This window comes from Dermacoccus sp. Ellin185 (assembly GCF_000152185.1).
Classification (GTDB): domain Bacteria; phylum Actinomycetota; class Actinomycetes; order Actinomycetales; family Dermatophilaceae; genus Dermacoccus; species Dermacoccus nishinomiyaensis.
Map to the genome: position 1 here is coordinate 1 of NZ_AEIQ01000122.1, position 49,467 is coordinate 49,467.

Annotated in this window: 50 protein-coding genes and 1 pseudogene; 22 read left to right on the forward strand and 29 right to left on the reverse strand. The window is 69.1% G+C overall.

All coding sequences use genetic code 11. The features are described 5' to 3' along the window. From HMPREF0321_RS16625 to HMPREF0321_RS13925, 4 genes and pseudogenes are all read left to right on the forward strand, one after another. Positions 1-218: pseudogene (locus HMPREF0321_RS16625) on the forward strand (hypothetical protein); the annotation flags it as partial. Then, entirely contained in the window at positions 215-1,522 is a 1,308-nt protein-coding gene (locus tag HMPREF0321_RS13915) for a magnesium transporter MgtE N-terminal domain-containing protein (RefSeq protein ID WP_006947455.1), read from the forward strand. The pseudogene HMPREF0321_RS16625 and the gene HMPREF0321_RS13915, both read left to right, overlap by 4 nt. Further along, complete coding sequence (locus tag HMPREF0321_RS13920) at positions 1,519-2,226, forward strand: DUF1003 domain-containing protein (protein ID WP_370447730.1); 708 nt, start codon at positions 1,519-1,521, stop codon at positions 2,224-2,226. Before HMPREF0321_RS13915 ends, HMPREF0321_RS13920 begins: the two co-directional genes overlap by 4 nt. A gap of 63 nt (positions 2,227-2,289) precedes the next feature. Continuing rightward, positions 2,290-3,426, forward strand: coding sequence for an Mrp/NBP35 family ATP-binding protein (locus HMPREF0321_RS13925; protein ID WP_006947406.1), 1,137 nt, complete (start codon positions 2,290-2,292; stop codon positions 3,424-3,426). Positions 3,427-3,571: 145 nt separating this feature from the next. On the opposite strand, the gene HMPREF0321_RS13930 is transcribed toward HMPREF0321_RS13925, so the two are convergent. Genes HMPREF0321_RS13930 through sigE form a run of 3 tightly spaced genes read right to left on the reverse strand, consistent with a single transcriptional unit; the run spans position 3,572 to position 5,437 of the window. Next, complete coding sequence (locus HMPREF0321_RS13930) at positions 3,572-4,099, reverse strand: hypothetical protein (protein WP_006947430.1); 528 nt, start codon at positions 4,097-4,099, stop codon at positions 3,572-3,574. A gap of 25 nt (positions 4,100-4,124) precedes the next feature. Continuing rightward, the gene (locus HMPREF0321_RS13935; protein ID WP_006947441.1) at positions 4,125-4,757 is read right to left on the reverse strand and encodes a hypothetical protein; all 633 of its coding nucleotides are present in this window, start codon (positions 4,755-4,757) and stop codon (positions 4,125-4,127) included. Next, positions 4,754-5,437, reverse strand: coding sequence for an RNA polymerase sigma factor SigE (gene sigE, locus HMPREF0321_RS13940; RefSeq protein ID WP_006947438.1), 684 nt, complete (start codon positions 5,435-5,437; stop codon positions 4,754-4,756). The genes HMPREF0321_RS13935 and sigE overlap by 4 nt, the downstream gene beginning before the upstream one ends. 374 nt (positions 5,438-5,811) lie before the next feature. On the opposite strand from sigE, the gene HMPREF0321_RS13945 reads away from it, so the two are divergent. Continuing rightward, positions 5,812-6,444 carry an O-methyltransferase gene (locus tag HMPREF0321_RS13945; protein ID WP_006947423.1) on the forward strand — a complete coding sequence of 211 codons (633 nt, stop codon included), beginning with the start codon at positions 5,812-5,814 and terminating at the stop codon, positions 6,442-6,444. Between the two features lie 226 nt (positions 6,445-6,670). On the opposite strand, the gene HMPREF0321_RS15735 is transcribed toward HMPREF0321_RS13945, so the two are convergent. Continuing rightward, positions 6,671-6,838, reverse strand: coding sequence for a DUF3117 domain-containing protein (locus HMPREF0321_RS15735; protein WP_006947428.1), 168 nt, complete (start codon positions 6,836-6,838; stop codon positions 6,671-6,673). Positions 6,839-7,036: 198 nt separating this feature from the next. Between HMPREF0321_RS15735 and HMPREF0321_RS13950 the strand changes: the two genes are divergently transcribed. Continuing rightward, entirely contained in the window at positions 7,037-7,825 is a 789-nt protein-coding gene (locus tag HMPREF0321_RS13950; RefSeq protein ID WP_040015157.1) for an enoyl-CoA hydratase-related protein, read from the forward strand. 295 nt (positions 7,826-8,120) lie between these two features. Here HMPREF0321_RS13950 and HMPREF0321_RS13955 read toward each other — a convergent pair whose 3' ends face one another. Genes HMPREF0321_RS13955 through dapE form a run of 4 tightly spaced genes read right to left on the reverse strand, consistent with a single transcriptional unit; the run spans position 8,121 to position 11,228 of the window. After that, the gene (locus tag HMPREF0321_RS13955; RefSeq protein ID WP_006947439.1) at positions 8,121-8,714 is read right to left on the reverse strand and encodes a DNA-3-methyladenine glycosylase I; all 594 of its coding nucleotides are present in this window, start codon (positions 8,712-8,714) and stop codon (positions 8,121-8,123) included. Then, complete coding sequence (locus HMPREF0321_RS15175; protein ID WP_006947425.1) at positions 8,711-9,250, reverse strand: DivIVA domain-containing protein; 540 nt, start codon at positions 9,248-9,250, stop codon at positions 8,711-8,713. The genes HMPREF0321_RS13955 and HMPREF0321_RS15175 overlap by 4 nt, the downstream gene beginning before the upstream one ends. An 11-nt stretch (positions 9,251-9,261) precedes the next feature. Continuing rightward, positions 9,262-10,158 carry a TIGR00730 family Rossman fold protein gene (locus tag HMPREF0321_RS13965; protein ID WP_243754982.1) on the reverse strand — a complete coding sequence of 299 codons (897 nt, stop codon included), beginning with the start codon at positions 10,156-10,158 and terminating at the stop codon, positions 9,262-9,264. Next, positions 10,158-11,228 (reverse strand): succinyl-diaminopimelate desuccinylase, encoded by a 1,071-nt coding sequence (gene dapE, locus HMPREF0321_RS13970; RefSeq protein WP_040015149.1) that lies wholly within the window; start codon positions 11,226-11,228, stop codon positions 10,158-10,160. Before dapE ends, HMPREF0321_RS13965 begins: the two co-directional genes overlap by 1 nt. A gap of 153 nt (positions 11,229-11,381) precedes the next feature. On the opposite strand from dapE, the gene dapD reads away from it, so the two are divergent. Together dapD and HMPREF0321_RS13980 are read left to right on the forward strand one after the other, a co-directional pair. After that, positions 11,382-12,311 (forward strand): 2,3,4,5-tetrahydropyridine-2,6-dicarboxylate N-succinyltransferase, encoded by a 930-nt coding sequence (gene dapD, locus HMPREF0321_RS13975; protein WP_040015159.1) that lies wholly within the window; start codon positions 11,382-11,384, stop codon positions 12,309-12,311. Between the two features lie 131 nt (positions 12,312-12,442). Beyond that, entirely contained in the window at positions 12,443-12,691 is a 249-nt protein-coding gene (locus tag HMPREF0321_RS13980) for a hypothetical protein (RefSeq protein WP_006947437.1), read from the forward strand. 191 nt (positions 12,692-12,882) lie between these two features. Here the strand turns inward: HMPREF0321_RS13980 and HMPREF0321_RS13985 are convergent, their stop codons facing one another. The 3 genes from HMPREF0321_RS13985 to fdxA all read right to left on the reverse strand — a co-directional run bounded on the left by HMPREF0321_RS13985 (position 12,883) and on the right by fdxA (position 16,201). After that, the gene (locus HMPREF0321_RS13985) at positions 12,883-14,148 is read right to left on the reverse strand and encodes a citrate synthase (RefSeq protein ID WP_006947473.1); all 1,266 of its coding nucleotides are present in this window, start codon (positions 14,146-14,148) and stop codon (positions 12,883-12,885) included. A 121-nt stretch (positions 14,149-14,269) separates the two neighbouring features. Continuing rightward, on the reverse strand, positions 14,270-15,385 hold the full coding sequence (gene dapC, locus HMPREF0321_RS13990; protein WP_006947484.1) for a succinyldiaminopimelate transaminase: 1,116 nt from the start codon (positions 15,383-15,385) through the stop codon (positions 14,270-14,272). 492 nt (positions 15,386-15,877) lie between these two features. Continuing rightward, positions 15,878-16,201: a ferredoxin gene (gene fdxA / locus HMPREF0321_RS13995; RefSeq protein WP_006947414.1), complete on the reverse strand. Its 324-nt coding sequence runs from the start codon at positions 16,199-16,201 to the stop codon at positions 15,878-15,880. Positions 16,202-16,394: 193 nt separating this feature from the next. Here fdxA and HMPREF0321_RS14000 point away from each other — a divergent pair, with 193 nt between their 5' ends. Further along, positions 16,395-17,435, forward strand: coding sequence for a GNAT family N-acetyltransferase (locus tag HMPREF0321_RS14000; protein ID WP_006947429.1), 1,041 nt, complete (start codon positions 16,395-16,397; stop codon positions 17,433-17,435). Between the two features lie 4 nt (positions 17,436-17,439). Here HMPREF0321_RS14000 and HMPREF0321_RS14005 read toward each other — a convergent pair whose 3' ends face one another. From HMPREF0321_RS14005 to HMPREF0321_RS17485, 4 genes are all read right to left on the reverse strand, one after another. Beyond that, a complete protein-coding gene (locus HMPREF0321_RS14005; RefSeq protein WP_006947486.1) occupies positions 17,440-18,465 on the reverse strand; it encodes a DUF2891 family protein in 1,026 nt (341 codons plus the stop codon). Between the two features lie 11 nt (positions 18,466-18,476). Next, entirely contained in the window at positions 18,477-19,448 is a 972-nt protein-coding gene (locus HMPREF0321_RS14010; protein ID WP_006947479.1) for a DUF979 domain-containing protein, read from the reverse strand. Continuing rightward, complete coding sequence (locus tag HMPREF0321_RS14015) at positions 19,445-20,221, reverse strand: DUF969 domain-containing protein (RefSeq protein ID WP_006947491.1); 777 nt, start codon at positions 20,219-20,221, stop codon at positions 19,445-19,447. The genes HMPREF0321_RS14010 and HMPREF0321_RS14015 overlap by 4 nt, the downstream gene beginning before the upstream one ends. Positions 20,222-20,326: 105 nt before the next feature. Next, positions 20,327-20,998, reverse strand: a complete 672-nt coding sequence (locus HMPREF0321_RS17485; protein WP_006947469.1) for a GntR family transcriptional regulator — start codon at positions 20,996-20,998, stop codon at positions 20,327-20,329. A 134-nt stretch (positions 20,999-21,132) separates the two neighbouring features. On the opposite strand from HMPREF0321_RS17485, the gene HMPREF0321_RS14025 reads away from it, so the two are divergent. Genes HMPREF0321_RS14025 through HMPREF0321_RS14035 form a run of 3 tightly spaced genes read left to right on the forward strand, consistent with a single transcriptional unit; the run spans position 21,133 to position 23,395 of the window. After that, positions 21,133-21,906, forward strand: coding sequence for a LamB/YcsF family protein (locus tag HMPREF0321_RS14025; RefSeq protein WP_040015163.1), 774 nt, complete (start codon positions 21,133-21,135; stop codon positions 21,904-21,906). Further along, positions 21,903-22,532, forward strand: coding sequence for an allophanate hydrolase subunit 1 (locus HMPREF0321_RS14030; protein WP_006947492.1), 630 nt, complete (start codon positions 21,903-21,905; stop codon positions 22,530-22,532). Before HMPREF0321_RS14025 ends, HMPREF0321_RS14030 begins: the two co-directional genes overlap by 4 nt. Beyond that, positions 22,529-23,395 carry a biotin-dependent carboxyltransferase family protein gene (locus tag HMPREF0321_RS14035; protein ID WP_006947415.1) on the forward strand — a complete coding sequence of 289 codons (867 nt, stop codon included), beginning with the start codon at positions 22,529-22,531 and terminating at the stop codon, positions 23,393-23,395. Before HMPREF0321_RS14030 ends, HMPREF0321_RS14035 begins: the two co-directional genes overlap by 4 nt. A gap of 14 nt (positions 23,396-23,409) precedes the next feature. On the opposite strand, the gene HMPREF0321_RS14040 is transcribed toward HMPREF0321_RS14035, so the two are convergent. Continuing rightward, on the reverse strand, positions 23,410-23,757 hold the full coding sequence (locus tag HMPREF0321_RS14040) for a hypothetical protein (RefSeq protein WP_006947408.1): 348 nt from the start codon (positions 23,755-23,757) through the stop codon (positions 23,410-23,412). Positions 23,758-24,087: 330 nt separating this feature from the next. Beyond that, entirely contained in the window at positions 24,088-27,018 is a 2,931-nt protein-coding gene (locus HMPREF0321_RS14045) for an FAD-binding and (Fe-S)-binding domain-containing protein (RefSeq protein ID WP_006947458.1), read from the reverse strand. 87 nt (positions 27,019-27,105) lie between these two features. On the opposite strand from HMPREF0321_RS14045, the gene HMPREF0321_RS14050 reads away from it, so the two are divergent. Beyond that, positions 27,106-28,062, forward strand: a complete 957-nt coding sequence (locus HMPREF0321_RS14050; RefSeq protein WP_006947478.1) for an alpha/beta fold hydrolase — start codon at positions 27,106-27,108, stop codon at positions 28,060-28,062. Positions 28,063-28,078: 16 nt separating this feature from the next. Here HMPREF0321_RS14050 and HMPREF0321_RS14055 read toward each other — a convergent pair whose 3' ends face one another. From HMPREF0321_RS14055 to typA, 5 genes are all read right to left on the reverse strand, one after another. Beyond that, positions 28,079-29,833, reverse strand: a complete 1,755-nt coding sequence (locus HMPREF0321_RS14055; RefSeq protein ID WP_040015150.1) for a VanW family protein — start codon at positions 29,831-29,833, stop codon at positions 28,079-28,081. A gap of 87 nt (positions 29,834-29,920) precedes the next feature. Further along, on the reverse strand, positions 29,921-30,424 hold the full coding sequence (locus tag HMPREF0321_RS14060; RefSeq protein WP_006947412.1) for a flavin reductase family protein: 504 nt from the start codon (positions 30,422-30,424) through the stop codon (positions 29,921-29,923). After that, positions 30,421-31,350: a PIG-L family deacetylase gene (locus HMPREF0321_RS14065; protein ID WP_006947409.1), complete on the reverse strand. Its 930-nt coding sequence runs from the start codon at positions 31,348-31,350 to the stop codon at positions 30,421-30,423. Before HMPREF0321_RS14065 ends, HMPREF0321_RS14060 begins: the two co-directional genes overlap by 4 nt. A 70-nt stretch (positions 31,351-31,420) precedes the next feature. Then, positions 31,421-31,621: a hypothetical protein gene (locus tag HMPREF0321_RS14070; RefSeq protein ID WP_006947467.1), complete on the reverse strand. Its 201-nt coding sequence runs from the start codon at positions 31,619-31,621 to the stop codon at positions 31,421-31,423. A gap of 82 nt (positions 31,622-31,703) precedes the next feature. Then, positions 31,704-33,617 carry a translational GTPase TypA gene (typA, locus tag HMPREF0321_RS14075; protein WP_040015152.1) on the reverse strand — a complete coding sequence of 638 codons (1,914 nt, stop codon included), beginning with the start codon at positions 33,615-33,617 and terminating at the stop codon, positions 31,704-31,706. A gap of 212 nt (positions 33,618-33,829) precedes the next feature. Between typA and HMPREF0321_RS14080 the strand changes: the two genes are divergently transcribed. Beyond that, positions 33,830-34,555, forward strand: a complete 726-nt coding sequence (locus tag HMPREF0321_RS14080; protein ID WP_040015153.1) for a VIT family protein — start codon at positions 33,830-33,832, stop codon at positions 34,553-34,555. Between the two features lie 293 nt (positions 34,556-34,848). Continuing rightward, the gene (locus tag HMPREF0321_RS14085) at positions 34,849-35,991 is read left to right on the forward strand and encodes a type IV toxin-antitoxin system AbiEi family antitoxin domain-containing protein (RefSeq protein ID WP_006947436.1); all 1,143 of its coding nucleotides are present in this window, start codon (positions 34,849-34,851) and stop codon (positions 35,989-35,991) included. Between the two features lie 211 nt (positions 35,992-36,202). Here the strand turns inward: HMPREF0321_RS14085 and panD are convergent, their stop codons facing one another. After that, positions 36,203-36,613, reverse strand: a complete 411-nt coding sequence (gene panD, locus HMPREF0321_RS14090; RefSeq protein WP_006947480.1) for an aspartate 1-decarboxylase — start codon at positions 36,611-36,613, stop codon at positions 36,203-36,205. A 171-nt stretch (positions 36,614-36,784) separates the two neighbouring features. On the opposite strand from panD, the gene HMPREF0321_RS14095 reads away from it, so the two are divergent. Together HMPREF0321_RS14095 and HMPREF0321_RS14100 are read left to right on the forward strand one after the other, a co-directional pair. Next, a complete protein-coding gene (locus HMPREF0321_RS14095) occupies positions 36,785-37,474 on the forward strand; it encodes an HAD family phosphatase (RefSeq protein WP_006947431.1) in 690 nt (229 codons plus the stop codon). A gap of 264 nt (positions 37,475-37,738) precedes the next feature. Then, entirely contained in the window at positions 37,739-38,680 is a 942-nt protein-coding gene (locus HMPREF0321_RS14100; RefSeq protein WP_006947407.1) for an L-lactate dehydrogenase, read from the forward strand. Between the two features lie 97 nt (positions 38,681-38,777). On the opposite strand, the gene fumC is transcribed toward HMPREF0321_RS14100, so the two are convergent. Then, on the reverse strand, positions 38,778-40,175 hold the full coding sequence (gene fumC / locus HMPREF0321_RS14105) for a class II fumarate hydratase (RefSeq protein ID WP_006947470.1): 1,398 nt from the start codon (positions 40,173-40,175) through the stop codon (positions 38,778-38,780). Positions 40,176-40,317: 142 nt separating this feature from the next. Next, positions 40,318-41,340, reverse strand: a complete 1,023-nt coding sequence (locus HMPREF0321_RS14110) for a magnesium transporter CorA family protein (RefSeq protein ID WP_006947435.1) — start codon at positions 41,338-41,340, stop codon at positions 40,318-40,320. A 221-nt stretch (positions 41,341-41,561) separates the two neighbouring features. Here HMPREF0321_RS14110 and HMPREF0321_RS14115 point away from each other — a divergent pair, with 221 nt between their 5' ends. Then, positions 41,562-41,963 (forward strand): SMI1/KNR4 family protein, encoded by a 402-nt coding sequence (locus tag HMPREF0321_RS14115; RefSeq protein ID WP_006947443.1) that lies wholly within the window; start codon positions 41,562-41,564, stop codon positions 41,961-41,963. A gap of 230 nt (positions 41,964-42,193) precedes the next feature. On the opposite strand, the gene HMPREF0321_RS17200 is transcribed toward HMPREF0321_RS14115, so the two are convergent. Next, positions 42,194-43,168 carry a DUF664 domain-containing protein gene (locus tag HMPREF0321_RS17200; RefSeq protein ID WP_006947427.1) on the reverse strand — a complete coding sequence of 325 codons (975 nt, stop codon included), beginning with the start codon at positions 43,166-43,168 and terminating at the stop codon, positions 42,194-42,196. A gap of 37 nt (positions 43,169-43,205) precedes the next feature. Between HMPREF0321_RS17200 and HMPREF0321_RS14125 the strand changes: the two genes are divergently transcribed. Continuing rightward, entirely contained in the window at positions 43,206-44,426 is a 1,221-nt protein-coding gene (locus HMPREF0321_RS14125) for an MFS transporter (RefSeq protein WP_136788712.1), read from the forward strand. A gap of 18 nt (positions 44,427-44,444) precedes the next feature. Here HMPREF0321_RS14125 and HMPREF0321_RS14130 read toward each other — a convergent pair whose 3' ends face one another. Beyond that, positions 44,445-45,827, reverse strand: a complete 1,383-nt coding sequence (locus tag HMPREF0321_RS14130; RefSeq protein WP_006947432.1) for an MFS transporter — start codon at positions 45,825-45,827, stop codon at positions 44,445-44,447. Between the two features lie 81 nt (positions 45,828-45,908). Beyond that, positions 45,909-46,058 carry a hypothetical protein gene (locus HMPREF0321_RS16630; RefSeq protein ID WP_156444873.1) on the reverse strand — a complete coding sequence of 50 codons (150 nt, stop codon included), beginning with the start codon at positions 46,056-46,058 and terminating at the stop codon, positions 45,909-45,911. A gap of 190 nt (positions 46,059-46,248) precedes the next feature. Here HMPREF0321_RS16630 and HMPREF0321_RS14140 point away from each other — a divergent pair, with 190 nt between their 5' ends. Both HMPREF0321_RS14140 and HMPREF0321_RS14145 read left to right on the forward strand, forming a co-directional pair. Continuing rightward, a complete protein-coding gene (locus tag HMPREF0321_RS14140; RefSeq protein ID WP_139023679.1) occupies positions 46,249-46,638 on the forward strand; it encodes a maleylpyruvate isomerase N-terminal domain-containing protein in 390 nt (129 codons plus the stop codon). A gap of 518 nt (positions 46,639-47,156) precedes the next feature. Beyond that, positions 47,157-48,191 carry a helix-turn-helix domain-containing protein gene (locus HMPREF0321_RS14145; protein ID WP_006947413.1) on the forward strand — a complete coding sequence of 345 codons (1,035 nt, stop codon included), beginning with the start codon at positions 47,157-47,159 and terminating at the stop codon, positions 48,189-48,191. 34 nt (positions 48,192-48,225) lie between these two features. Here HMPREF0321_RS14145 and HMPREF0321_RS14150 read toward each other — a convergent pair whose 3' ends face one another. Next, positions 48,226-48,867 (reverse strand): recombinase family protein, encoded by a 642-nt coding sequence (locus tag HMPREF0321_RS14150; RefSeq protein ID WP_006947465.1) that lies wholly within the window; start codon positions 48,865-48,867, stop codon positions 48,226-48,228. A gap of 309 nt (positions 48,868-49,176) precedes the next feature. On the opposite strand from HMPREF0321_RS14150, the gene HMPREF0321_RS14155 reads away from it, so the two are divergent. Further along, on the forward strand, positions 49,177-49,452 hold the full coding sequence (locus tag HMPREF0321_RS14155; RefSeq protein ID WP_139023680.1) for a hypothetical protein: 276 nt from the start codon (positions 49,177-49,179) through the stop codon (positions 49,450-49,452). The last annotated feature ends 15 nt before the right edge of the window (positions 49,453-49,467 follow it).

The window sequence follows — 49,467 nt, forward strand, 5'->3', positions numbered from 1 at the left end:
CCCGGGAGGCGCAGACGAGCCCCGCCGCGGCGCAGAGCGCTCCCGCGGCCGATCTCGGTACGAGCGCGCCGGGCGAACCGCGCCCCGCCGCTGCCGCCGCGGAGCGTGAGCACCGCGCCGCCGTGCGTGCCGAGGAGGCGACGCCGGAACCCGGCGGGTCCAGCAAGCCCGCCGACCCAGCGAACGCCCAACCGGGCGTCGATAGGGTGAACCCGTGAGCACCCGTGTCTTCGTCGCCCGTCTCGTCGGCCTCACCGTCTTCGACCCTCTCGGCGACCGCGTCGGGCGGGTGCGTGACGTCGTCGTCGTGTTCGGCAAGAACCCGAGCCCGCGCGTCATCGGCCTCGTCGTCGAGGTCGTGCAGCGGCGCCGCGTGTTCCTGCCGCTGACGCGCGTGACGTCGATCGATGCGGGCAAGGTCATCACGACGGGCCTGGTCAACATGCGCCGCTTCGAGCAGCGTCACAACGAGACGCTCGTATGCGCCGAACTCTTCGACCGCCAGGTGACGGTCCGCGAGCCGGACGGCGAGACGTTCACCGGCACCGTCGAGGACATGGCGATGGAGCAGAACCAGCGTCGCGACTGGGACATGACGAAGGTGTTCGTCCGTGCGCAGGAGCAGTCGTCGGGCGCCTCGCGCGCCATGCACCGTCTGACGCGTCGGCGCACCGGATCGACCAGCCTGCACGACATCCGCGATGTCTACGGCCTCAACCGGCAGCACACCGAGCAGTCGGCTGAGCGGCTGCTCGAGACGTACGACGACCTGCGCGTCGAGGATCTTGCCGAGGTCATCCACGACCTGACGCCGAAGCGTCGCGCCGAGGTGGCGCGCGCCCTCGACGACGGCACGCTCGCCGATCTACTCGAAGAGTTGCCCGAGGACGACCAGGTCGAGATCATTGCCGCCCTCGACACCGAGCGCGCGGCCGACGTCCTCGAGGCGATGGAGCCCGACGACGCCGCCGACCTGCTCGGTGATCTGCCGCCCGAGACGGCCGAGGATCTGCTGCAGCGCATGGAGCCGGCCGACGCCGCTCCCCTGCGCCGGCTGCTCACGTACGACGAGAACACCGCGGGTGGTCTCATGACGACCGAACCGGCCATCCTGGGCCCGGAGGCGACGATCGCCGAGGCCCTCGCCGTCGTGCGCCGTGAAGAGGTCGCGCCGGCGCTCGCGTCGGCCGTGTTCGTCGTGCGCCCGCCGCTCGAGGTGCCGACGGGGCGCTTCCTCGGCATGGTGCACACGCAGCGGCTGCTGCGCGAACCGCCGCACACGTCGCTCGGCAACGTCGTCGACTCGACCGTCGACCCGGTCAACGTCGACGCGCCGCTCGGCGAGGTGACGCGCACCCTCGCGCAGTACAACCTCGTGTCGCTGCCGGTCGTCGACGACGACGGGCGCCTGCTCGGCGCGGTCACCGTCGATGACGTGCTCGACCACATCCTTCCCGAGGACTGGCGCGAGGAGCGCCATGACTTCCGCCAGGACAAGACCTTTCCGGGGGTGACGCAGTGAGCCGCGAAGTGGGTTCGCGCCGTGAGCGCGGGCGTGACGAGAAGCGGGACGAGCGTCGCGACGCCAAGGAATCCCGGGAGGAATCGCGTCGCAAGGAGGCATTGAAGGAGGCTCGTCGGGACTCACGCGACGAACGCGACGCCGCCGGCCGCCTCGATCAGCCGCAGGAGAAGCGGGCGCGCGTGCTGCCACGCATCGACCTCGACTCCGAGGGCTTCGGCGTCGCGAGCGAGAAGTTCGCGCGCTACATGGGTACGGCGAACTTCCTCATCCTGATGTCGGGCTTCATCATCATCTACGTGGTGGTCAACATGACGCCACTGAAGTTCGACGAGTACCCGTTCGTCTTCCTCACGCTCCTGCTGTCGCTGCAGGCCTCGTACGCGGCGCCGCTCATCCTGCTCGCGCAGAACCGTCAGGACGATCGCGACCGCGTCGCCATCGAACAGGATCGCTCGCGCGACGAGCGCAACCTCGCCGACACCGAGTTCCTCACCCGAGAGGTCGCCTCGCTGCGCCTCGCGATGCGTGAGACGGCGACGCGTGACTTCGTGCGCTCCGAGCTGCGTTCGCTGCTCGAGGAGATGGAGGAGCGCGGCATGCTCGCCATGCCCGATGCCGAGGACGACGATGCCGGCTCGTCGAAGCAGGAGAAGAAGGCCGCGAAGAAGCAGGCCAAGAAGGACGCGTGCCCGGAGGCATAAGGGCGCGAGTGCCCGGGTGGACGTGACTCAGGCCACTCACTACCACGCCGTACGATGGAGGGCATGACCACCCCCACTCTCGACGCCATCGGCGCTGCCCTGGCGACCGTGGAGGATCCGGAGATCCACAAGCCCATCACCGAACTCGGCATGGTCGAGTCGGTCGATGTCTCCGAGTCCGGCCACGTCGCCGTCACCATCCTCCTGACGATCGCGGGCTGCCCCCTCAAGGCGAAGCTGACGGAGGACACGACGAAGGCCGTGATGGCCGTCGACGGTGTCACGGGCGTCCAGGTGAACCTCGGCGTGATGAACGATGAGCAGCGCAAGAACCTGCGCGAGCAGCTCAAGGGCTCCTCCCCCGAACGTGAGATCCCGTTCGCCAAGCCCGGTTCGATGACGCGCGTGTACGCCGTCGCGTCCGGCAAGGGCGGCGTCGGCAAGTCGTCCGTGACGACGAACCTCGCCGCCGCGCTCGCCGAGCAGGGCCTCAAGGTCGGCGTCGTCGACGCCGACATCTACGGCTTCTCCGTGCCGCGCATGCTCGGCGTCGCGCACCGCCCGACGCAGGTCGACGACATGATCCTGCCGCCCGAGGCGCACGACGTGAAGGTCATCTCGATCGGCATGTTCGTGCCCGGCAACCAGCCCGTCGTGTGGCGCGGCCCGATGCTGCACCGCGCGCTCCAGCAGTTCCTCGCCGACGTGTTCTGGGGCGACCTCGACGTCCTCCTGCTCGACCTGCCGCCCGGCACAGGCGACATCGCGATCTCCGTCGCGCAGCTCATCCCGACCGCCGAGATCCTCGTCGTGACGACGCCGCAGCAGGCCGCCGCCGAGGTCGCCGAGCGCGCCGGTGCGATCGCCCTGCAGACGAAGCAGCGCGTCGCCGGCGTCATCGAGAACATGTCGTGGCTCGAGCTGCCCGACGGCACGCGCCAGGAGATCTTCGGCGCGGGCGGCGGCGCCACCGTCGCCGAATCGCTGACGCAGTCAATCGGCGCGCCCGTCGAGCTGCTCGGCCAGATCCCGCTCGACACGACCCTGCGTGAGGGCGCCGACCACGGCATCCCCGTCGTCGTCGGCCACCCCGACGCGCCCGCCGCCGTCGCCCTGCGCGGCATCGCCAAGGGCCTCGGCACGCGCGCTCGCGGCCTCGCCGGACGCAGCCTCGGGCTGACGCCGAGTACCAAGCTGTGAGTTGACGCGCCGCTCGCGCACAGCGAGCACACCGACGAGAGCCGCAACCCTGCACGTCAGGGATGCGGCTCTCGTCGGTGTGCGCGGAAGCTGAAACTCCCCCGCGAGGTCGGTCAGCGCTCGACCGGCACCGGTTCGGTCGAGCTCAGGTGGCGTCGTCGTCGAAGGGCGTGACGCGGTCGGGGTGGTATTCGGCAGTGACGAGGGAGCGCGGGGCGGCCGGCACGCCGTAGGCGTCCTCACCGCCGGCGCCCTCCGCTCCGATCCCTCCGGCCCCGACGCCGTCGGCTCCGCTATCGCTGCTGTATGCAGCTGCGCCGGCCGCACCCACGGCGCCCGCCGCTGTCGCGCCGGTCGACTGCGCGGTGCGCTCTCTCAGCCCGATCTCGCCCGCGATGTCGGCGTCGGGATCGTCGAACAGCGCCTCGCGCACGATCTTGCGCGGGTCGTACTGGCGGGGGTCGTACTGGCGCCAGTCGACGTCCTGGAACTCGGGGCCCATCTCCGTCTTGAGCTGCGTCTTCGCTCCCTCGGCCATCTCCCGCGCGGTGCGGATGAACGTGCGCAGCTTGTCGACATAACCCGGCAACCGCTTCGGCCCGATGAGCACGAGAGCGATGATGACGATGATGATGAATTCGCCCGAGTTGATGTCGATGAATGGAATGTTCACGCGTACGTCACCCCTGCGAACTCGCTCATGGGGCCATTCTGCCTGATCCGGCGCGACTCACCGTCACCCGCTCACCGTGCGTGACCTCGCGGCTGCCCGCGACATCGATCGTCGGGGGCGCGATCCTGTCGCTTCCGACGCTCGCCATGCGGCTGCGCTCCGGCGCCATCGGCGCGGAATGCGACGGTGTGACGAGCACGAACGCGCCCACGCATGCCGCGGTCGAGCCGAGGCCCGCGAGACCCGCGACGAGCCCCGCCCGCACGTTCGAGCGGCGCCGGCGCGCTGCCGGGTGCTGGCGCGTGGCATCCTGCCACGCGATCTCGTCCTCCCGGGAACCAGCCGCAGCGCGGTGGGGCGCCGCCTCCAGCACCATGGCCTCGTCGGCGCAGGAGCCAGGCGCCGCTGACGGCGGCCGCGACGCGCACTCCGGCGCCAGAGCGAGCAGCCCTGCGACGAGGGAAGCATGACGGTCGGGGTCGACGGGCACCGCGCGCACCTCACGAACGATGGCGCGTTCCGCGTCGACGTCACGGCGGCACACCGAGCACACGAGCAGGTGGCGCGCCGCGCACCGCATCGACACCGCGTCGAGTCTGGCGTCGACGTACAGGTCGATGGCTTCGCCCAGGTGCCCCGAGCGATACCGGCGGATCACGTGAGCCCCACGGCCGGGCGTCGCGTGAGCCCCTCCTTCGCGGCCTGGACGACGCTACGACGTCGCGCCTCACGAGCGGCGGGCGAGCGATGCGCGAGCGACTCGCGCAGGGCGGCCCGGCCGCGGTGGATGCGTGAACGCACCGTGCCGAGCTTCAGTCCGAGAGTCTGGGCGATCTCCTCGTACGTGAGGCCCTCGATGTCGCACAGCACGACCGCCGCGCGGAAGTCGGGGGCCAGCGCGTCGAGCGCGCGCTGCACGTCGTCGTCCAACTGCGCGTCGAGGACGACCTGCTCGGGCCCGGCCGCTCCGGAGGGCAGCCGGCCGTCGGCGTCGTCGGCCAGGGCGTCGAAGCGGATGCGCTGCTTGCGGCGCATGCGATCGAGGAACATGTTCGTCGTGATGCGGTGCAGCCAGCCCTCGAAGGTGCCGGGACGGTACGAACCGAGCGAATTGAACACGCGCACGAAGACGTCGTGCGTCAGGTCCTCTGCGTCGTGGACGTTGCCGGTGAGGCGGTAGGCGAGTCGGTAGACGCGCGCACTGTGCTCGGTGACGATCTCCTCCCACGTCGGCGGCTGCCAGCCAGGCGGCGCCTGCTCGGCGACATGCACACGCGAGCGCGTGTTGACGGGGTGAACGGGGTCGGCAACTGCGCCCCGGGGGTTCGACATCGACATGGGTCCTCCCGACCGCATCTCGGCGCTGGCGCGCCGCGAGCATTCATTATCCCCGGCATGCCTGTGGACTTGCTGAGGGACCCGCCGGCTGGCCGCCTCGTGCGGCTGAGGCCCAGTTGCGTTCAGAATTCGTGGGGCCCATTGCGGATGCTGCATTCTCGTCGCGCATTCCGAACGCTGCCCTGCTGCTGAGACGTCGAGCGCCTCGGGCCGCGGAGCTCGACGGCCGTCATCCGCGCACAGTGGGCTGCACAGGGGCTGGCGCCGCACTGCGCGCAGAGTCGGCTGCACTGGGCCTGGAGCCGCCATCGGCGCACAGCCGCGTGCCGACCCACGGATCGGGTGGGGCTGCGAGCGCCCCTAGGATGTCCCCCATGACCAGTTTCAAGCCCGCGAGCTGGGCGTACGCCGAGGATTTCGCCGACGAGCCCCAGCACATCGAGGCTGCCCGCATCCAGGGCGAGCACCTCGGCGCCACCCCGGTGACGAGCGCCGCGGGCGCTGCCCTGCGCATGCTCGCGGCGTCGACGGCGGCGCGCACCGTCGTCGAGATCGGCACGGGCGCCGGTTCGTCCGGGCTGTGGCTGCTCGAAGGCATGCCGGCTGACGGGGTGCTCACCACGATCGACATCAGCATGGAACACCAGCGCGCCGCCCGCGCGGCGTACCAGCGCGCGGGTTACCCGCCCCAGCGCACCCGCATCATCTCCGGCAGCGCCCTGACGGTGCTGCCGCGCCTTGCGGATGCCGCCTACGACCTCGTCCTCGTCGACGGTGAGAAGGACGAATACCCCGCGTACGTCGAGCAGGCGCTGCGTCTCGTGCGGCGCGGCGGCGTCATCGTCCTCGACAACATGCTGTGGCATGACCGCGTCGCCGACCCCGCGGTGCGCGACGAGACGACGAAGCGTCTGCGCGCCCTCGGCAAGGAGCTGCGCGAACGTGACGACCTGCTCACGACGCTCCTGCCCGTCGGCGACGGCCTCCTCGTCTGCGTCAAACGCTGACGCCGGCCTGCGCGCCCTCTGCGACGAGTTGCGCGAGCACGAGGCGCGCCAAGCGCTGACGCCCGCCTGCTCACCCTCGGCCACGAGTTGCGTGAACACGAGTGGCGACACACAGCGCGGCTGCCTGTCGCGCTGCCACCCAGCCGCCGGCGCTGGCACGACGCGAACAGGCGCCTCATCCCCGGAGGGATGAGGCGCCTGTTTCGAGCGGTGCGTGACGAACGCGTCAGCCGACGCAGTCGGTGATCGCGGCGCCGAGGGCCTTGGCCTCGTCGGCGTTCATCTCGACGACGAGACGTCCGCCGCCTTCGAGCGGCATGCGCAGCAGGATGCTGCGGCCTTCCTTCGCGACCTCAAGGGGACCGTCACCGGTCCGCGGCTTCATCGCTGCCATGGGTTGACCCCTTTCGAGAACGCGCCACACGGCGCGCTAGGTTCTGCCACATCGTCGAAGCGTGCCGCGATCCTCCGTCGCGCCGAACACGACTCCCCGCTCTCGCAAGGGCGCCGGTGTGCTCGTCGATCAGCTTGTTACCCACCATTATTGCGCGTCCTGCCAGGCAGACGAAATCCATGTGTGAAACTCGTCACCATGTCTGCCACCTCTGAAGTTCTCGTCGACGTGAGCGACGGCGTCGCCACCGTCACGCTCGACCGCCCCGACTCGCTCAACTCACTGACCGACACGAGCAAGACCGCGCTGCTCGCCGCCGTCAGACAGGTCGCCGACGATGCGTCGATCCGAGCCCTCGTCCTGACGGGGGCCGGGCGCGGATTCTGCGTCGGCCAGGATCTGCGCGAGCACGCCGAGCAGCTCGGTGCCGGGTCGAAGGGCCCGTTCGAATCGGTGTCGCGCTACTACAACCCGATCGCGACGACGCTCGCGCAGATGCCGAAGCCCGTCATCGCCGCCGTCAACGGCGTGGCGGCAGGCGCCGGGTTGTCGCTCGCGATGCTGGCCGACTTCCGGATCGCCGCGCCCACGGCCAAGTTCACGACGGCGTTCGCGGGCATCGGGCTCAGCTGCGACACGGGCGCGAGCTGGAGCCTGCAGCGACTCGTCGGCTCGGCCCGCGCGCGCGAACTGCTCTTCGATGCGCGGACGATCGACGCCGACGAGGCCCTGCGCATCGGCCTGGTCAACCGCATCGAGGACGACGCCCTCGCCGCAGCGCAGTCATGGGCGGCCCGACTCGCGGCCGGCCCGACCCTCGCCTACGCCGCGATGCGCGATGCGCTCGAATTCGCGTCGAACCACTCGCTGGTGGAGTCGTTGGCCCACGAGGAGCCGCTCATGATCCGCACGGGATCGAGCGACGATCACCGACGCGCCGTCGACGCCTTCCTCACCAAGCAGCCCCCGACCTTCGAGGGCCGCTGACCCATCGGCGATGTTCGTCCACATTCGCGTACGGCGACGGCGGCCCGTCGCTCCCTCCGTTCGCAAGCTGGGGCTCCCAGAGCCGCGCGAAGGGCACCCTGTATCTGACGGTCGTCCCCGCCGGTAGTTTGGGGTGCCGAGGGGGTGCCGAGCGACGGTCCCTAGGTGGCACGGCACAGATTGCCTGCGTTCGGCGCGCACCCCGGCCGTCAACGTGATGCTCGGAGGGATCACGCCAACGACGCAGCCGTCACGCCCGACCCGCCGACGGCGCCGGGCACCGGGCGCCTCCACCTCACCCCGCCAGACGTTCGATGGCGTCGCCGGCAACACACCCTGCTGCGTGGTCGTTGACGTACCCGCACGCCTGCATGAGCGAGTAGCAGGTCGTGGGTCCGACGTGCGCGAAGCCGCGCCGTTTCAGTTCTTTCGCGAGCCCGGTCGACTCGTCCGACGACCCGACGACGTCCGCCACGGTCGTCGGGCGCTCGTGCGCCGCAGGCGGGAAGGTGTCGATGAGCGCCTCGAGCCCACCGTCGGCACGCAGCTCGACGACGGCGCGCGCGTTCGTCACCGCAGCCTCGATCTTGCGGCGATTACGCACGATCGAGGCATCGCCCATCAACCGCTCGACATCGGTAGCCCCGAACGCCGCCACGGCATCCGGCTCGAACCCGACGAAGGCCGCCCGGAACGCCTCACGCTTGCGCAGGATCGTCAGCCACGACAACCCCGATTGGAACGACTCGAGCGTCAGCCGCTCGAACAGTTCCCGCTCACCGCGCACCCGTCGCCCCCATTCGTCGTCGTGGTAGGCGACGTAATCTGGTGCGCTCGTGGCCCATGCGCAGCGGGCGACACCGTCGTCACCGACGATGAGCAGGCTCATGCGTGGCGGTCGCTCGACGACTCCCGCGACGCCGCGTGCCGGCCTCCCGGCTCATCACTGCCAACTGGCTCATCGCCCTTGTCGAGCGCCACGGCCTCGCGCGCCGCGGTCTCAGACGCCTCGTCCTCGCGCTCGTGCCCGAGCGAGCGGCGCCCGCGACGCCGGAACTGGACGATCTCGGCCGCCTCGTCACCGGCCGGGCGGCTACGAGACGCACCCTCCGCGTCGGCCACGGCGTCAGGGCGAGCCGTCGTGGCGCGCGCACCGTCGGGCTTCTCGCCGAGCTGCGATTCCAACTCACCGATCTCTTCGAACAGGCGGTCGAGCACCGCGTCGACCTGACCCATGTTGTACCCGCGCAGTGCCTGGTCGAAACGAACGGCGTCCACGCCCTGTGCGCCCAGGGGGCCGGGCGGCAACTCGAACGATGACGTGCTGCTCGGGCCCGACATCGAGTCGACGCCGATGCGTCCGGCGAGAACCGCGACGAGCGCCCCGATGATGACGATCAGGACGACGATGAGGACGATCATCATGATGGTGCTCCTCAGGCCTCGACGGGACGCTCGCCCGCGCGAGCGGCGCGGTGAGCGTCACGGATGAACGCGATGGCTTCTTCTGCGGTGTCGACGATGACCATGCGGTCGACGTCGCGCTCGGAGATCATGCCCTCGGCGAGCACCGTCGCGCGCAACCATTCGCGCAGCGGGCTCCAGAACGCGGTGCCGACGAGCACGATCGGGTAGTGCGTCACCTTCTGCGTCTGCACGAGCGTGATCGCCTCGAACATCTCGTCAAGCGTCCCCACACCGCCCGGCAGCACGATGGCGCCCTGCGTGTACTTGACGAACACCGTCTTGCGCACGAAGAAGTAGCGGAAGTTCACGCCGAGGTTGACGAAGCGGTTGAGCCCCGTCTCGAAGGGCAGTTCGATGCCGAGCCCGACGGACGTGCCGCCTGACTCGAAGGCGCCCTTGTTCGCGGCCTCCATCGCGCCCGGGCCCCCGCCGGTGACGACGGCGAAGCCCTCCTTGACCAGGGCGCGCCCCACCTGCTCGCCCACGGCGTACGCCGGATGCTCGGACTTGAGCCGCGCCGAGCCGAACACGCTGATGGCGGGCCCCAGCTCGGCGAGCGCGCCGAAGCCCTCGACGAACTCGGCCTGGATACGCATGACGCGCCATGGGTCGGTGTGGACCCAGTCCGCCTCGAAGTTCGAGTCGAGCAGTCGCTGGTCGGTCGTCGTGCGCGGCACGTGCTTGCCGCGCAGCGTGACGGCACCCTTGTGGTAGTCGTGCTCGGGGCCGGCCTTGCGGCGTTCTGCCTCGTCACGGCGGGCCGCGAGACCCGAATCGGCAACCGGGCCGGGCTGCGACGCGACGTCGACCATCTCCTCGCTCCCGCGGGCGCTACGCGCGTCGCGCTCGTCGTCGTGGTGCGCCATCAGGCCAGCCACCCCTTGAGCAGCTCGAGCGCGGTGACGATCTGATCCTCGGGGCACCACTCGTCGTCCATGTGGGCGACGTTCGGGTCCCCGGGGCCGAAGTTGACCGCAGGCACGCCGACGGCGGAGAAGCGCGCGACGTCCGTCCACCCCTCCTTCGCGACGACAGGCAGGCCGAGCGCGTCGACGAACGCCTTCGCCGCCGGGCGGTCGAGACCGGGACGGGCGCCCCCGGCGAGATCGTCGCACTCGATGTCGAAACCATCGAAGAACGTCGTGACGTACGCGAGCGCGTCCTCGGCGCTCTTGTCCGGCGCGAAGCGGTAGTTCACCGTCACCGTGCACGCGTCGGGGATGACGTTGCCCGCGATGCCGCCGGAGATGTTCACCGCGTTGAGGCCCTCGTGGTAGTCGAGACCGTCGACGGTGACCGTCTGCGGTTCGTACTCACGCAACCGGTTGAGGATGTCGGAAGCCTTGTGGATGGCGTTGTCACCCTTCCAGGGCCGCGCCGAGTGGGCGGCGATTCCCTTGGTGCGCACGTGAACCCGCAGCGTCCCCTTGCAGCCGCCCTCGATACCGCCGTTGGTCGGCTCGAGCAGGACGGCGAACGCGGCCCCCTCGAGCAGCTCCGGTCGGGTGCGCGCAATGCGCCCCAGACCGTTGTGCTGATCCTCGATCTCCTCGCCCTCGTAGAAGACGAAGGTGATGTCGCGGTTCGGCTCCGTCAGTTCTTTGGCGATCTTGAGCTGGACGGACACCCCGCCCTTCATGTCGGTCGTGCCGCGCCCGTGCAGCTTGCCGCCGACACGCTTGACGGGCAGGTTGGCGGGATCCTTCGTCAGCGGCACCGTGTCGATGTGGCCGGCGAGGACGATGCGTTCGTCACGCCCCAGGTTCGTGCGGGCGACGATCGTGTTGCCGTCGCGTACGACGTCGAGGTGGTCGAGCGTCGCGAGCTCGGCCTCGATCGCGTCGGCGAGGTTCTTCTCATCGAGGGAGACCGACTCGATGTTGCACACCGATTCGGTGAGCGCGACGACGTCCTGCGTCAGGTCCAGAGAAGCCATGCCCACACCCTATGACCCGTCGCCGACAACCTTGGCACGGGAGACGAACGTCCATCGCCCGGGGAGCGAATGTGTGCGCGAATCGCAGACGAGTCGGCCCGCCACCCGGACGAGCCCACCCACAGCCGCGAACCCCTCGGTAGCCTGGGCGGCATGACTGATGCACGCACCGCCTGGGGCTACGGCCTCGCCACCGTGACCGCCGACGGCACCACGCTCGACACGTGGTACCCCTCCCCCGCGCTCGGCACGCCCGACGACGCCACCAAGGCTCCGTCCGCGCTCACCGCCCTCGAGACGAAGGACGACGCGCGCACGGTGACGACGAAGGTCGTGCGCACCGTCATCGACCTCGACGCCGCCCCGGACGACGTTCCCGACGCGTACCTGCGCCTGCATCTGCTCAGCCACCGCCTCGTGCTGCCGAACACCATCAACCTCGACGGCATCTTCGGCCGGCTCGCCAACGTGGTGTGGACGAACTTCGGCCCGTGCGCCGTCGACGACTTCGAGATGACGCGCGCGCGTCTGCGTCAGCGTGGCCCCGTCAGCGTCTTCAGCATCGACAAGTTCCCGCGCATGACCGACTACGTCACGCCCAGCGGTGTCCGCGTCGCCGACGCCGACCGCGTGCGTCTCGGCGCCCACCTCGCCGAGGGCACGACCGTCATGCAGGAGGGTTTCGTCAACTTCAACGCCGGCACGCTCGGGCACTCCATGGTCGAGGGGCGTATCACGCAGGGCGTCGTCGTCGGCGACGGCTCCGACATCGGCGGCGGCGCCTCGATCATGGGCACCCTGTCGGGCGGCGGCACGCAGCGCGTCAGCCTCGGCGAACGCTGCCTGCTCGGCGCCGAATCGGGCCTCGGCATTGCGCTCGGTGACGACTGCGTCGTCGAGGCGGGCCTCTACCTCACCGCCGGCACCAAGGTGACGATGCCCGACGGCACCGTCACCAAGGCCGTCGAGCTCTCCGGTGGCGCCAACATGCTGTTCCTACGCAACTCCGAGACGGGCGCCGTCGAGTGCCGCGCCGGCGCCGGCAGTGGCATCGAGCTCAACGCGGACCTGCACAAGAACTGACGCCACAGGCGGGCATGCGGGGTCGCGGCCATCCGAGCCGCGGCGCCTCGCGGCATTTCATCACCCGTTCAACCCCACGGACCGTCAGCCAGGCGCCACACTGTGAGCGCCCCACGCACGAGGAGACGACGATGACGAGCCACCCCGACCGAACGCACGTGGACGGCCCGAGCCCACGCGAGGACCTGCGGGAGCCGCACGAGACGCGGGTGCCCGTCAGCGAGCGCAAGCAGGTCCGCGAGAGTGGCTTCGACGCCTACTCGGCGCCGGAGCTGCAGGCCGCGTCGTCGATGAGCGGCGCGAGCAGGATGCAGCGCATCGTCGCACTCTTCCTGCTGCTGGGCCTGCTCGCGACGTTCGGGATCTCGTTCATCGGCTGACGCCCGCCGCTCGCCGCTGCGGCCCCTTGAACCGGCAGCGCGCGCTCTTGCGTGCGGCGACGCCCCCGTCCCCGACTCGGGGAAGGCCGTCGTACCGGCCGGACGTCAGGCATGAGGGAGGGGCTGCTCACCCTCGATGGTGAACAGCCCCTTCGTCCGACGGTTCGAACGCGATCAGCGCCGCGCCGGCGTCACTTCGTCGGGTAGTCGCGCTCGGTCGCGCCGACGTACACCTGACGCGGACGGCCGATCTTCTTCGCCGCGTCCTTGTTCTGCTCACGCCACTGCGCGATCCAGCCGGGCATGCGGCCGATGGCGAACAGGACGGTGAACATGTTCGTCGGGAAGCCCATCGACTTGTAGATGAGGCCCGTGTAGAAGTCGACGTTCGGGTACAGCTTGCGCTGCACGAAGTAGTCGTCCTTCAGCGCGCGCTCCTCGAGGCCCATGGCGAGCTCGAGCTGCTCGTCCTTGCCGTTCTTCTCAAGGATCGAGTGGGTCGCCTTCTTGACGATGGCGGCGCGCGGGTCGTAGCTCTTGTAGACGCGGTGGCCGAAGCCCATGAGCTTCACGCCGTCGACCTTGTTCTTCACCTTGTCCATGAAGTCCTCGGCCGAGTCGCCCGTCGACTGGATCTTCTCGAGCATCTCGAGAACAGCAGAGTTCGCGCCACCGTGCAGCGGGCCCGAGAGGGCGCCGATGCCGGCGGTGATCGACTGAAACAGGTCCGCCTCGGCGGAACCGACCATGCGGACGGTCGAGGCCGAGCAGTTCTGCTCGTGGTCGCCGTGCAGCGTGAAGAGCATGTCGAGCGCATCGGCGGTGGCCTGGTCGACGTCGCCGCCGAACATCATGTGCAGGAAGTTCTCGACGTACCCGAGCGAGGCGTCGGGCGCGATGAACGACTCACCGATCGACTTGCGGTACGAGTACGCGGCAAGCGTCGGGACGGCGCCCAGCAGGACGGCCGTCGCCTGGTCGATCGCGGCGTCGTCCTTCACCGACAGCGCGTCGGCGTAGTACGTGCCGAGCGCCGGGACGACGGAGGCGAGGATCAGCATCGGGTGCGCGCCCTTGGGGAACGCGTCGAAGATCTTCTCCAGGCCCTCGGGCAGGACAGACGCCTTCGCGACGGCCTGGGTGATCTCGTCGAGACGAGCCTGCGACGGCAGCTCACCGTCGATGAGGAGCGCGGCGACCTCGAGGAACGAGGCGTTCTCCGCGACCTGGTCGATGGGGTAACCGCGGTAGCGCAGGATGCCCTGGTCACCGTCGATGTAGGTGATGGCGGACTTGCACGACGCGGTGTTGACGAAGCCGACGTCGAGGGTGACGTTGCCCGTCTCCTTCATGAGCGCCGAGATGTCGTAGCCGCTGCAGCCCTCGACGGCCTCGACGATCGGGAACTCGAGTTCCTTGTCGTCGGCCGTGAACGTGGCGTTGCCCTGAGAAGTCATGTGGGTTTTCCTCCTTGCGGACCGGCAGGGGTGTACCGGGTTAGCGAATGAGACGTTACCTGAGAATTTCCGCTGCTTTTAATCCGCTACCACCGGGTAGAGTAAAAACTTTGACTCTCCGTCAACCCGCTGTGAGGCGCCTCACAGCGGCGTCGATCCGTTCGTCGGTGGCCGTCAGCGCGATGCGGACGTGCTGCTCGCCCGCGACGCCGTAGAAGTCGCCCGGCGCAGCGAGGATGCCGAGCTCGGCGAGCGCGTCGATCGACTCGCGGCAGGGGCGTCCCTGCGTCGCCCACAGGTACAGACCGGCCTCGGAATCGTCGATCCGCCAGCCTGCCGCCTCCAGCGCAGGTTTGAGAGCGGCGCGGCGGCGCGCGTAGATCGCCTTCTGGGCGGCCACGTGGGCGTCGTCCTCGACCGCCGTCTTGAGCACCCGCTGCACCGGCCACGGCACGATCATGCCGGCGTGCTTGCGGACGTCGACGAGCTGCTTGACGATCGCTGGGTCACCCGCGACGAAGCTCGCACGGTATCCGGCAAGGCTCGACTGCTTGCTCAGGGAGTACACCGACAGCAGCCCGGTGTGATCTCCACCGCACACGCGGTCGTCGAGGATGCTCGGGGCGCTCAGCTGCCCCGCCTCGCCGGCGCCGTCACGCCAGTCGAGCTCGGCGTAGCACTCGTCGCTCGCGACGATGACGCCACGCGCGCGTGCCCAGTCGACGACCTTCTTGAGGTGCTCGACACCGAGAACCTTGCCGTTCGGGTTGCCGGGGCTGTTCATCCACAGCAGCTCCGGCGCCTGCGGCCCGAACTCGGTGAGGCCCCGCATCGGACGCGGCGTCGCGCCCGCGAGGCGAGCGCCGACGTCGTACGTCGGGTAGGCGACCTCGGGAAAGGCGACGACGTCCCCGGCGCCCAGGCCGAGCAGCGTCGGGAGCCACGCGACCAGTTCTTTAGAACCGACCGTGGGCATGACGCCGTCGGGGTCGACGTGGCTCGCGTTGCGGCGGCGTGCGTACCAGGCGGCGATCGCCTCACGCAGATCGGGGGTCCCCCACACCTGCGGGTAACCGTGGGCGTCGGCGTTGGCCGCGAGTGCGTCCTGCAGGATCTGCGGCGTCGGATCGACGGGCGTGCCGACGCTGAGGTCGACGATGCCGTCAGGGTGCTCACTCGCGCGCGCCTTGGCCGCGGCCAGCGAATCCCAGGGGAAGTCAGGAAGGTTGAGCGCCATGCCGCCATTCTCGCACCTGCCACCGACATCCCCACCCGGCCCGAACCCCCGCGCCGCCAGGGCCGCGTGCCCATCGGCGAACGGCGTCCACTCCTGCGATCTTCGTCACCATTCGCGACTTCCGTCCATCTCTGCGAACCGCCTCCCCCTCTGCGATGTTCTTCGTCCACCTTCGCGGTCGACCCCCGTGCCGCGGCGACGACGTAAATGTGGACGACAATCGCCGATGTGGACAGGAATCGCCAAAGGGGACGTAGATCGCGAAGGTGGACGTAGATCGCAGATGGGTGCGGGACACGACGAACCCCCGCACGAGCCGTCAGCAGCTCGCGCGGGGGTTCGATTGGCGCGGGGTTCGAAAGGGCAGGATTCTATTGGCGCGAGCGAGGTTCGCGTGCAGGCACGCAAGCGCCCAGCACCTTTGGGGCACAGACGTCGGCCTGCCGGTCCTCGTCAGGCCTCACCGTCAGCCCTGGCCACCAGCCCTGGTCGTCAGTCCTGGTTCTGCGGGGGCAGGACGGCGATGATCGGGTGATCCTTCTTGATGACGCCCATCTTCGCGGCGCCACCGGGCGAGCCGAGGTCGTCGAAGAACTCGACGTTGGCCTTGTAGTAGTCGGCCCACTCCTCGGGCGTGTCGTCCTCGTAGTAGATGGCCTCGACGGGGCACACCGGCTCGCACGCGCCGCAGTCGACGCACTCGTCGGGGTGGATGTAGAGCGAACGCTCACCCTCGTAGATGCAGTCGACGGGGCACTCTTCGATGCAGGCCTTGTCCTTGACATCGACACAGGGCTGGGCGATGACGTACGTCACGGGTAGCTCCTCGGTGGTCGCGTTGCGCCCGCCGGCCGACCCGTGCAGAGGCGAGATGCGGACAGCGAACGTTCTTGGTATCCGAGCGTCACGGTGCGATGTTCGGATGGTTGCCTCCTAGTATGCCGATGTGCGCGACTCCGCCGAAAACAAGCCCACCCTTGCTTCCACCCTGCGAGAGGGCGCACGGGTCATGATTCGCCGGCGGCTGACAGCCGGCGAGCTCGCCGCCGCCGCAGGCACGCTCGACGCGAACGCGACCCTGACGGACATCGTCGGCACCGTCCGCTCCGTCGACGTTGGCCATGTCGTCGTCGACACCCGGCGCGGCGAGGTGCGCGTCGCCATCACGCACATCGTGACGGCGAAGGCGCTCGGCCCACGCCCCGGCCGGCGTGGCGCGCCGCATCGCGCGGTCTCCGTCGAGGATCTCGAAGAGCTCATGACGGACGGCTGGCCGCCCCACGAACGTGAGTGGTTCGGACGCTGGATGCTGCGCGCTGCCGGCGGTTACACCGGGCGTGCCAACTCGCCTCTCGTCCTCGGCGAACCCGGCCCGTCGACGGCCGACTCGCTTGCCACCGTTCGACGCTGGTACGACGCTCGAGCGCTGCCGCCCCTGATCCAGGTGCCTCTCTCACCCGGCTTCTCGGCCGACGACGACCCCCTCGTCCAGGAGGCCACCACTCTCGGCTGGGAGGCGCTCCGCCCGGTACGTGTCATGACGGCCGCGAGCGCCGACGTCGCTGCGGCTGCGCGGCGCACGTCGACCAGCTCGATGCGCACGAACGTCTCCCCCGCCCTCGACGACGCGTGGTGGTCGCTCGCCGATGACCGGGCACGCACGCACGAGAGTGACGCCCGGCGCGTCCTGGAAGGCTCCGAGAAGCAGGTCTTCCTCGCGCTCACGCCGCCCGTTGACACGGACGGCATCACCTCCGGTGCGGCGGGCGCGCCCTCGGGAGCCGTCGCCCACGCTCGCCTGGCGCTGTCGCCGGGATGGGCCGGAGTGTTCGCCCTCGCCACCCGCCCCGACGTCCGCCGTCAGGGCCTCGCACGACAACTCCTGCGCGCCTGCGCCGACGAAGCGCTGCGCGCCGACGAGGCGTCGATGTACCTGCAGGTCGCCGCCGACAACGCACCGGCCATCGCTCTGTACGAATCGCTCGGCTTCACGACGCACCACACCTACGTCTACCTCGAGGCGCCCTCTCAGGTCGTATTGCAGGCCTGAGCGCTCAGAGGGCTCCGACGGCCCGCAGCGCGAACGTCACGAGCCAGTGCGTCGACATGAAGTCACCTTCGACGATCGCTGACTGCGCGTACTCACGTTGATGCCGCGCTGCGGTGCGCATCCGCTCGGCCCGCTCGGCGTCGTGCCGCTCGACGACCGGAGCCAGGGCGCCGAGCGCTGCGGAGCGGGCGAGATTGAGCCCGAACAGGTGCACGAGCTTGCCGTCGGAGTGATCGCCCACCTCGGGGACGGCGAGCAGCGGATCGTCGTCGGCGCCGAGACGCGGAAGGAACAGCCCCAACCACGCCTCGAACTCTTCCGGGGCGAGCACGCGGCGCATGAGGTCGGCCTCCGAGAGCGCCGCCGAGTGGAAGTCGTTGCCGCTCGGCTCGTAGTGCGCCGGGTAGTCGACGTCCGCGCCGAACCACCGGCGCGTATTGACCTCGATCGCCTCGACGACCTCGCTCCGACCGAGGGCGACGAACGCGTCGTGACACAGCGCGAGACCGTAGGCCGTGTTGTCGTGCTGCCCGGTACGCACCGGGTGGGTGAGCTTCGGCATCCACTCCACGAGAAGGTCACCCACCGCATCGACGACGGGTTCGAGCGCACGTGCCCAACCGTCGGAACCGGGCTGCGTCGAGCGCTGTGCCGCGACGGCGAGAGCACTCGCCCACCCCCATCCGTACGGGCGCTCGTAACCCGGATGCTCACGCAGGTACGCCGCCTCGCTCACCGCGTTCGCATGCGTCAACCGGCCGTTCAACTGCGCGAGAAGCGCCTCGCGCGTAGCCGGGTCGACGAACTCGTCCGCCTCGTCGAGCAGTGTGATGCCCGCCAGTTGCATGTGGCAGGAGCTGTGCCAGTCGAGCGACGCATGGAAGCACGGGTGCAGCGTCCACGGCGTCACGTCACAGTCGTCGGCGGAACCCGACTTGTGCTGCGAGGCCCAGGGGAACGGCGTGTCGAGGACCTCCACGACGGTGTTCGCCCAGGCCCGGGCGTTCTCGGCCTTCCATGCGTTGATCATCTCGTCCCCTCTCAGAAGCACAGCAGATACATGAGCACGATGTTGCACGCGAGCAGGGCGATCGCCGTCGGGATCTGGGCCTTGATTGGGCCGTACTGATCCTTCAACTCCAGCAGCGCCGCGGGCACCATGTTGAAGTTCGCCGCCATGGGCGTGCAGAGCGTTCCGCAGAATCCGGCGAGCATGCCGATGGCGAACACTGCGGCCGGGTTGCCGTGGAAGGACTCGATGAGCACAGGCCATCCGACGGCGGCCGTCATGACGGGGAAGGCCGCGAAGGCGTTGCCCATGATGACCGTGAAGAGGAACATGCCGATGCAGTAGACGACGACACCTGCGATGAGCGAGCCGTGCGGCAGCACCGTCTCGCTGATCGTCTTCACCGCGTCACCGACACCGGCGTCCTTGAACAGGACGCCGAGCGTGGCGAGGAACTGCGGCAGGATCGCGGCCCAGCCGATGTGACCCAGGAGGCGATCCCCCTCCTCGAAGGGGACGCTGACGCGGCGCTCGTTGAAGATGACCATCGCGGAGAACATCGCGACGACCGCCGCGATGCCGAGCCCGATGATTGTGGCCTGCTTGTCCTCGAGCAGCAGCTCGCCACCCACCGTGACCTCGAAGATGCCCATGAGGGCGAAGACGGCGGCGATTCCGGGGATCATGAGCGCCGGGACGAAGAGCTTGTTCCCGTACTTCGCGGCGCTCTTCTCGCGCTGCTCCACGCTCGTCGTGAGATCGGCGCCCTTGCCCGGGAAGCCGGCGCCGGCGAGTGCGGCGAGCGCCAGGACGGCGATGCCCTCGACGAGCGCCGAACCCGACTTGTCGACGACGAAGGTGCCGTAGACGAAGGCGAACGCGAGGATGCCCCAGAAGGCAGCCGAGCCGAAGCGCTTGGCATCGGTGTGGTCGCGCAGGCGCAGGACAGCGACGATGGCGAAGTAGAGCGCAACGAGCCAGAAGAGCCATTCAGCCTTGATCATCGCTTCTCTCCTTCGGCGTCACCGGTGGCCACACCGGACGAGTCCGCAGCGCCGCCCGGGCCGTCGATTGATGGCGTCGCCGGCGTCACGGCGGCAGCCGGAGCGTCGGCCGCCATGGCAGCGAGCGAGCGGTCGAGGCGCAGCATGCGCGCGCCGTGGATGGTGAACGCGCAGATCGCGGTCGGGATGGCCCACACCGCGATGGAGAGGGCTTCGAGCTTGAGGCCGTACGTGGTGTCGACGAAGCCTGTGATGAGCAGGATCGAACCGACGGCCATGAAGACGTCCTCGCCGAAGAACAACCCGACGGTGTCGGCGGACGAGGCGTAGGAGCGAACCTTCTCGCGCATCCGCTCGGTGAGCTTGCCGTGCTTGCGCTCCGCCGAGGCCTCGGCCATCGGCGCGATGATGGGGCGCACGGCCTGCGCTGGGCCGCCGATGGCCATGAGGCCCACGGCTGCGGTGACCTGTCGGATGCCGAGGTAGGCGGCGAGCAGACGACCCGCCGTCATCTTCGTCAGCTTCGTGACGAGGACGCGCGCCTGCTGCATGAGCCCGTAGCGCTCGATCATGCCGATCACGGGCAGAACGACGAGGAAGACCGTCACGGAACGCGAGTTCGCGAAGCCGGTTCCGAAGGTCTCGATGATCTTGACCGGCGAGATGCCGCCGATGAGACCGGCGACGATGCCGGCGACGGCCACGACGAGCATCGAGTTGAGACGTAATGCGAAACCGCCCACGACGACGAGGACGGCGAGCAGCACCCACATAGCTGGCTCCTTGGGTTGTGCGAGGGATCCGCGCACGGCCGGACCAACCACGCGCTACTGAAGGAGGCTACGTAATTGTTGAACAATCCCGACAGGTGGTGCAGGTCACAATTCGGTGACGAAGCCCTTCGGTCCCGATTCATCGCGCACGATGTGGGCCTCGGCGCGCAGGAGGTAAAGCTCCATCGCCGCGGCTGCGCGCACGAAGTGGCCCGCCCGCACGAGGTCGATGATGCGCCGGTTCTCGTCAACGTAGCGCGCGTGCACCTCGAGGGGGTCGCCCGTGCCGAGGAAGAGCAGCCGCACCTCGACGGTGAGGGTGCGCATCATCCGATCCACGATCGGGTTCTCTCCCAGCGCCGCGAGCCGGAGATGGAACTCGGCGTTCGCGCTGCCGACCGTGCGCCAGTCGCTGCGCTCACGCGCAAACTCGGCCCGGGTGACCGCGGCGTCGACGGCGTCGATCAGGCGCGCGTCGACGGGTTGGGCGCGAACGGCCAGATCACGGAGCGCACCGCATTCGAGGTGGCGGCGGGCCGCGTAGATGTGGTGGCCCTCGGCCCGCTCGATGCGCCGGACGAAGACGCCGCGGTGCGGCAGATGCTCGACGACCCCTTCGTGCGCGAGGACGCGGAACGCCTCTCGCAGCGTGTTGCGACTGACACCGAGCTCTCCGACGAGGCCACCCTCGTCGAGATGACTGCCCGGCGGCAGTTCTCCGTCGAGGATCGCGCTGCGGACGCGATCTGCCGCCTGTTCGGCCTGTGATCGATGCATGCGACTTCCCCGTCCCTCGCCGACGCGGGAGTCGCCCCAGCGCCGTCATCCTTCCATCACAGGAGCGCATCGATCCCACCAGGGCTCTTGACGAGCATCCGTTGTTCAACAATTCTTCCTGCATGACTCAGGCGATGACGACGATCGATCTCAACGCGGACATGGGCGAGTCCTTCGGCGCCTGGACGATGGGCGACGACGCGGCCCTGCTCGACGTCGTCTCGTCGGCCAACGTGGCGTGCGGCTTCCACGCCGGAGACCCGCTCGTCCTCGCCACGACGTGCGCGGCAGCCGCCCAACGCGGAGTGAGCATCGGGGCGCACGTCGCGTATCGCGACCTCGCCGGTTTCGGGCGTACCTTCGTCGACGTCGAACCCGAACGCCTCGAGGCGGAGGTGCTCTACCAACTCAGTGCTATCGACGGAGTCGCCCGCGCCCATGGCACGAGCATCGGCTACGTCAAGCCACACGGCGCGCTCTACAACGCGATCGTCCACCACGAGGGCCATGCCGCGGCCGTCGTCGCCGCCGTCACGCGGTTCAACGAGAACACGACATCCACGCCGCTCGCCGTCCTCGGGCTTCCTGGCAGCCTCGTCCTCGAGCTGGCCGAGGCCGCAGGCATCCGTGCAGTCCGCGAAGCCTTCGCCGACCGGGCCTACACCGCCGAGGGAACGCTCGTCTCACGTCGCACGCCCGGCGCCGTCCTGCACGACCCCGACGTCGTGGCCGCGCGCATGGTGACGCTGGCGACCACCGGCGAGGTGGAGGCGATCGACGGCTCCCGCGTCGCTGTCACGGCCGATTCGATCTGCGTGCACGGCGACTCTCCCGGTGCCGTGGCGATGGCCACGCGGGTGCGATCGGCACTCGAGGCTGCCGGCATCTCGATCGAGGCATTCGCATGACGCCGATGACGCTACGGCCCGTAGGCGACCGCTGCGTCATGGTGGAACTCGACGACGCAACCCAGCGCCGACGACTCGACACAGCCCTTCGGCACACGTCGATCGACGGTCTCGTCGAGCACATTCCGGCGGCGCGCACCGTCCTGCTCCGGTGCGCGACGCCCTGCGAGGTCTCGCGCGTGGTGGCCGCGGTGCGGGCCCTCGACCTGGCGTCCGTCGACTTCGAGCCCGGTCGCGTGAGCGAGGTGATCGAGATCCAGGTCCGTTACGACGGGGCCGATCTCGAGGAGGTCGCTGCCATCGTGGGTCTCGACCCGCGAGAGGTCGTGAAGCGTCATACCGGGCAGCTGTGGACCGTCGAGTTCGCCGGCTTCATGCCGGGATTCGGCTACCTCAGCGGTGAGAGCGGTGGCCTGCACGTGCCGCGACGCGACTCGCCTCGCACCCGCATCCCGGCCGGCTCGGTCGCCCTCGCCGGCGACTTCACGGGCCTCTATCCCCAGGCGTGCCCCGGCGGCTGGCAGCTCATCGGCACCACCGAGGCCGAGCTGTGGAACGTGGAGCACTGTCCCCCGGCGCTGCTCGTGCCCGGTGCGACGATCCGCTTCGTGGCGGTGACCTCATGAGTCTCGTCATCGACGCCCTCGGCCCGCTCGCCCTCGTGGAGGACCTGGGCCGCCCGGGATACGGCCACCTCGGGATCGCTCCATCCGGGGCTGCGGATCGCGCCAGCCATCGACTCGCGAACTCGATCGTCGGCAACGATGCGAAGGCTGCGACGCTCGAGATGCTCCTCGGTGGGCTTCGCGCCCACGTGACGCGCGACGTCGTCGTCGTCTTCACCGGCGCCCCTGCGCCCGTGACGATCAATGCTCGCCCAGCCGCGTTCGGCGAGCCGCTGCTCCTTCGATCCGGCGACGAGATCGCCCTTGCCACACCGGTGCACGGGCTACGCACCTACCTGGGGGTCCGGGGCGGGATCGACGCCCCCACCGTCCTCGGGTCACGCTCGAGCGATCCGACCACGGGTGTGGGACCACGGCGTCTGCAGGTGGGCGACGAGTTGGCTTTCGGGGCCGACATCGTCGGCTCCATTCCGTGCGTCGACGCCTTCACCGCGTTCGTCCGTTCGGGCGATCTGCTTCTGCGTGCCGTGTGGGGTCCGCGCGACGACTGGTTCACCGACGCGGCCCGAGCCGCGTTCACGGCGAGTTCGTGGGAGGTGAGCGCCGAGGGCGACCGGGTCGGCGTCAGGCTGCTGGGATCGCCGCTGCAGCGTTCCCGAAGCGGCGAGCTGGCGAGCGAAGGACTCGTGCGTGGAGCGATCCAGGTACCGGCCAACGGCCAACCGATCGTCTTCCTCGCCGACCACCCCACGACCGGGGGCTACCCCGTCATCGCTGTGGTTCGGGACGAGGACATCGACCACCTCGCGCAGGCTCGCCCCGGCACCCGCGTCCGCTTCGTCTGTGAGCGCCGCACGCTCTGAGGAGAGCGCCCGAGTCAGCGTCGTGTCACGAGCGCTCGGGCCGCAGCAGAGGCCAAGATTCCGACGGCGCCGCCCACGCCGACCCGCAGGACGTGAGCGCTGGTCGTGAGGTCGTCCGCCACGAGGTTGGTGTGCGTCGGGCCCCCGACGACGCCGACGAGCGCACCGCTGAGAAGGACGACGGCCGGCGCGAGCATGAGGGCTGCGAGGATCGCGGCCCGCGAGTCGAACCCCGGAACCCGGGAACCACCGGTCCAGGCTTTGGCCACCTGCCAGTGCGCGACGAGGAGGACGAGCGCGGGCAGGAGGCTCCACAGCGCCGCGCTACGGTTCCAGCCGGTGAGGAGGCCGACGGGTTCCACGACCAGACGGCGACCGCGCCGAGCGCCGCGGCGACCCCCATCCCTGCGGCGAGGACGAGCAGATCGCGTCCGAGCTCCTCGGTGAATGACGTCTCGTGCTCCCGCGTGGCTTCCCACATGGCCATGACCAACCCCCTTGATCGCTGCGCCCGGCGTCTACCGAACGCTGACACCCCTTGACGCATCCACGGCCCGGTCGCTTGCAGCCAGGTTCTGCCCGCGGCGTTGGCCGATGTGTGAGTGTCTGCCCGGTGTGCGGGCTGCGCCGCCCCCACATCGGGTCGAAGCTCACAGATCGCCCACGCCGGATGCGCCTCGCGCACTCGGGCTCTAGCGCTCGCTCTGCGCGCGGTCGAGCAACTGAGCCAGGTGAATGCCGCGCCGGGTGGTGAGGTCGGCGATCTGGGTGCGGCACGAGAACCCATCGGCGAGCAGCGCAGCGTCGGGCTTGGCGTCCATCGCCGGCAGCAGCTGTTGTTCGGCGACCTTGACGCTCACCTCGTAGTGCCCCTGCTCGACGCCGAAGTTGCCTGCGAGGCCGCAGCATCCGCCGAGTTGCTGCAAGTTGGCGCCGGCGTCGCGCAACAGCGCGGCATCGGGCGACCAGCCCATCACCCCGTGATGGTGGCAGTGCGGCTGCGCGACCACGTCGACACCGGACAGGTCGGGCGCCGTCCACCGGTCGTCACCGGCGAGGAACTCCGCGAGCGTCGACGTCGAGCGCGCCACCAGCGCGGCGTCCTCGTCGCCGGGCAGTAGCTCGGCGGCGTCACCGCGCAGCACGGCCGTGCACGACGGTTCGAGCCCGATGACGGGCACGTGACGACGCGCGACGGGCGCGAGGTCGCCGATCAACCCGCGCAGTTGCTTCTTCGCCCCGTCGAGCTGGCCCGTGGAGATCCACGTCAGACCGCAGCAGCCGGCGCGTTCTACGACGAACGGTTCCCAGCCTGCGCGCCGCAGCACACGAACCGCGGCCTGACCGACCTCGGGCGAGAAATGGTCGGTGAACGTGTCGACCATGATGACGACGGCGTTCTCCGGCACCACGCCACGACGGTCGGCGTCCTCGAAGAACCCGACATCGTTCGTGCGGCACCAGTCACGGAACGACTCACGCGCCAACGACGGCACCGAGCGTCGCGGATCGACGCCGGCGAGCTTCTTGAGCACCGGCACCTTGCCCGTCACCGCGAGCGCCAGGTTGAACACGCCGGACGCCATGTGTCCCAGCCGAACCCAGCGCGGAAGCTGCCCCAACGCGTAGTGCGAGCGCGGACGCAGGCGCCCCTTGTACGTCTGATGCAACACCTCCGACTTGAACGCGGGCATGTCGATACCCGTCGGGCAGTCCGATGTGCAGCCCTTGCACGACAGGCACAGATCGAGCGCCTCGTGCACCTCCGGCGAGCGCCAACCGTCGTTGACGAAACCGCCGGAGAGCCCGCCCTGCACCATCTCCTGCAGCAGCCGCGCGCGTCCGCGCGTCGAGTCCTTCTCGTCACCGGTCGCCGCGTAGCTCGGGCACATGACGTTCGTCGTCCCGATCGTGCTCGCGCGGCACTTGCCGATGCCGGTGCAGCGGTGGACGGCGCGCGCGAAGTCGCCGCCGTCATGCGCGTACGCGAGTGCGAGGTCCTTCGTCAGTGGCGGTACGTGCGCCATGCGGACGTCGGCCGCCGCCGGCGCGGGATCGACGAGGACGCCCGGGTTGAGCAGGTTCGTCGGGTCGAAGATCTCCTTGACGCCGGCGAACAACGCGAGCGCCTGCGACGAGTACATCGAGCTGAGGTACTCGCTGCGGGCGCGCCCGTCGCCGTGCTCACCGGACATCGACCCGCCGTAGCGCGCCACGAGCTGCGCCGACTCGTCGAGGAATTCGTGCAGCACCTGCGTGCCGCCCGGCGCGCTGAGCGGAAAGTCGATGCGGATGTGCAGGCACCCGTCGCCGAAGTGTCCATACGGCAACCCGGAGAGGTCGTAGGTGTCGAGCAACGCGTCGAAGTCACGCAGGTACGCGCCAAGCTTTTCGGGCGGGACGGCGGCGTCCTCCCAGCCGGGCCACGCGGGCAGGTCCTTCGGCGAGCGCCCCGCAAGGCCGGCGCCGTCCTCACGCACCTTCCACAGCGCACTCGTCTCCGCGGCGTCGAGCACGACGCGCCCGTCGATCGCCCCGCAGCCGACGAGACACGCCTCGGCGCGCGCGAGCACCTCGTCGCGATCGTCGCCGGCGATCTCGACGAGCAGCCACCCCGACCCCTTCGGCAGCGCCGGGACGGCCTGCGCGCCGCGCCGCGCGATGAGGACGTCGACGAGCCGCCGGTCGATGCCCTCGCACGCCGTCGGCGTGAACTGACGCACGAGCGGCGCGGCGTCACCGGCGGCCGGCATGTCGTCGTAGCCGAGGACGACGAGGATGCGGAACGCCGGTTCCGTCACGAGCCCGACAGTGGCCTCCGTCAGCACCCCGAGCGTGCCCTCGGTGCCGGCCATGAAGCGTGTGACGTCGAACCCGCGTTCCGGCAGCAGCGTCTCCATCGCGTAGCCGGAGACCTGACGATCGAAGCGCCCGAACTCCTGCCGGATCGTCGCGAGGTTCGCGCCGACGAGGTCGTCGAGGCGCCCGAGGTAGGGGTGCGCGGCGGTCAGCGCGTCGCGCGACGCCCCGTGATCGAGGCGCACGAGCTCCCCCCCGGCCGTCGCCATCTCGAGCGAGAGCAGGTTGTCGCTCGTCTTGCCATACGCGAACGCCCGCGACCCGCACGCGTTGTTGCCGATCATCCCGCCGATCGTGCATCGCGTGTGCGACGACGGGTCCGGCCCGAAGCGCACCCCGTGCGGCAGCACCGCGCGCTGCAGGCTCTGATGCACCGCGCCGGGTTCGACGACGGCGCGCCGGTTCGCGACGTCGAGGTCGAGCACCTTGTTCATGTGCGTGCTGAAATCCATGACGATGCCGGGCCCGACGGCGTTGCCGGCGCATGACGTGCCCGCGCCGCGTGCGGTGATCGGCACGCCCAGACTGCGCGCGACGGCGAGGGTCTCGAGCACGTCATCGGTGTGGCGCGGACGCACGATCGCGCGCGGCAGCACGCGGTACAGGCTCGCGTCGCTCGAGTACGCGGCACGCTCGACACCGCTGACGAGGACGTCGGTGACCTCGTGATGACGCAGCTCGTGCGCGATGCGCCCGACGTCGATAGTGGCGGCATGCGCCGTGACGTCGGCGGCGGGCGTGAACGGGATGCTCGGCGTACTCACGCGTTCATTGTGCCGCGCCGCCCCTGGGCGCGTCGGGCAGCGTCGTAGATCAAGACAGGCCCCGGGTTCGTACGGCACAGTGGCGTCATGACGACCGCGACGCACGAAGCTACTGTCGAACAGACCTCCCTGACCACCGATGACGGCCTGACGCTCGCGGCGACGTGGCACCGACTCGCCGTGTCGTCGGCTGACGAATCGTCGGCTGGCGACTCGTCTGACGAGGGCATGCCGACCGGCCGCACGCCGAAGCGTCCCGTCGTCGTCGCGGTGCACGGCTACCCTGACGACCAGCGGGTCTGGGACGCGATGATCCCCCACCTCATCCCGCGCGCCGACGTCCTCACCTACGACACCCGCGGGTCGGGCCGTTCCGACGCGCCGCCGTCACGCGACGGCTACGCCCTCGACAAGTTGCGCCGCGACGTCGATCGGGCCGTCACCGCAGCCGCCGAGAACGGGCATGAGGTCCATCTGCTCGCCCACGACTGGGGTTCGATCCAGGCCTGGCAGGCCGTGACGGACGACGGCGCGGCCTCCTGCGTCAGCAGCTTCACGACGATCTCGGGCCCATGTCTCGATCATGCGTCGCGCTGGATGCACGCGATGGCCCGTGGTTCGACCCACGATCGCCTGTTCCTCGCGCAGCAGGCCGCGTCGTCGATGTACATCGCGTTCTTCCAGACCCCGCTGCTTCCGGAACTCGTCATCCGCAGCGGCGCGTTCGGCCGGCTGTTGCAGCGCGGCGACGGCGCCGAGCGCGAGCGCCGCGACATGCTCGACGGCCTCGAGCTGTACCGCGCCAACATGGGGCTGCGCCGGCACGGCTCCAGCGCGGACGCGACCTCCGGGCCACGTCGCACCGACGTGCCGACTCAGATCGTCGTGCCGACGAAGGACCGCTACGTCCGCGAACCCATCGCCACGTACGGCGCGGCCTACGCCGCGACGTCCCGCGTGCGGCGTCTCGACGCCGGGCACTGGGCCGTGCGCTCGCACGCCGGCGACGTCGCCGACCTGGTCATCGAGCACGCGGGCCTGTAAGACCGGCGCGCCGACATCACGACGAGCCGACGCAGGTGATGATGTCGTCGGGTTGGTACTTCGTGTGGATCTTGTCGGTGCGCACCACGTTCGAGCCCTTCTTGAGGGTGCGCCACACGTCGACCTGGAAGCCTGGCGTGCCGTTTCCGACGGAGTTCTCGCACCCCTTGACGTCCTTCACGGTGCGTTGCTTCGGCTGCACCACGTCGGTCTTCGGCCCCGTCTTCGTCGACACGTCGTACTGGCGTGTGCCGTAGAAGTCCATGACGACCTTGTTGCCGCTCGTGCCCGCCTTGATGAGGATGAGGTGGCCGGTGTCGTTCGTCCACGTGTTGTCGACGCCGGGGTTCCACAGGGTTGCCTCACGACCCATCGGGTAGCGATCGATGTAGACGTCGTGCGGGGTGTGCTCGTCGAGCTGCACGCCCGCGAAGAACGCCGTGTTGTAGAGCACCGTCGAGACCTGGGAGACGCCGCCGCCCATGCCGTCGACGTGGATGCCGCCCTGCAGCGTGCCCGCCTCGACGTAGCCCTTCTCCTTCGTCAACGAGTACCCCAGGGCACGCAAAAGTGAGAACTGCTCACCGGGTCTGACCACCATCCCGTTGAGCGTCGCGAGCGCCGTCTCGATGTTGTGGGTGCGCGCGGCGTTCTCGGCGCCGCCGGGCAACTTGGACTCGAAGTGCGCCATCGATGTGGTGGGCAGCGACGAGACGTTGATGTCCTTCTCGGTCACCTGCGGCTGCATCGGCTTCATGGGCAGGTTCGCGACGTGGTTGCCCGTCAGTGCTGCCGCGACGACCGACTGCACCTTCGAGGCGTCGATCTGCTGGCCGGCCTTGCCCGGCTGCACGCTCGGCTTCCCGTCCTTCCACACGACCTTCGCGTCCGTCGCGATGTCGTTCTGCATGTCGGTGCTGCGCTCGAGGACGTGGGCGAGCAGTGCGTCCGCGTCGACCTTGATGGAGGGCTTTCCGTGCGCGTCCGTGTCGGAGGAGATGACCTCGGAGACATCGGAGGGTTTCATCGTCACGGTCTCGCCATTGGCCTTGACCTGCAGCGGCTCGGACATCGCCTTCTTCGCATCGCCCGCCGCGAACGCGGTGACGGCGTCCTGCGTCGCGTCGGCCTGCTTGTCGACGAGCTTCGTGGTGTAGGCCGTGGTGCCCGGCCAGTGCTCGGCGACGTCCTTCGCGACCGCCTTCTCGTCGACGCTCTTGCCCGGCGCGCCCTTGACGACGACGACCTCACCGTTGATGAACTTCACCTTGCCCTGCGTGGGCGCGCCCTTGATCGAGGTGCCCGCCGAGCTTTTGACGAGACGCGCCAGCGCCGCTTCGTCGACCGTGTACCGCGGCGTGACGGCGCCGCCGTCACCGCTGATGTGATGGATGAGGCGGGTAGGCGACAGGCTGAACCCGGTGACGCCGTCGAGCGTGCGCGCCACGTCCGGCTTCCATGCGCTGGACGGCTCGAACGCGAACTTCTGCCCGTCGGCCGTGACGGTGGCCTGCTGCTGCGCCCCCGGGCCCGGCAGGCCGGAGACCTGACGCGAGGCCTGTTCCATCGTCATCCCGCCGATGCTGCGGCCCGCGACGGTGGTACCGCCCGCGATCGTGTCCTTGTAGTGGTAGCAGGCCCCGACGTAGCCGATCGCCGCCACGGCGAGTACACCGGCGCCCCCGAACCAGGCCAGATGCCTGCGCCGACGCGTGCCGTCCGGCTGCGTCGCCTGCACCTGCTCGTCGTCCGCCACGGTGACCTCCTGCATGTCTCGAACCCGCGAAAACCCCGCGCCACGGGTCGCACCATTGCACCACGAACGGCGGCGTCCGACGATCTGGGCACGAGCGACGCGTCAGCGCAACCGGCCGAATGCGCCCCGGTAATACGTGAGGGCGTCCTCGGGAGCGTCGCCGACGGCGAGCGTCAGCACCTCACCGACGACGATCGTGTGGTCGCCCGCGTCGAGGGTCGAGACCGTGCGGCACTCGAACTCCGCGAGGGCGTCGTCGACGAGGGCGAGGCCCGTCGCGTCACCGCGGTGGTGCGGCACGCGGTCGAGCTGGCCGTGCAGCGGACGCCCGCGCGTCGCGAGCCACGACGCGATCGGCTTCGCACTGGCACCGAGCAGGGAGACCGCCCATTCGCCGCGCTCCATGACCGCCTCGAAGAAGCGGGCCTCGCGTTCGACGCTGATGAGCATGAGAACAGGGTCGAGCGAGACGCTCGTCAACGAGTTGATCGTCATGGCGTGGTCGATGTCGCCGACGCGCGTGGTCACGACGCTGACGCCCGTCGCGAGACGGCCGATGGCCTTGCGGTAGTGGTCGGGGTCGACCGGTTCGTGGTGGGAGGTCATGCGATCAGCTCCGGGCGGGTCGCGCTCGGCGTGGCGTTCTCGGCGCCGACGATGCGGCGGCGAGCGCGGGCGTCGTACTCGGTGAACCCCTCACGTCCTGAAAGACGTGCGGCGACGTCGTTGGAGAGCGCGTAGACCTCGTCGGCGACGCTGACCTGCGTGCGGTGCTCGCGCAGCGCCTTGATCTGGAGGCTGACGGCCGCGTCATCGACGACCGCGTGCGTCACCTCGTCGTCGGGCACGACGGACGGCGGGTAGGCGTCGCCGCGCTCGGGGACGACGAAGCCCGTCTCCCGGAGGAACTCGGGCGAGCACATCGCGTGCAGCCAGGCGCGATCCTCCTGTGCCCACGACTGCGGCGTCAGGGTGATGAACAGCCTCGGACGCGCGGTCGATGCGGCGAGCGCGGCGACCGTCACCTCGTGCGCGCGGATGTGGTCGGGATGGCCGTAGCCGCCCTGCTCGTCATACGTGACGACGACGTCGGGCGCGAGCGCGTCGACGTACGCGGCGACGTCGGCAGCGACGGCCTCGATGTCGGCGCCCGTGAACGCCCGGGGGTGGGATGCCGACGGCGTGCCTGCCATGCCCGAATCGCGGTACGTGCGCGCCTCAGGGCGGTTCGCGAGAGCGCGGAAGGCGTCGTCACCGAGGACGACCGACGACGTCACCCCCATCGCCGTCATCGCGCGGCGCAGTTCCTCGCGACGCACCGGAGCGAGCTCGTCCGCGACGTCGTCGGGACGCGCTGAGCCGGCTGGCAGTTCGAGGTGTTTGAGGTCGTCAGGGATGACCTCGCCCTCCTCCCCCAGCGTGCAGGTGAGCACGTGCACCTCGTCACCCCGCGCGACGTGATGCGCCATCGTCACACCCGTCCACAGCGATTCGTCATCAGGATGCGCATGCGCGAAGAGAAGCCGAGCCATGAGGTCAACCTTCGTCCTCCACGCGCCGAAACGCAAAGAGCGCAGTGGCCGCATGCCTGGGGTCGAAGGCTCAGCGGCGGTACCGCACCGCCCCGTCCTCGAACCGGAACCCGATCGGAAACGCCATGGTGATGACGCCATCGGCGTAGTTCACATGCACCGCGTCGGCGTACTCTGCCGCCTCCTCGGCCGTCGCGAACACCCTGAGGACGGTGTTGTGGGGCGTCTCGTCGTGCTGAACGATCCAGACGCCCTCCCGGTTCTTGTTCATGGCCCCACTCTGCCGCACGCGAAACGGCCGGCCACCCTCGTTCGAGAGTGGCCGGCCGTTCGTCGATCGTCAGCTGATCAGGTCAGCTCTTGTTCGCGTTGCGAACACGCGACGCGGTGCGCGCGCGCTCACCGGCGTTGAGCACGACCTTGCGGATGCGCACGGCCGTCGGGGTGACCTCGCAGCACTCGTCCTCACGGCAGAACTCGAGGCTCTGCTCGAGGGAGAGCTGACGCGGCGGGATGACCTTCTCGAAGTTGTCGGCGGACGACGCGCGAACGTTCGTCAGCTTCTTCTCCTTGGTGATGTTGACGTCCATGTCGTCGGCGCGGCTGTTCTCGCCGACGATCATGCCCTCGTACACCTCGGTGCCCGGCTCGACGAACAGCGTGCCGCGCTCCTGCAGGTTGACCATCGCGTACGACGTGACGGGGCCCGTGCGGTCGGCGACGAGCGACCCGGCGACGCGCGTCGTGATGGTGCCCGCCCACGGCTCGTAACCCTCGGATGTCGAGTGCGCGATACCCGTACCGCGCGTCTCGGTGAGGAACTCGGTGCGGAAGCCGATGAGGCCACGCGCCGGGACGACGAACTCCATGCGGATCCAACCGGTGCCGTGGTTCGTCATCTGCTCCATGCGGCCCTTGCGGGCAGCGAGCAGCTGCGTGATGGCGCCGAGGTACTCCTCGGGCGTGTCGACCGTCAGGCGCTCGAACGGCTCGTGCAGCTTGCCGTCGATCTCACGCGTGACGACCTGCGGCTTGCCGACGGTCAGCTCGAAGCCCTCGCGGCGCATCTGCTCGACGAGGATGGCGAGCGCCAGCTCACCGCGGCCCTGCACCTCCCAGGCGTCGGGACGCTCGGTCGGCAGGACGCGCAGCGACACGTTGCCGATGAGCTCCTTGTCGAGGCGGTCCTTGACGAGACGCGCGGTCACCTTCGTGCCGCGCTCCTTGCCGACGAGCGGCGAGGTGTTCGTTCCGATCGTCATCGAGATCGCGGGCTCGTCGACCGTGATGAGCGGCAGCGGCTCCGGGTTCTCGGCGTCGGCGAGGGTCTCGCCGATCGTGATGTCGGGGATGCCGGCGACGGCGATGATGTCGCCGGGGCCCGCGGCCTTCTCGGACGGCTTGCGCTCGAGGCCCTCCGTCATGAGCAGTTCGGTGATCTTCACCTTCTGCTGGGTGCCGTCGGCCTTGCACCACGTCACCTGCTGGCCCTTGGCGATCTCACCGTTGAACACGCGCAGCAGCGCGAGTCGGCCGAGGAAGTTGTCCGAGTCGAGGTTCGTCACGTGCGCCTGCAGCGGCGTGCCCTCCTCGTACGTCGGGGCGGGGATCGTCTCGAGAATCGTCTTGAACAGCGGCTCGACGGAGTCACCCTCGGGCAGGCCACCGTCGTCGGGACGCACGGTCGAGGCGATGCCGTTCTTCGCCGACGCGTAGACGATCGGGAACTCGATCTGGTCCTCGTCCGCGTCGAGATCCATGAACAGTTCGTAGACCTCGTCGATGACCTCGGCGATGCGGCTGTCGGGACGGTCGACCTTGTTGATGCACAGGATGACGGGCATCTTCGCGTCGAGGGCCTTGCGCAGCACGAAGCGCGTCTGCGGCAGCGGACCCTCGGAGGCGTCGACGAGCAGGACGACACCGTCGACCATCGACAGACCGCGCTCGACCTCACCACCGAAGTCGGCGTGACCGGGGGTGTCGATGATGTTGATCGTGACGAACTCACCGTCGTCGAGGCCCGCGACCTCCTTCGCGGCGGGGCCCGCGTAGTGGATCGCGGTGTTCTTCGCGAGGATCGTGATGCCCTTCTCACGCTCGAGGTCACCGGAGTCCATGACTCGCTCTCCGGTGGTCTCGACGGTGGCGCGCTCGGCGAACACGCCGGCCTGCCAGAGCATCTTGTCGACGAGGGTGGTCTTGCCGTGGTCGACGTGGGCGACAATGGCGACGTTGCGAACGTCGTTACGAGACTTCAAAGCCATGCTTGCCATTGTCGCAGGGTTTTCGACCTGCCGGGGACGCGGTCCATCCGAGGGTCCGCAAGGCCGCGCCCTCGGGGTGCGGATGATGGACGCACCTGATGGTTCGACCGGCCGCAAGGCCGCGCCCTCGGGGTACGGGCCGAGCCGAAGCCAACGTGACCGGACTCATCGAAGCCTCACCTACGTGGCGCTCGCATCGTCGATCGCGCACGATGCGCGTCATGACGACCACGACTCCCCACAGCGGCGAGGCCCACGATGCCGGGCATGCCGCGAAGCTCAACTGGCTGCGCGCCGGCGTTCTCGGAGCCAACGACGGCATCGTCTCCGTCGCCGGCCTCGTCATGGGTGTCGCCGGAGCGACGGCTGAGCGCACCCCCATCATCATCGCGGGTGTCGCGGGCATCGTCTCTGGTGCGCTGTCGATGGCCGTCGGCGAGTACGTCTCCGTCTCGACGCAGCTCGACAGCGAGAAGGCGCTCCTCGCCAAGGAGAAGCTCGAGCTCGCCACGATGCCCGACGAGGAACTCGCCGAACTCACGCAGATCTACGTCGACAAGGGTCTCGACGAGCCCCTCGCTCGCGAGGTCGCCGTCCAGCTCACCGAGAAGGACGCGCTGCGTGCGCACGCCGACGCCGAACTCAACCTCGACCCCGACGACCTCGCGAACCCGTGGACGGCCGCCGGTGCGTCGTTCGTGTCGTTCGCCCTCGGTGCTCTCATCCCGCTGCTCGCGATCCTGCTGCCGTCGCCGTCGCTCAGGGTGCCGGTGACGGTTGTCGCCGTCGTCATCGCGCTCGCGATCACCGGCTTCGTCAGCGCCCGCATCGGCGGGGCGAAGCGTGGACGCGCCGTCGCCCGCAACGTCGGCGGCGGCGTACTCGCCATGGCCATCACCTTCGGCGTCGGTTCGCTCGTCGGCACGGGCGTCGCCTGAGCTGTCTGACCTGAGCGGCTGTCTGACCTGTACGACCGGCGGGTCTGCCCGGGTGTCCGCATCTGCCCGGCTGACGCTGCAGCTGCTCGACTTTTGCGCATCTGCGCGAGGAATGTGACGCACATTCCTCGCGCAGATGCGTATTTCTCGCGCAGCTGGGTTTGGTTCAGTGAATGGCTGGCTCCCCGCGGGGAGTTCCATCAGGACACGAGGTGCTGCGCCGTCCGCGTCGATGTGACGAGTTGTCCACAGGGCCTCAGCGGCCGGGCCTCATTCTCGACCAGGCTGGGCTCATGACGACGATCCCCCGCGCGAGCGCCGGCGGCGCGGTCCGCTCCGACACCGCCCCTCAGGGCGCTCGGGCCTTCACTCCGAACGACACCGCCGCGAGCGTCCACCACCCGGTCGACCCCGATACCGACCCCTCACCGAACGCCCGTGGTGCGGCCGCCTCCGACGCGAGCGCCCCCGGCGTGACGATTCCCGACGTGCTCCTCGCACTGTCACGGCTGGGGCATTTCACGCGGGCGCAGGCCCTGGGCGCGGGCGTCACCGATTCGCAGTTGCGACGCTGGGGGCAGGCGGGTGTGCTGACCCGCCTCGGTCAGGGTCTCTACGCCGTACAGCCCGCGCCCGGCATGGCCGGCGGCGTCACGCGCACAGATGGGCCAGACGACCCCTGGCAGGCAGCCCGTGAGGATCACCTGCGGCGGGCGGTCGCACTGCTCGAGGCCATTCCCGGCAGCTACCTCACCGGTGTGACGGCCGCGCTGGCCCACCAGCTGCCGGTGCTCACCATGCCGACCACGGTCGAGATGTCCCGTCGCCCGTACGGACCCAGCACCCGCCCCGGCCTGGCGATGCGTCGGCCGTGGGGCGCCGGGCCGGCCGACGTCCCCCTCGCCGGCATCGCGCGGCCCGTGCAGGGCCTGGCCCAAGTCGGCATCGACATCGCGGCCCACCACGGCATCCCCGACGGTCTCGTCGTCGCCGACGCAGCTCGCCGTCTGGGCCTCGACGCCGATGCCCTCGTCGCCGCGGCGGACGCCTTCGGAACTCGCGCGGGCGCTCATCAGGCACGAACGGTGGCACGGTTCGCGGATCCGCGAACCGAGTCGGCTGCGGAATCACGGGCCCGCTGGGTGCTGGCGACGTTGGGGTACACCGTCATCCCGCAGTTCGAGGTGTACGACGCGCACGGACGGTTCGTGGCGCGCGCCGACTTCCTCGTGGCGGGGACGAACGTCATCGTCGAGGTCGACGGGCTGCTCAAGTACACCGACCGCGAAGCGCTGCGCCGCGAGAAGCTCCGCGAGGTCGCCCTGCAGCGACTCGGCTACCACGTCGTCCGCGTGCTCTACCGCGACCTCGACCACCACGAGCGCGTGAGGTCACTCGTGCGCGAGGCCGTCGCGCTTGCGGCACGAGCCTCCTGAACGAGCGACCTCGGGCGGGCACCCGCCGCGCCGTTGAACGAGCGGGCCACCCGCCTCACCGCGCCACGAGAGCCCAGCTGCACGAGAAATGTGCATCTGCACGAGGAATGTGCGGCACATTCCTCGTGCAGATGCACAAAAGTCGAGCAGCTGATCCGCCGGCCCGCCGGCCGCACGTCAGCGTCGGGCCTGTGCACCGGCCGCGGGGGCTTCAGCCGTCGCGCGGGTCGACGAGACCGGAGCCCTCGGGCGCGTGGGCGGGGTCGGTGCCGCGTTCGACGATACGGTTGTCGCCGTCGACGAACACGACACGCGGCTCGTGCGTCGCGACCTCGTCGGGACCGAACATTCCGTACGCGATGAGGATGACGGTGTCCCCCACCCCGACGAGGTGAGCGGCGGCACCGTTGATGCCGATGCGCCCCTCACCCGCAGGGCCGGCGATGACGTAGGTAGTGAGTCGGTGGCCGTTGTCGACGTCGACGATGTCGATCTGCTCGCCCTCGACGAGGTCGGCGGCCTCCATGAGGTCGGACGAGATGGTGCACGAGCCGACGTAGTGCAGGTCGGCGTGCGTGACGGTCGCGCGGTGAATCTTGGCTCGCATCAGGGTGCGCAGCATGAGGGCCTCCTCCTCGAAAACGGCCTCAAGCGTACGTCCACGAGGCGTCGTCCCCCAGGAAGCGGAGGACCGCCACCCGGCGGCAGGCGATCACCGACGTCTCGGCAGGTCACCCCAGAGGCGGAGGCCTACGGACTCGCACGTCGCGTGGCGGCGTGATGGGATCGAGCCATGCCTCGACTCGGTGACCTCTCCGCCCTGGCCGGCCGCCCGTTCGCGGCCGTGCTGTTCGACAACGACGGCACGCTCGTCGACTCGACGCCCGCCGTCATCCGCTCATGGGTGGCGTGGGCGCGCGAGTACGACATCGACCCGCACCTGCTCGGCCAGCATCACGGGGTGCCGGCGTCGGGCATCATCGCGCAGATCGCGCCGCATCTGAGCCCCGGCGAGGCGGAGGTCGCGCTGGCCCGCATCACGGCGATGGAACTCGCAGACACGGACGGGGTCGTCGCGCTGCCCGGAGCCGTCGACGCGGTCGCGGCGCTGCTGCCCCGTCGGTGTGCGGTCGTGACGTCGGCGACGCATGAACTTGGGTTGGCGCGCCTGCAGGCCGCGGGCATCCCGCTCCCGGACGTGGTCGTGACGTTCGACGACGTCGAGCACGGCAAGCCGCACCCCGACCCGTTCCTCGTGGCTGCCGAGCGTCTCGGGGTCGCCGCCGAAGAATGCCTTGTCGTCGAGGACGCACCAAGCGGTCTGCGCGCGGCGAAGGCCGCAGGATGCGCGACGCTCGCGCTGACGTCGACGACGAACGTCGCCAACCTCGACGCGACAACGGACGCCGACGCAATCGTCGATTCCCTTGCTGCTGTTCGCTTTTCAGTGACGAACTCTACGGTGCAGATCGCGACACCTTGACCCTGCGGGGCGGCGCGGCACCGCACCCCCGCGGGCTCCTGTCGAGGCAGTACAGCCTGAATACACGCGGCGGAAACTCCCAAGCTCGGGCCCCGGAGGCCCGCGGGGTCGCGGGTCGGCTGCCAAACTCCCAAGCTCGGGCCTCTGAGGCCAGCGGTCACGTGACGAGCCCTCCCCGCCTGTCATTCGATGTTCATGTTCACTGCACCGGCAAGGTGCTCCACACGACGGAACAGACCGGGCCGGCGGCGTAGCGTTGAGGTCATGAGCGATCGCGTTGTTCTCATCGGTGCCGGTGACGTCGGGGTGGCGTACGCGTACGCCCTCGTCAACCAGGGTCTCGTCCACGAGTTGTCCATCATCGACATCAACACTCAGAAGGTGACGGGCGAGGTGATGGACCTCAACCACGGCGTCGTGTGGGCGCCGTCGCCGACGCGCGTGACGGTGGGGTCATACGACGACTGCGCCGACGCCGACCTCGTCGTCATCACCGCGGGTGCGGCGCAGCGCCCGGGTGAGACGCGGCTCGACCTCGTCGGGCGCAACGTCGAGATCTTCCGCTCGATCGTCGGCTCCGTGATGGATACGGGTTTCGACGGCATCTTCCTCGTCGCCAGCAACCCGGTCGACGTGATGGCCTACGCCACCTGGAAGTTGAGCGGTCTGCCGTCCGAGCGTGTCATCGGTTCGGGCACGACGCTCGACTCGGCGCGCCTGCGTTTCATGCTCGGCGAGCTGTACGACGTCGCACCGTCGAGCGTGCACGCGTCGATCATCGGTGAGCACGGCGACACCGAGGTGGCCGCACTGTCGTCCGCGAACGTCGCGGGCGCGCCGCTGTCACGTGACCTCGAGAGCGTGCCGGGGCGCCGTGAGGAGATCGAGCGTGTCTTCACCGACACGCGTGAGGCGGCCTACCGCATCATCGACGCGAAGGGTTCGACGTCGTACGGCATCGGCATGGCCCTCGCGCGCATCACCCGCGCCATCCTGCGCGACGAGTACACCGCGCTGCCGGTCTCGACGAAGCTGCACGGCACGTACGGCATCGACGACCTGTTCATCGGTGTGCCGACGGTGCTGGGGCGCAGCGGAGTCAAGAGCGTCGTCGAACTCGACCTGAACGACGCCGAACGCGACGCCCTCGCCCACTCCGCCAAGGTACTCAGCGGCGTCGTCGACTCGACGGGGCTACGCGACTGAACGCTCCGAGACGACGACAGACGACGAAAGGGGTTGTGGAGGTTTGCGCGTCTGAGCGCACGAACCTCCACAACCCCTTCGCCGGTGGGAGGGCTCGTCAGGCGGACGGGTGCGTCATGTCGGCGGGCACGACCCAGCGGTCGAAGTCCTCGCCCGTCACGTCGCCGGACGCGAGCGCCGCTTCGCGCAGCGTCGTGCCCTCCTTGTGCGCCTTCTTAGCGATGGCGGCGGCCTTGTCGTAGCCGATGTGACGGTTGAGCGCCGTCACGACCATGAGGTTCGAGGCGAGGTTGGCGTCGATGCGCTCCCGGTTCGGCTCGATGCCACGTGCGCAGTGCGCGGTGAACGAACGACACGCATCCGAGATGAGGCGGATGCTCTCCAGCACGGCGTGCGCCATGACGGGCTTGAACACGTTGAGCTGGAAGTTGCCCTGCGAGCCGGCGAAACCGACCGTCGCGTCGTTGCCGAACACGCGGGTGGCGACCATCGTCATCGCCTCGCACTGCGTCGGGTTGACCTTCCCCGGCATGATCGAGCTGCCCGGCTCGTTCTCCGGGATGACGAGTTCGCCGATGCCGTTGCGCGGCCCGGACGCGAGCCAACGCACGTCGTTCGCGATCTTCATGAGCGCCCCGCCGAGCAGCCTGAGCGACGAGCTGACGGCGACGAGCTCGTCGTGCGCCGACAGCGACGCGAACAGGTTGTCGGCCTGGTGGAAGCTCTCTCCCGTGATCTCGGAGATCTTCTGCGCGGCGAGCATGCCGAAGTCGGGGTGCGCGTTGAGCCCCGTACCGACGGCGGTGCCACCGATCGCGAGCGCCCGCGTCGCCTGCTCGGCCTGTCGCACCTGCGACAGCGCGAAGTCGAGCTGCGCGACCCAGCCGCCGATCTCCTGACCGAGACGGATCGGCGTCGCGTCCTGCAGGTGGGTGCGCCCGACGCAGATGACGTCGTCGAACTCCTTCGCCTTGGCGTCGAGCACGTCACGCAGCTCGGTGACGGCCGGATAGAGGCGCTCGACGAGGTCGAGGACGACGGCGATGTGCATCGCCGTCGGGAACGTGTCGTTCGACGACTGACCGCGGTTGACGTGATCGTTGGGGTGAACGGGCTTCTTCGAGCCGCGCTCTCCGCCGGCGAGTTCGATCGCGCGGTTGGAGATGACCTCGTTGGCGTTCATGTTCGACTGCGTGCCGGAGCCTGTCTGGAACACGACGAGCGGGAACTGATCGTTCAGCTTGCCGTCGATGACGTCGTCCGCGGCCTTCTCGATGAGCTCCGCGACGTCCTTCGGGAGCTGCTCGAGATCGGCGTTCGCCTGCGCGGCGGCCTTCTTGAGGATGCCGAGTGCCCGCACCATGACGGGCCCCCACACGAACGTGTCACGGCCGATGTCGAAGTTCTCGATGCTTCGCTGCGTCTGCGCGCCCCAGTAGGCGTTCTCGTCGACCTCGATCTGACCCATGCTGTCGGTTTCGATGCGCTTGACCATGCCTCCAGCTTAGGCACGCCTCACCACGATCGCGAACGCCCGGAGGGGTGCGCGGCGAGGCCACCCTCGTCGTCAGCGCCCAGCCGTAACCCTCTGCGTCCTGATGCACCCGGGTGCACTTGGACGCAGGTGGGCGGGGAGGTCACAACCAGTCGTTGTGGCGGAAGATCGCGTAGAGCCCGCCCGACAACGCGACGATGACGACGACGCTCATGACGAGCCCCGAATGCGCCTGGAAACCGGGGTAGGGCACGTTCTGGCCGAACCAGCCCGTCACGGCCGTCGGCACCGAGATGATCGCGGCCCACGCTGCGAGTTTCTTCATGATCGTGTTGAGCCGCGCGTCCTGCAGCGACAGGTTCGTCTCGAAGACGGTGCTCACCATGTCCCGCAGCGACTCGGTCCACTCCGAGGCACGCAGCACGTGGTCGTACAGGTCGTCGTACCAGGCGTCGAGCGGCCCGCCCGTGCGCCCGCGGTGACGCATGAGCGCGTTGACGACCTCACGCATCGGCAGGACGACGCGGCGCAGCGCGACGAGATCCTTGCGGATCGCGTACGTCGTGCGGACGAACTCGCTGCCGGTGCGCCGCTCCGCGAACAACGTCTCCTCGAGGCCCTCGAGAGCGTCGTCGAGCGACTGGATTGTGTCGAAATGGCCGTCGACGACGTAGTCGAGCAACCCGTGCACGAGCGCGCCGCTGCCCTGCGTCATGAGTGAGGCGGAATCATCCCAGCGCTTCACGACCTCACCCATGTCGAACGCTTCGCAGTGCGGCGAGCTGACCCTGATCGTGATGAGCGCCCGCGGCAGCACGATGCCGCTGATGCGCGTGACGCTGAGGTGGCTGCGCCCGTCAGCGTGCTCGGCGAGGGTGTCGGTCGCGAGCTGCGTGGCGTACACGGTGAAGAACAGATGGTCGGCGTGAGCCGTCACCTTGGCGCGCTCGTGCGGAGCGAGAGCATCCTCGACCACAGTCCCGCTCACGCCCAACCGCAGGACGAGCTGACGCAGTTGCTCCGGCGACGGGTCGAGCAGGTCGACCCAGACGAGGTTCTCCTCGTCGCGCATCGCGTCGGCGAGCGCACCCGCCTCGATGGAGCGCGCCTTCGTCTCTTTCCTGCGCCACACCCGCGCGTCAGCGATATCGAGACCCTCGATCATGACGGCTCACCGGCGCGCGGGGGGTTCGAGCGAAGCGGAGCAGGACGAATCATGAGCGCATTGTGACGCATCGCCCCGACAAGACGCTGTGGATCGCGCCGACAGGACGCTGGGATCGTCGCGGCCCGGTTCACGGGGCGGAAGCACCCACGGACCATCGCGCTACTCGCTTCGTCGTTCGTCGCGGCCCGCTCACGGGTCGCAGGCCCTAGGCTGACGGCATGTCCTTCACGGAGTACTTCAGCCCTGACCGTTTCGACTCCCCCGCCACCGAGGACGACCTCACGCACGCCGAGAAGAAGCTCGGCGTTACCTTTCCCGACGACCTGCGCGCCTTCTGGCTGACGACGGCGACGTACAACGGCAACGTCCACATGGCCGACGGCACCGACGGGCCCTACCTGCGCGTGCTGCACCCGAGTTCGGTGACCAAGACCGGCGACATCGTCGTCTTCGGCCGCGGCGAGGACTGGGACTTCGGCGTCGTCCCCGGTCACCCGACGCGCTGGGTCGACGTCGAGCGCGACAGCGGCGAGGAGCTCAGCGAGCTCGGCGCCACGTTCGTCGGCTTCCTCGAGTCGCTGCGCAACGAGCACGCCGAGCAGGACGACCTGTTCGCCTGAGGGCGGCGATCAGGGCGCTATGACGCGCCCACGCTGACCATGACAACCGGGCGTCAGGCGTGATGACGGCGCCGGGCGCGGCGCGTGGTGCGTCATCACGACGCATCGGCGGGGCGCTGCTCCGTCGTCACTGCGCCTCGAACCACTCGGTCCACGAGCGCCCGCGGACCCCGGAATGGCGGGCATCTCGACACCGGCGAACCTCCAGTGCCACCGCGCCGGCACACCCGTCAGAGCGTCTCGACGAGGCGGATGCGCTGCAGCACGACGGGCGTCGCATCGTCGACGACGAGGTCGGGGTCGCCGAGCTCGGCCCGCATCGCGTCGGAGGCCCAGAAGCGCTCGTGCGCCCCGCGCCATTCGTCGACGCTGCGGTACCCCTCCCCCTCGTCGACGGCGTGCTCGAGGTCGACCTCTCCCAGCGGGACGACGCGCACCTCGACCGTCTCGGTGACGCCGACGGGCATCCCCGCCGACGAGATGAGCACCTCGCGCTCACCGACCCGCGGCAGTTCATCGTCCGCTGAATACGCGGCTGCCAGGGATGATGTCGCCGTCTTGGCACCGCGAAGGATCGGCGCGAGCAGCGCGTCCCGTTGCGGGCCCGCGAACCCGTACAGACCGGGTCGGGCACCGGGCCACTGCGCGTCGATCGCGACCTGACGAACCCTCTCCACGTAGCTCTCCCAGGAGAACTCGTCGCCCCACGGCAGGTTGGGGTTCGCCTCACGCATGCCGACGCGTCCGTCGAGCAGTTCGCGCAGGACGTCGACCTGCCCCGCGTGGCGGGCCACCTCCACGCTCAGATGGACGAGAACGCGGTGCAGGGTGACGTCGGGCTGCGGCCACCACGGCACGTGGCCGGCGGCGTCGAGGTCGAGGCTCGCGATCGTCTCGTCGGCGTGTGCGACGGCCCGGCGGTAGAGGCGCACGACGCTCTCCACGGTCTCGTCGGACGTCGCCCACAGGTCGGCGTTGGGCTCGGCGTCCTGCCCCATCCACGGCAGCTCCTCGCCGGGGCGGTCGAAGACATGCCCGAGGTAGCCGTACTCCATCGCTGCGAGGTGCTTGACGATGCCGAGCAGGTTCGACCCCGTCGACGTCATCGGCCAGCGCAGCTGCCACTCGTCGAGGCCCTCAAGCTTCCACAGGATCGCCGAACGCAGCGAGTCGAGGTACGTCTTCAGCGTGGCCTTGTCGTCCATTCGACCAGGGTAGGTGGCGGCGGTGACAATGGAGCGCATGCCCACCTCGACTCCCACGACGTCGTTCACCGCAGCGCAGAGCCGCGCCCTCATCCGCTCGGTGTTCGGCATCTTTCTCGTCAACGGCCTGATGATCGGGGCCTGGGGCGGTTCGCTGCCCGGCCTCCGTGAACGCCTGCACACCGACGCGTCGGGGATCGGGCTCGTCCTCCTGCTGGCCGGGGGCTCCGCGATCGTAGCCATGCAGGTGAGCGGCCGCGTTTCCGACCGGCTCACACCGCGCCTGCCGTCACTCGTCGGCGGAGTCGGCCTCGCCATCGGGTTGCTGGTGGTCGCGTTCGCCCCGAACTACCCCACCCTCGTGGTCGGCGGCGTGATGATCGGCGCGTGCAACGGTGTCATGGACGTCGCGATGAATGCCCTCGGCGTCGACGCCGAGCGGGCCTCCGGTACGGCGGTCATGAGCCGGTTCCATGCGTTCTTCTCGCTCGGAGGTTTCCTCGGCGCCCTGCTCGTCATGGGCTCGGCGAAACTGCAGGGCGGCGACGGGGCTGATCCGAGGTGGGCCCTCGTCGCGGCAGCGATCTTTGCCGGGGCGGGGCTCACCGCACTGTTCGCTCTGACGCCGCAGGCACCGCATGTCGAGGACAGCACGGACGACGCCGCGCCGATCAGCCCCAGGAGCGGCGACGCACCGCCGCGACCCGGCATCCCGCCGCAGGCGTGGCTGCTCGGCGTCATGGCCCTGTTCTTCGGGTTCACGGAGGGCACCGCGATCGACTGGGCCTCGATCCACGTCACGGACGTCGCGCACGTCGACCCGGGGGTCGGCGCCGCCGGTCTCGTCTGCGTGTCCGCGACGATGGTCGTCATCCGGCTGCTCGGCGACTCACTCGTGGCACGATTCGGGCGCGCCGCCGTCGTGCGCTTCGGCGCGCCCGTCGCGGTGGCCGGGTTCGGCGTCGTCATCACCACGTCGTCGCTGCCGCTCATCCTCGTCGGCTGGCTGCTCGTCGGGTTGGGTGTCGGCATGATCGCCCCGCAGATCTACGCCATCGCCGGCCACATCGGCGGCGGCCGCGTGCTCGCCATCGTCACCGCTTTCGGCTATACCGCGTTTCTCGCCGGGCCCGGCATCATCGGCTTCCTCAGCAACCACTTCGGCATCCAGCGCGCGATGATCCTGCCGTTCGTCGCGGGCCTGCTGTTGACGGGGCTGACGTTCACCGCGGCGTTGCGCGACCCACAGGAGAGCTGACGCCTCGTCCCCGCCGGGTCAGTCGAGCGCCTGCCCCCGACGTTCGGGCAGCGCGAGCGCGGCAAGCGTCGCGACCGCGAAGGCTGCGGCGATGACACCGAACGTCCAGCCCTCGCCGTGATGGGTGAACACCCAAGGCACGACGAGCGGCGCCACGATCGAGGCGATGCGCCCGAACGCCGTCGCGCCGCCGGCGCCGCCCGCGCGCATGAGCGTCGGGTAGATCTCGGGCGTGATGGCGTACAGCGCACCCCACGCGCCGAGGTTGAAGAAGCTGAGTGCGCACCCGGCGGCCATGATCGCCGTCTCCGACGAGGCCTGACCGAACAGCAGCGCCGACACCGTCGAACCTGCGAGGAAGATCGCGAGCGTCGGTCGGCGTCCGATCTTCTCCACGCACACCGCAGCCACCGCGTATCCGGGCAACTGTGCGATCGTGATGACGAGGGTGAAACCGAACGACTTCGCCACCGGAAAGCCGTTCGCGACGAGGAATGTCGGGATCCACAAGAAGGCCCCGTAATAGGCGAAGTTGACGCCGAACCACGTCGCCCACAGAGCGGCAGTCCGCGTTCGATACGGCGCCGAGAACGGGCTCGCCGGCTCTGACGTTCTGGTCGTCTCGACGTCGACGGCGGTTCCCTGCGCGCCCGCGTGGGTGTCGGCAGCGTCGTCGAGGTGCGCGCCGTCGCTGCGCTGCGCCGGACCCGCCGCGGCCTCGAACGAGCGCACGATGCGTTCGGCGTCGTCGTCGCGGCCGACCTTCTCGAGGAAGCGCACCGACTCGGGCAACCCGCGGCGCACGTGAATTGCGTAGAGAGCGGGCACGAGCCCGAGCGCCATCGCCCAGCGCCACCCGTTGTCGTGCGGCACGATCGTGAATCCGATGACGGCCGCGAGCAGCCACCCGAGCGCCCAGAACGACTCGAGGGCGACGACCATCCGTCCTCGCAGGCGCTTCGGGGCGAACTCGCTCACCAGGGTCGAGGCCACCGGGAGTTCCGCGCCGAGGCCGAGCCCGACGACGAAGCGCAGGGCGCACAGGACGAGGAAGCTCGGCGCGAGCGCCGACAGACCCGTCGCGATGCCGTAGACGACGAGTGTGCCCGCGAACACGGTGCGGCGGCCGATGCGGTCGGCCAGGGCGCCGCCGACACCGGCGCCGATCGCCATGCCGACGAAGCCGATCGAGGCGAGCACCGACAGGTCGCCGGTCGTCAGCCCCCACTCCTTCTTGACCGCCACCATGAGAAAGCTGATGAGCCCGACGTCCATCGCGTCGAGCGCCCAGCCGACGCCCGAACCGACGAGCATCGAGCGATGACGCGCCGTGAACGGCAACCGATCGAGCCGCTCGGTTCGACTCGCGGGAGCCGAGAGTGGGGTGGGACGGACCGTCATGGCGCCGCTCTTTTCGTCACATGGGAAAGAAAGGAATGACGTTCACCCTAACGCCTTTGTGTCATGACGATGAATAAAACGTCACGCCGACTTTCGGCGGGGCACGAACGCGAGCAGCGCAACGGCTGCGACGACGGTGAGGCAGCACAGCGTCGCGTAGGTCGTGGCGCCGGCGACGAAGCCTGCGCCGATGCCGCGCCCGCTCCGGCAAGCGAGACGAGGACGTCGCACGTGCCCTGCGTGCAGGCGCGGGTCGCGCTCGAGGTAGCGTCGACGAGCATCGCCGTGCCGGCCAGCAATCCAGCGTTCCAACCCAACCCCAGCAGCACGAGCGCCGCGATCATCACATCCCCTTGGCCCCCACCCTCCCCGGTGAACTCCCCCTGCTACGTGGTTGGTGCTGGCCTCGTTGGATTCGCGGGTGGGTCTGGCGGTCGAGGATGTGGCGCTGAAGGCGCAACTGTGCCCCACCCCTGGTGAGGTGTCGGGGTGGACGCGACGGCAGGTGCTGCGTCATCTGGCGCACCTGCAGACGCACGGGTTGGCGCAGGTCTCGGCGAACGGCGAGTGGACGCGCCCCCAGACCCTGCCGACGCTCGAGGCGGCGTCCGTCGAGCAGGTGGTGCGTGACCGAATCTCGTTGGAACGACAGGTCTTTCGTGAGCGTGCGTCGACCTGGGTGCTGGCGCGGCGCGCGTCGATCGCTGCGTGCCAGGAGCGCGCACAGCGATGGTGGGCGGGCTTGGACGTGGGTGAGCGGGCGTTGCGGGTGCAGCGGCTGAGCGGGGAGTTCTCGCGTCTGAGTGTGTGACAGCAACAGCAGCACAAGCGCGTGTGGGAGGAACGCAACCTACGCCGTGGTCTCGACCCGTCGCGGCGACATGCGGACTGGCTCGAGGCGCAGGATCGACGCGAGTTCGAGCGGCGCCGTGAGGAGCGACGCGTGTGGTTCGCGAATCTGGCTGAGCCCCTGCGTCAGGCGTACGCGTCGAGCTGGGATGACCACCGCCGCCGCTACGGCTACCCCACGTCGGTGGATGGGGGCTCTGAGCCGGGGTGAGCCAACCTAGGCGGCCCGTCGTGGCCCATAATTGGGCAGGACGCACCTCACACGAGATGAACACCTACAGGGGATGGCGTGGCGAACAAGAACCTCGGCACGGCTCGCAAGCGAAGCGTGACGAGTTCTGACGGCGTCGATGTGGCCGGGTGCACCGTGCACACGGATCGCGGTCGCAATTCAAGAGCCGCAAGTTCGTGCACGCGGCCCTTCCAAAAGCCAGCCTCGACAGTACGAGTTCTCTCGTCGCCCACTGAAGGAGAACGGTCATGCCGGTCGCGTTCGACACCACTATCCCCATCGCGACGCCGCAGCGCCGTGAAGATCTCATCGACGCCATCATCACCGCCGCGGACAAGCATGGAGAGACTCACTGGCTCGAGTGGAAGAGCGAATGCGACCTGGGTGCCAAAGCTGGCATATTCGAGTTCGCCAAAGAGATACTCGCTCTGGCCAACCGCGACGTCTCAACGGCACAAGCTGACTACGGGGGGTTCGGCTACCTTGTCGTCGGAGCGAGCGAGTCCGGCCTTCACGGCGCACCCGCCTTCAGCGCCACCGAGATACAGCAAAAACTGGCGACCTTCTTAGGAACTGGCCTTGAAGCGCCCGCCTGGACAGCGCACCACGTAGCCAGGGGGGAAAAGACAGTCCTCGTGATCGAAGTAGCTCCTCCCGCTGACGGCGATCCGCTACGTGTCCTCCAACGCGACTTCGGAAAAGCACGGGCCGGCACGGTCTATGTGCGACACGGTGAGATCGCCTCACCAGCAACTCCGGACCAATTGAGGATGCTTCAGGCTCGCTTCCTCGCAGGCCGATTCGACGACCTCGTCACCGAGCGGCTCGCCCTAGCCTGTACAACACTCAATGCCGAGTTGGAGTGCCGCCCCAAGGCTGGGCCATGGCACCCCACGGCACGCATCCGACCCCGCACCTACGCGGGCGAGTGTCCCGAAGAAATCCTTGTCATGACCGCACCACAAGACTCCTTCGAACGCGCGGTACCTGATGCCCACCTACTCAGCCCCCTGCAAGCCGCAGGCATGATCATCGTCTTCCCTGAAGGCACCGACCTTCTCCACGCCAGTCAAGAAACCCAAGCTTTCCTGCAGGATCAGGGCATTCGTCTTGCCGACAACCACATGGGCCCAGGCAAGCCGATCGCGCTGTGCGGCGCCGGCTTCGCGCAGCTGCACCAGAGCGTGCAGTGGCTCCTCATCGCAGCGTCGCAAAACGGTCAGCTACCTATGCCGATCGGCTTCCACTGCTTACAGCTTTCTGGCCCGAACGACCAGTCCTAGCTGTACCACCCACGCGCCATCCGGCGAGCATTGCTCAGCCGTCACTGCCCGCCGATGTCAGCTCATCGCCACCGCAGCGTCCAGGCTGAGATGGTGATGCGTAGGCGCCGTTGCCGGCGATGACGTCATAGATAAGGCGGCGTGAGACCCCAAGGTCGATCGCGAGCTTGGCCTTGTTCGCGCCGGCGGCTGCTGCCTGACGCACGTGCGCAACCTGTTCGTCGGTGAGGCGGCGGGCGCGGCCCTTGTACACGCCGCGTACTTTTGCCAGGTCGATGCCTTCACGTTGGCGTTCGCGGATGAGGGAACGCTCGAGTTCGGCGACGGCGCCGATGAGTTGGCGCTGGAACGTCGCGAACGGGTCGGCCGTGGCGTCGGGTGAGAAGGTGAGGCGTTCCTTGACGAACTCGACGCTCACCTTGCGCGCGGTGAGGTCGGAGACGATCTGCTCGAGGTCGACCAGCGATCGCGCGAGCCGATCCATCGACGCGACGCGCAACGTGTCACCGCGACGCACGTAGCGCAGCGCATCCGACAAGCCAGCGCGATCGGCTCGGCTCTTGCCCGATTGATGGTCAGTGAACAGCTCATCGACGCCCCCAAGCGCTTCGAGCTGCCTAGCGAGATTCTGTGACGTCGACGAGACGCGTGCGTACCCCACGATTTGACCCGGCATGTCTAGACCCTACCCGCAAAGTGGGCAAAAAGACGGTTACCGACCCTATTCGCATGCGCGTCCGATCCGCCCGTGCTAGTGCAAATAGGGTGTACCCCACCCCACGCAAGTAGGAACCCCCTCAGATGCACACTCTCGGACAAGGGGAATCTAGGGATGGCCCTATCGGCACACTCGGGCGCTCGGGTCGGCGGCTTCGCACCAATCGGTCAGCCGCAGTCCTCGGCTGTTGCAAAAACCTTCGTTTGAGCTACATGCAGGAAGAAGCGTGCCCGGTGTCTACCTGAGGTGTTGTGGTGGACTGACAGCGTGACGAGCGAACCTGTGCTGGAGATGTTGTGGGAGACGACTGATCCCCTGGCCGTTTTGAGCGAACGGTTCGGCTTCCCTTCCGGCAGTGAAGCAGTTGCCTGGCTTCGGGGTGCGGTGTCGCGCTATTACGGCATGTCGCTCAAGGATTGCCAGCGCATTGTGATGAGCGACGGCAATGCCCTCGCATGGATCAGCACGAGTCAAGGCCGCTTCATCGCGAAATGGTCCAGGACACCAGAGAAGTTTGCTCGTCTGGACGCGATCTCGGACTGAAGCGCCCTGGGTTTC

What these genes read in the sequence shown, in the direction of transcription:
- HMPREF0321_RS13925 (WP_006947406.1), top strand. Translation starts at nt 2,290, where the DNA reads ATGACCACCCCCACTCTCGACGCCATCGGCGCTGCCCTGGCGACCGTG.
- sigE (WP_006947438.1), bottom strand. Translation starts at nt 5,437, where the DNA reads ATGTCGATGTCGAACCCCCGGGGCGCAGTTGCCGACCCCGTTCACCCC.
- HMPREF0321_RS13945 (WP_006947423.1), top strand. Translation starts at nt 5,812, where the DNA reads ATGACCAGTTTCAAGCCCGCGAGCTGGGCGTACGCCGAGGATTTCGCC.
- HMPREF0321_RS15735 (WP_006947428.1), bottom strand. Translation starts at nt 6,838, where the DNA reads ATGGCAGCGATGAAGCCGCGGACCGGTGACGGTCCCCTTGAGGTCGCG.
- HMPREF0321_RS13950 (WP_040015157.1), top strand. Translation starts at nt 7,037, where the DNA reads ATGTCTGCCACCTCTGAAGTTCTCGTCGACGTGAGCGACGGCGTCGCC.
- HMPREF0321_RS13955 (WP_006947439.1), bottom strand. Translation starts at nt 8,714, where the DNA reads ATGAGCCTGCTCATCGTCGGTGACGACGGTGTCGCCCGCTGCGCATGG.
- HMPREF0321_RS15175 (WP_006947425.1), bottom strand. Translation starts at nt 9,250, where the DNA reads ATGATGATCGTCCTCATCGTCGTCCTGATCGTCATCATCGGGGCGCTC.
- HMPREF0321_RS13965 (WP_243754982.1), bottom strand. Translation starts at nt 10,158, where the DNA reads ATGGCGCACCACGACGACGAGCGCGACGCGCGTAGCGCCCGCGGGAGC.
- dapE (WP_040015149.1), bottom strand. Translation starts at nt 11,228, where the DNA reads ATGGCTTCTCTGGACCTGACGCAGGACGTCGTCGCGCTCACCGAATCG.
- dapD (WP_040015159.1), top strand. Translation starts at nt 11,382, where the DNA reads ATGACTGATGCACGCACCGCCTGGGGCTACGGCCTCGCCACCGTGACC.
- HMPREF0321_RS13980 (WP_006947437.1), top strand. Translation starts at nt 12,443, where the DNA reads ATGACGAGCCACCCCGACCGAACGCACGTGGACGGCCCGAGCCCACGC.
- HMPREF0321_RS13985 (WP_006947473.1), bottom strand. Translation starts at nt 14,148, where the DNA reads ATGACTTCTCAGGGCAACGCCACGTTCACGGCCGACGACAAGGAACTC.
- dapC (WP_006947484.1), bottom strand. Translation starts at nt 15,385, where the DNA reads ATGGCGCTCAACCTTCCTGACTTCCCCTGGGATTCGCTGGCCGCGGCC.
- HMPREF0321_RS14000 (WP_006947429.1), top strand. Translation starts at nt 16,395, where the DNA reads ATGATTCGCCGGCGGCTGACAGCCGGCGAGCTCGCCGCCGCCGCAGGC.
- HMPREF0321_RS14005 (WP_006947486.1), bottom strand. Translation starts at nt 18,465, where the DNA reads ATGATCAACGCATGGAAGGCCGAGAACGCCCGGGCCTGGGCGAACACC.
- HMPREF0321_RS14010 (WP_006947479.1), bottom strand. Translation starts at nt 19,448, where the DNA reads ATGATCAAGGCTGAATGGCTCTTCTGGCTCGTTGCGCTCTACTTCGCC.
- HMPREF0321_RS14015 (WP_006947491.1), bottom strand. Translation starts at nt 20,221, where the DNA reads ATGTGGGTGCTGCTCGCCGTCCTCGTCGTCGTGGGCGGTTTCGCATTA.
- HMPREF0321_RS17485 (WP_006947469.1), bottom strand. Translation starts at nt 20,998, where the DNA reads ATGCATCGATCACAGGCCGAACAGGCGGCAGATCGCGTCCGCAGCGCG.
- HMPREF0321_RS14025 (WP_040015163.1), top strand. Translation starts at nt 21,133, where the DNA reads ATGACGACGATCGATCTCAACGCGGACATGGGCGAGTCCTTCGGCGCC.
- HMPREF0321_RS14030 (WP_006947492.1), top strand. Translation starts at nt 21,903, where the DNA reads ATGACGCCGATGACGCTACGGCCCGTAGGCGACCGCTGCGTCATGGTG.
- HMPREF0321_RS14035 (WP_006947415.1), top strand. Translation starts at nt 22,529, where the DNA reads ATGAGTCTCGTCATCGACGCCCTCGGCCCGCTCGCCCTCGTGGAGGAC.
- HMPREF0321_RS14050 (WP_006947478.1), top strand. Translation starts at nt 27,106, where the DNA reads ATGACGACCGCGACGCACGAAGCTACTGTCGAACAGACCTCCCTGACC.
- HMPREF0321_RS14055 (WP_040015150.1), bottom strand. Translation starts at nt 29,833, where the DNA reads ATGCAGGAGGTCACCGTGGCGGACGACGAGCAGGTGCAGGCGACGCAG.
- HMPREF0321_RS14060 (WP_006947412.1), bottom strand. Translation starts at nt 30,424, where the DNA reads ATGACCTCCCACCACGAACCGGTCGACCCCGACCACTACCGCAAGGCC.
- HMPREF0321_RS14065 (WP_006947409.1), bottom strand. Translation starts at nt 31,350, where the DNA reads ATGGCTCGGCTTCTCTTCGCGCATGCGCATCCTGATGACGAATCGCTG.
- HMPREF0321_RS14070 (WP_006947467.1), bottom strand. Translation starts at nt 31,621, where the DNA reads ATGAACAAGAACCGGGAGGGCGTCTGGATCGTTCAGCACGACGAGACG.
- typA (WP_040015152.1), bottom strand. Translation starts at nt 33,617, where the DNA reads ATGGCTTTGAAGTCTCGTAACGACGTTCGCAACGTCGCCATTGTCGCC.
- HMPREF0321_RS14080 (WP_040015153.1), top strand. Translation starts at nt 33,830, where the DNA reads ATGCGCGTCATGACGACCACGACTCCCCACAGCGGCGAGGCCCACGAT.
- HMPREF0321_RS14085 (WP_006947436.1), top strand. Translation starts at nt 34,849, where the DNA reads ATGACGACGATCCCCCGCGCGAGCGCCGGCGGCGCGGTCCGCTCCGAC.
- panD (WP_006947480.1), bottom strand. Translation starts at nt 36,613, where the DNA reads ATGCTGCGCACCCTGATGCGAGCCAAGATTCACCGCGCGACCGTCACG.
- HMPREF0321_RS14095 (WP_006947431.1), top strand. Translation starts at nt 36,785, where the DNA reads ATGCCTCGACTCGGTGACCTCTCCGCCCTGGCCGGCCGCCCGTTCGCG.
- HMPREF0321_RS14100 (WP_006947407.1), top strand. Translation starts at nt 37,739, where the DNA reads ATGAGCGATCGCGTTGTTCTCATCGGTGCCGGTGACGTCGGGGTGGCG.
- fumC (WP_006947470.1), bottom strand. Translation starts at nt 40,175, where the DNA reads ATGGTCAAGCGCATCGAAACCGACAGCATGGGTCAGATCGAGGTCGAC.
- HMPREF0321_RS14110 (WP_006947435.1), bottom strand. Translation starts at nt 41,340, where the DNA reads ATGATCGAGGGTCTCGATATCGCTGACGCGCGGGTGTGGCGCAGGAAA.
- HMPREF0321_RS14115 (WP_006947443.1), top strand. Translation starts at nt 41,562, where the DNA reads ATGTCCTTCACGGAGTACTTCAGCCCTGACCGTTTCGACTCCCCCGCC.
- HMPREF0321_RS17200 (WP_006947427.1), bottom strand. Translation starts at nt 43,168, where the DNA reads ATGGACGACAAGGCCACGCTGAAGACGTACCTCGACTCGCTGCGTTCG.
- HMPREF0321_RS14125 (WP_136788712.1), top strand. Translation starts at nt 43,206, where the DNA reads ATGCCCACCTCGACTCCCACGACGTCGTTCACCGCAGCGCAGAGCCGC.
- HMPREF0321_RS14130 (WP_006947432.1), bottom strand. Translation starts at nt 45,827, where the DNA reads ATGACGGTCCGTCCCACCCCACTCTCGGCTCCCGCGAGTCGAACCGAG.
- HMPREF0321_RS14145 (WP_006947413.1), top strand. Translation starts at nt 47,157, where the DNA reads ATGCCGGTCGCGTTCGACACCACTATCCCCATCGCGACGCCGCAGCGC.
- HMPREF0321_RS14150 (WP_006947465.1), bottom strand. Translation starts at nt 48,867, where the DNA reads ATGCCGGGTCAAATCGTGGGGTACGCACGCGTCTCGTCGACGTCACAG.